This is a genomic window from Falsihalocynthiibacter sp. CO-5D18 (assembly GCF_041205445.1).
Classification (GTDB): Bacteria; Pseudomonadota; Alphaproteobacteria; order Rhodobacterales; family Rhodobacteraceae; genus Falsihalocynthiibacter; species Falsihalocynthiibacter arcticus.
The window spans coordinates 110,690-157,807 of sequence record NZ_JBGFCF010000011.1 but is presented as its reverse complement, the minus strand read 5'-3'; the positions used below and the strand labels follow the sequence as shown (position 1 = coordinate 157,807).

Here is a 47,118-nt window from a genome sequence, read left to right as displayed (position 1 = left end):
CATCTCAAAGTTGGAACGCAAGCTCAAAACCTATGCGACCAAAAGCAAGCCAGGCAAAAGGATTGGCCCCATCAATAAAGGTTTCCCACTGTCTCGCTGTCTCAGCGTCTCACTGTCTCGGCATTGGCATTGGCATTGGCATACAGCAGTCGTTACTAGACGCGGAAAGAAGACCTATGTTGCGTTTCACACCAAGATCGGCGGTTCGTGACTTCTTTGCTATTCGCCGCTAGTTTGTAAGCTGTACGAACGGCTTAGAGCCGCCGTACATACCCGACACAGCCCCAACGTACCGAGGTTAATTGAATGCCCCATCTCTTCGTCAATAGGCCTCGCCTGACTGACCCAACTTCAAGTAATGCGGACCTGCGCAAGAATTTCCTATGGGAGACAATTAATACTGCCGTATATCTTGTTGGCGGTATCGTCTTTGTCATTGGCAGCATCCTGTTTCTTCCCGCGCTGGCCGCCTACGCGGATCTAGGGGCGTGGATCTTCTTTGGCGGCTCCTTGCTCTACCTGTTGGTAACGGGGCACGACCTGTTCGAGGTCCGGCGTCATCTCCGTGAAATTGTTGGGGTCAAAACAGTATGGGACAAACTAGAGTTCTGGGCTGCGCTCAGCTACACCGCCGGTAGCGTGCTGTTCACCATAGGCAGCTTGCTCTTCCTGTCACCGGGTGCGTTATTCATTGCGGGGGCGTGGTGTTTCGTGATCGGTAGTCTGCTATTCGTGCTGGGCGCGGTCATCAACGTATTAGAGATCGTACTGGCGAAAGATCTAATCACTTTGCAGTTGATGAATTTGACGGCCTTGACCTTTGTAACCGGCTCGACACTCTTTGCGGTGGCGTCAATTCCTTACCTTATGGCACTGAATGACCCGGCGGACCGGACGACAATCGACGCGTTTCTAGCGTGGCAATACATCGTGGGAAGTGTGCTATTCTTTGCGGGGGGCGTGTTCAATTACTGGCGCACCTGCGTGATTATGAGGCAGGAGATTCGCGCGGCTCTCGTCGGAAACGCCACCCAATAGAGGCTAGGCCAGAACCACTTGCCTAAAAAACTTGGTAATGAGAATGCGCGCGCGCCATATTCGTGGCTTTTATGCCTGCGAACCAGTTGCGAACCGGTTTGTCAAAATTACGGATAAAATAGGCGCTTAAAAACAATATGTTACAGAATAGGTTAGACCCTACCGTCGGAGCCAAAATAAGCCCTTTAAGTCAGTGACTTAGAGGGCTTTTTGGTTTTTTGGGTTGAGCACTGAATTCAACCTTGTCACCGAATTTGTCACTAATCCTGAACGCGGTGGAATAAGACGATTAGAAGCTCAAAATTTTGAAAAACAGGTCAAACACCGAGATGAATTTGGTCACCGACACGAGTATTGCAAAAAAACAAATTTGATAACGTTGATGCCTCATCATTAACGGCAACTAAAGACGGCCTACTGAAGTGGTCTTGCTTTTCAGTACAGATTTACGGCATTGCTAAGATACATCGGGTTTCTGTTCATGCCGCTTTTCGTGTTTCCATCTGGCTGAAGTATGCGATGTCCGGCGTTCGCTTATCAAATACCGCTATTTGGCCCCATAAGCGCTGACGTCAGACAGTTTAGGCAATCCCAAAGCATAATAAGATCATTGGATAGATAACGGGTAGGTTATGCAAACGCAGCATTCGACATTAAGGGCGGATTGCGGACTTTCGCTGCAAGTGCGCGGGCTCTCGGGCAATCTGGCGAAAGCAGCCGTTCAATAAGAGGTCAAATCCACGAATGCTGCAAACGATCTAATGGCGGCAGTGAGCCCAATGTGCAGATTTTCTGCGTCGCAGCGAATGCCTGCTTCTAAATAATAGCAAGGAATGCAAAGCAGCCCCGAAATCCGAGTTGTATTTACTATTTGTCGGCATGCTCAAGCGCAGTCAATCAGTCAAATCCGACGTAAGCAAATTGAAAGGCTCATCATGGAAGCTCAAGCATTTTTGGTCGTTGAAGCAACGCCAAACCCAGACAACGCCGACGACATGCAGAAGTATGGCTCGCAATCATATGCCATCATGGCTAAGCATGGCGGTGAACCGGCTGCAAATTATAAGGTCCAATCTGTCATGGATTTAGGCGAAAAGCCCGCTATGATCGGGGTGTTTTCATTCCCGAGCGCGGAAGCCATCAATGGGATGGTCAATGACCCAGAATACCTGGCAATCGTACCATTTCGGAACCGAGCATTTTCCAACATTCGTTTATTCGTTTGCGGTGGATAGGTAGGCCAGATGGAACGTATTTTTAGGAGCATCGACTTCGTTGAGAAGAACATGTTCGAGCCAATCGACATTCACGACATGGCGAAAGCATCGCATTATTCGACCTATCACTTTTGTCGAATTTTCCGTTCACTTGTTGGCGATGCTCCTAAAGAATACCTCCGGAAAAGACGGCTGACGATTGCTGCACAGCGATTGGCCAAGGGTGAGAGTTCAATCTTGGACATCGCCCTGAGCTGCCAATTTGAATCACATGCGGCGTTCACGCGGGCCTTTAAACAACTCTTCAAGACCACACCGGAGCAATATCGCGAAAATGCTGACCCGTTTAGACTGATCTATAAGGATCAATTCAGTCCGCATATGTTGAATCACCTTCAAAATCGGCTGGTCATGGAACCCAATATCGTTGTGCGATCCGAAGTAAGGGTCATCGGAACCGCGCGCCAATATACTGAAGAAGATTTGGACATGGACACGTTGTGGTCTGCATTTCGAGAAGAGGTCGTCCATATTTCAAATCGGGTTGGCAGGGATGCGTTTGGAATTTATGAGGAGTATCAAGAAAGCGAAGACGGAGTCGGATTCAGTTATATCTGTGCCGTCGAAGTAAGCGATTTTGATAATATTCCTGACGGTATGATTGCGAGAGTTATCCCATCACATCTGTATGCGGTCTTCCAACATGAAGGGCCGGTCTCATCACTGCCCGAGACAATGAAATACATTTGGGGAAGTTGGCTTCCAAAATCCGACTACGAATACGTCGAAAAACCGGATTTTGAACTCTATTCACCTGACGCACAGCCAAAAGGTGCGGATAAAACGCTATTCCTTCATATCCCCGTGAGCCGCAAGTAGGGCAAAGGTCGGTGAAGCGTTTATGTGCTGCGAATGAAATACTCCGAGCCAATTCGGCTCATCTCTAAGAAAAGGAAACCCCAATGGTCTTTGTTACCGCACTCGTTCTATTCGGACTTCTGACAGTCGTGATGCTGTTTATCGAAATCAATTTTACCTACCTCACTCAAGGTTTTGGCTACGGCTTTTCCTCAAATAGAAGCACGACGACTGAATATTCTCCCTTGGCGCGTCGGATCAAGAACGCCTATCAAAATCAGGTTGAGGCCGCCGCTTATGGCGTACCCATTTTGGCCGCCGCTGCAATAAGCGGACTAGAAAGTGGAAGCGCGGAAACGGCAGCCCATGTATTCGTTCTGGGTCGTGCGGCATTTGCCGTTTTGTACTACACTGGAATTCCGTTCGCTCGTATACCAGCGTTTGCCGCTGCGGTATTGTCGATTGCATATATCGGCTATTCCTTGCTGGTTTCAGGGATGGCGTAACTTTTGTCGCCCTAATGGGCAGTCGGCAACGGAAGCAGACATTGAAGATCGCCGCTTAGTGTCGGCTTTGTCCGCAGTCTGTGAATTCACCGATCACTCGATTCTGCTGGCGCAGCGAAAGTCCGGTCTAACGGGCCCCACTGCGGCATTATCGAGGGTAGGCGAACGGCAACAAAGGGCCGAAAGCGCCATTTGAGCCTCATCGCTCGTACGGCTGCTTTGTCCGCATATCAAGCATTGGTACATATGATAGCGAATAGCCGCTTTCACCAAAATCACTTTGTTAAAAAATCGCCGTCACCATTGCTGAAAACCTTGGCAAGCCACAACGAACTCATACGGTTACCGCAAGTATCTGCGTCGAAGAAAAGAACAAAATGATTAGGAAACCGTAAACCGTATATGTAAACGGCTTGCTGGGATTTGTTGAAAAGCAATGTAAGTCATTGCTTTTATTGGTCGGGACGGAAGGATTCGAACCTTCGACCTACGGTACCCAAAACCGTCGCGCTACCAGGCTGCGCTACGCCCCGACTGAGGGCTTATTAACCACCAGTCGCGGGAATGAAAAGCCCTAAGACGCGTTGCAGGGCCAAGAAGTTGAAAATTGATCAAAAAAACTGTGACGAATTTGGCTTCCAGCTTTAATTCCAAGGGTTTCGGCCATGCCGCCGTTTATTTCAAGAACGGCGATTGATCCGTCTGGTCCGGGAATATGCGTCTCGTCCAAGGGTTTTGCGCGCTCGTGAATGGCCAAGACTTCGCCATTGGGGGCGATAAAAAGCAAATCGAGTGGAATCAATGTGTTTCGCATCCAAAAGGCCATGGGACGCGGCGAATCATACAGGAAAAGCATGCCCGACATCCGTGGCATTTCGGTACGGTGCATCAGACCTTGCGCACGGGATTCGTTGGTATCAGCGATTTCGATTTGAAACTGGGCCTGCCCCCATGGGCCGCGCAATTCGGCGGTGGTGGGGCTGCAATCGGCTAGTCCCGCCGAAGCTATAAACCCCGACAGAACAAAAGGCGCCGTAAAGCGCAAAACATGTGTAAACATGCGAGACGTTGTTAGGTTTCTAAATCGCTGGATAACACAGCCTCCCAAGATGTCACGGACGCGGCCATTTGGCCCCGCTCGCCGTCCACGACCCGCATAGCAACCGCTTCTCCGGGTTGAAGGTCTGCAAGCCCCGCAAGGTGCAACACTTCCACGTGTACAAAAACATCTTCAGGATAGCCAAACACATTGGCAAATCCAAATCCTTTAGTGCGATCAAACCATTTTATCCGCGCCGGAAGTAAGGGACCGGCTTCTCTTGCAACCGAATCAGAATCCCCTTCGCCCGTATCACTGTTTTTTTGGGGCGGTTTGATGGCTAAAACCCGCGTGGCCTGTATGCCGCGGCTGGTATCATGGATCTCGATTTCGACTTCAGCCCCTTCTGAGATAGAGCTTTGCCCGAAATTACGCAGCACGTTTGCATGCAAAAGGATATCCGGCCCGTCGTCGTCGCAGACGACAAAGCCAAACCCTTTTACAGGATCAAACCACTTCACGTACCCATGAACGATACGTCCTATTGCTAATTCTATTGTCATCCCAATACGCCTATTTGGCGCCTTTTATTATGTCCTGCCCGCGGTCCTTTTCGGCAAACACCGCCAAGGTTACAAGAGGTAATTTGAGATGTAGTCTAGAAGAAGTTAACCCTACGTCAACTAAACTATGGGTTGAGACGCACAATTTTCCAATCGGAATCAGTGTCTTCCCGAGTCCAACGGAACCGATCATGGAGGCGAAATTCGCCATCCGCCCAAAACTCGATCTCTGTTGGTTTAATGCGGAATCCCCCCCAAAACGGGGGCCGCGCGGGGGCTGTCCCCTTGGCGAGGGTGATTTTTGCTACTTTCGCGACCAATGCGGATCGTGAACTCAAAGGTTGTGATTGATCCGACGCCCATGCGCCGAGTCGGCTTTTCAGGGAACGGCTGGTAAAATAGGCGTCCGCCTGTGGCCCCTCCTCCCGCTCTACATTTCCCCGCACACGGATTTGCCGCCGCAAGCTCTTCCAATGCATCACAAAACTAGCGGTACCGCTTTGGGCGATTTCCTGCCCCTTTGCGCTGTTGTAATTCGTATAGAAAACGAACCCAGCGGACTCTATTTCTTTGAGCAAAACCATGCGCACATTGGGCATGCCTTGGGAATCCACAGTCGCCAAAGCAATGGCGTTCGGATCGTTCGGCTCGCTAGTTTCCGCCTCGGAAAGCCACCTTTGGGCAATCACAAAAGGGTCGTCACCCGCAAAAATATCTCTTGTCTCGCTCATGGTCGCCTCAAAGTTTTCTGACTGGTCTATTGGTTGGAGCACGCCAACAGACTTGATGCAACACTGACTATCGCTTATGGCAGGTATAATTTGGGGCGTATAAACGTAGGATAACACATGAAACTGATGGACGGTAAACGTGGCCTTATTATGGGGCTCGCCAATGACAAATCTATCGCTTGGGGCATCGCAAAGACCTGTGCTGAACATGGGGCCGAGCTGGCATTCTCTTATATGGGGGATGCTTTTAAAAAGCGCGTAGAGCCACTGGCCGCGACCTTGGGTGTGACCCAGCTTTTTGATTGCGACGCCTCAAACGCCGAGTCGTTGGACGCGATGTTCGCAGGCATCGAAGAAGCATGGGGCGAAATCGATTTCGTCGTCCATGCCATCGGTTTCTCGGATAAAAACGAATTGCGTGGCCGCTATGTTGACACGTCGGCGGCAAACTTCCGCATGACGATGGATATCTCGGTTTACACGTTTACTGCCGTTGCACAACGCGCAGAAAAACTGATGAAATCAGGTGGTTCCATGTTGACGCTCACCTACTACGGTGCCGAGCAAGTCATGCCACATTATAATGTCATGGGTGTCGCAAAGGCTGCACTTGAAGCCTCGGTGAAATACCTCGCCGAAGACCTTGGCAAAGATGGCATCCGCGTGAATGCAATCTCTGCAGGCCCTATCAAAACACTGGCCGCTTCTGGGATTGGCGATTTCCGTTACATCATGAAATGGAACGAATTGAACTCGCCCCTGCGCCGCAATGTCACCCAAGAAGAAGTCGGTAAGGCAGCACTCTATCTGCTTTCGGATCTTGGATCTGGAACAACGGGCGAGAATCTGCACGTTGACGCGGGCTATCACGTGGTCGGCATGAAAGCCGTCGATGCGCCCGATATCGACGCGACAAAAGGCAGCTAAACCATGACACTCGCCGCCTTTATCGCTGTCGCGCTTCTGCACCTTATGGCTGCTATCAGTCCGGGCCCCTCGGTCCTGATGGCGGCGCGCACGGGAGTCACGCATGGCTTTCGCGCAGCAACGGGTGTGGCCATCGGCATCGGAATCGGCGGCGTTATTTGGGCGGCGGCGGCCTTATTCGGCCTGTCGCTGCTTTTCGCGTATGCACCAATTTTATTGACTGTTTTCAAACTCGCGGGCGGCGCTTTCCTCGTTTATATGGCGATTAAACTGTTTAAACAGGCCGATACCCCCCTCAATACAGGCACCTCTGTGACGGCACCAAGTCTGGGTCGCGGCGTCCTTTTGGGGTTGATCACACAGTTGGCAAATCCCAAACCCGCGATCCTTTTTGCAGCCATCTTTTTGGGGACAGTGCCTTCGGACGCAGGCGCAACTGTCATCGCTGCTTTGCTCGCAATTGTCTTCTTTAACGAGACTGTTTGGAATATCCTTGTGGGGCGGATTTTCTCTCTCGAACGCACGCGGCGCAATTATCTCAACCTCAAAGGCACCATTGATCGCATTTTCGGTGGCCTCTTGGGGGCTTTAGGGCTAAAAATTGCCCTTACATAAGTTACCTTATCTGCCTGCAACCATGAAAGAGCTGCCATGACCGATCGTTTGCCACATGAAAAAGGCTTCCACATTAGCTGGGATCAAATCCACCGTGACTCGCGCGCTTTGGCGTGGCGGCTTGACGGCAAGGGGTCTGTGGACGGGTCTTGGCGAGCTGTTGTTGCGATCACACGCGGCGGCATGGCCCCCGCAATGATCATGGCGCGCGAATTGGACATCCGCACCGTGGATACAATTTCGGTCAAATCCTATGACCACCAAGACCAAAGCAAGGCGGAAATCCTCAAAGCGCCCGACGCGGCCCTGATGGGCGATGGCGAAGGCATTCTGATTGTCGACGATTTGGTCGATTCTGGCCGCACCCTTGAGTTGGTCCGCGCACTCTACCCCAAGGCCCATTTCGCCACAGTATATGCCAAGCCAAAAGGCCGCGCGATGGTGGACACGTTCATCACCGAAGTTTCCCAAGACACATGGATTTTCTTTCCGTGGGACATGGCATTGCAATACGTCCAACCCTATCGCGGCAAAGATTAATTTTTAAGGTACAGCATGAAATTTACCCTCAATCCTTTGATGGAATCCACTGCTGTGCCTCCGGTAATGGAAGCGCGACGTTGGCTTGACGGGGTTTCCTTCCCCGCCGACCAGCCGTTGATCAACGTCAGCCAAGCCGCTCCCGTGGACACCCCGCCCGCCGAAATGCGCGCCGCGATGTCCGAGGCAATTTTGACGCAAGCCGACTCGCATCTCTATGGTGCCGTTTTGGGCCGTCAGGATTTACGTGCCGCCCTTGCCGCGCGATGGGCCAAGGCTTATGGCTGCGAAGTTGCCGCAGAAAATGTCGCAATTACATCGGGTTGCAATCAGGCCTTTGCAGCAGTGATCGCCTGTTTGGCGGGCAAAGGTGATGAGGTCGTCATCCCGACTCCGTGGTATTTCAACCATCAAATGTGGTGCGATATGCAGGGGGTGCGTGCCGTGCCCCTGCCAGCGCAATCTGATCTTTTGCCCGACCCCGACGAGGCCCGCGCGCTGCTTACGCCCCGCACAAAAGCCATCGTTCTAGTCAGCCCCAACAACCCCGGTGGCGTCGAATACCCTGCCGAGCTGATCGCCAGTTTCCGCGACCTCGCACGTGAAAACGGCATCGCCCTGATTATCGACGAAACCTATCGCGATTTTCACAGCAAAACCGGCGCGCCGCACACCCTTCTGAACGATCCCGATTGGGACGACACGGTCATTTCGCTCTATTCGTTCTCCAAATCCTACCGCCTCACGGGCCATCGCGTTGGCGCAATCATCGCCGCACCGCGCTTTCTAGTTGAGGTCGAGAAATTCCTCGACACCGTCGCTATTTGCCCCAACCAACTCGGCCAGATCGGCGCGCTCTGGGGGATCGAAAACCTTGACGATTGGCTCGCAGGTGAACGCCTTGAAATTTTGGATCGACGCGCCGCGATCATCGAAGGTTTCCCCGCGTTAAAAGCACAAGGTTGGGAGCTCATGGGGGCTGGTGCGTATTTTGCCTATTTGCGCCATCCGTTTCAAATACCGTCGAACGAATTGGCCAAAAACTTGGTTAGTACAGCGGGCGTTCTCTTGCTTCCGGGCACGATGTTCCGCCCTGCGAACGACCCAAACGGAGCGCGCGAAGTACGCGTGGCCTTCGCCAATGTTGATCGTGCCGGAATAACGTCGCTGTTTGAACGTTTAACGGCACAAAAACCCTAACCTTTTACGCTCCCGCGCCCTTACGCCCTTGCTCCCGTAGAACCAAACCCTTAAACATTCTGCAACAAGCGAAAAAGGGTAGGAAAATATGGCTATTGGCGGCAAACGTGGCATCTCACAGTTCTTTGTGTGGATCCTAATTCTCGGGCTTATTGTCGGGCTTGCGGGCTTTAGCATTACGAATTTCGGCGGTGGATCTACCCCCGTTGCCAAAGTGGGCAAAACCGAAGTCACCGCCGATGAGTATTACCGCGCCCTCAACAGTGAATTGAACCGGTATACTGAGCAATTTGGCACGCAAGTGACCCTTTCAATGGCCAACCAATTCGGAATTGACCAGAACCTGCGCCAACAGCTTTACGCCACGGCCGCCATCGACAATGAGGTGAAAAACCTTGGCCTTTCCGTCGGCGATGAACAGGTGGCGCTTGAGTTGCTTGACCAGCCAGAATTTCAAGGCATTGATGGCAATTTTGACCGTGCGGGTTACGATTTTTTCCTTCAGCGCAATGGCCTTTCAGAGAAGCAATTCGAAAATACGCTGCGGGTTGAAACTGCGCGTACATTGTACCAGCAAGCCATGGCGACGGGTATTGTGGTTCCTGAATCGCTGGCCGATCTGTCGATGGAATATATTGCCGGACGCCGCGATTTTGCATGGGGTGTTTTGAACGAAACAAACCTCGCAGAAGACATTCCAGAGCCGACCCCTGAAGAGTTAACCGCTTATCATGCTGAAAACCCAGCGGATTTCACCCTTCCTGAGAAGAAACGCATCACATACGCTTGGGTGTCTCCCGCCGATTTGATCGACACGATTGTGGTGCCAGAGGAAGACCTGCGCGCCCTTTATGACGACCGCGCGGAAATTTATATCGTTCCTGAGCGTCGGATGGTCGAGCGTCTTGCCTATCCTGACCTCCCAGCCGCCGAGGCCGCAAAAACCCGTCTAGATGATGGCGCCGCGACCTTTGGTGATTTGGTCACTGAACGCGGGCTGACCCTCACGGATATCGACTTGGGCGATGCAACTCGAGCCGATCTTGGCGATGCTGCAGACGCCGTTTTTGCTATGACCGAACCGGGTATTTTGGGACCCATGGAAACCAGCCGCGGCCCAGCTTTGTACCGCATGAACGCCATTTTGACGTCACGCGAAACCTCCTTTGAGGACGCCAACGACGAGTTGCGCACAGAATTGGTGGAAGACGCGGCGCGACGCTCAATTGAAGACAGTCTTGAAGATTTGGACGACCTTTTGGCTGGCGGAAACTCCCTCGAAGATCTTGCGAATGAAACCAATCTTACGTTGGGCACTATCGACTGGTCTGAGGATGTCACCGAAGGTTTGGCGAGCTATGACGCCTTCCAAACAGCGGCGGCTGAGCTGAATGCGGGCGACTTTGAAAAGGCTATCCTGCTGGATGATGGCGGTGTTTTTGCCATGCGTCTCGACGAAGTCCTTGCGCCCCGCTTGCAGGACTTGGCTGACGTGCGCCCCGAGGTTACCGCCGCATGGCGCGACGCTCAAATTCGTGCCGCGCTCACCGAAATGGCAACCACATTCTTGGCCGAGTTCGAAGCCAATGAGGCCCCTGAAACCATGGGCATGGACATCACAATTGAAACCGGCTTGACGCGCACCGCCTTTATCGACGGCACGCCGGACGATTTCTTGCAGCGCGTATTTGCGCTTGCGGATGGTGAAGTTGCGTCGTTCCCCCATGAAGACAGCGTTATTTTGGTGCGGATGAACGGGCGCAGTGGTCCAGACATGGAAGACCCCGAAATCGTCGCATTGCGGGAGAGTTTGGAACAACAGATGGCTCAATCCATGTCCAGTGATGTGTTGATTTCCCTGTCGGCAAAATTGACCACCGAGGCCGGATTGACGATCAACCAGGCTGTGATCAACTCTGTACATGCAAACTTTCCACAATAATAACACCACCAGATAACGGCCCTGTTTTGCGGGGCCGTTTTTTCTTTCTATGGAGTTCCCCGTGTCCCTTACGCCATCTTTTGACAGTTTTGAAACGGGCTATAAAGCGGGCCGAAACCAAGTGGTTTTCACGCGCCTTGCCGCCGATTTGGACACACCTGTGTCGCTCATGCTCAAGCTGACACAGGGTCGCAAGGACAGCTTCGTTTTGGAAAGTGTGACCGGCGGCGAGACCCGTGGCCGCTATTCCATCATCGGCATGAAGCCCGATTTGATTTGGGAATGTGATGGAAAAACCAGCCGCTTGAACCGCGAAGCGCGCTTTGATCGCGAGGCGTTTGCGGCCTGTTCTGCAGAGCCGCTGACCGCGCTGCGCCAAATTATCGAAGAGAGCCGCATTGATATGCCGCCCGAGTTGCCAAGTGCGGCTGCGGGCCTATTTGGCTATCTTGGCTATGATATGATCCGCCTTGTGGAGCACTTGCCCGACGTCAATCCTGATACGCTTGGCTTGCCCGACGCCGTGATGATCCGCCCCTCCGTGGTGGTGGTTTTGGACGGGGTGAAGGGCGAGGTCATTGTCGTGTCGCCCGCATGGGCCAATTCGGGGCAATCCGCCCGCGCCGCCTATGCCCAAGCCGCCGAACGGGTGATGGACGCCGTGCGCGATTTGGAACGCCAAATGCCGGGCGAATCCCGCGATTTGGGCACGCAGGCCGAGCTTGGTGATTTGACATCGAACTTCACCCACGAGGGGTATTTAGAGGCGGTCGAGAAAGCCAAAGAATACATCCGCGCGGGTGATATTTTCCAAGTGGTGCCAAGCCAACGCTGGACCCAAGACTTCCCCCTGCCGCCTTTTGCGCTGTACCGTAGTTTGCGCCGCACCAACCCGTCGCCTTTCATGTTCTACTTCAACTTTGGCGATTTTCAGGTCATCGGCGCCAGTCCCGAAATTCTGGTGCGGGTGTTTGACAAACAGGTCACCATTCGCCCCATTGCGGGCACCCGTCCTCGTGGCAAAACCCCGCAAGAGGACCGCGAACTTGAGGCCGATTTGCTGGCCGATAAGAAAGAACTCGCCGAGCATTTGATGCTGCTTGATTTGGGCCGCAACGACACGGGCAAGGTTTCAAAAATCGGCACAGTTAAGCCGACCGAGCAATTTATCGTCGAGCATTACAGCCATGTGATGCATATCGTTTCCAACGTTGTTGGCGAGTTAGCCGACGACCAAGATGCGCTCTCGGCGTTCTTTGCGGGCATGCCTGCGGGCACAGTTTCCGGCGCGCCGAAGGTCCGCGCGATGGAGATTATCGACGAACTAGAACCGGAAAAACGCGGGGTTTACGGCGGCGGTTGTGGGTACTTTGCAGCCAATGGTGACATGGATATGTGTATCGCCCTGCGCACCGCTGTGCTTAAGGATCAGAAGCTCTATATTCAGGCCGGTGGCGGCGTTGTCTATGATAGCGACCCTGAGGCCGAATATATTGAAACTGTCAATAAATCCAAAGCGATACGGGCCGCAGCCGAAGGGGCTGGCCTGTTCACACGTTCGGGAAACTCCTAGATTTACCGCTAAATTTACTGCGGCGCGACCTCAAGCAAAACAGCCGAGATTGGCGCGATTTGAACCGAGGACGGACGGTCCACCAAGGCCCAGGCTTTGAGCGCCGTCAGGGCGGTCACATCGCTGGGTGCAGTTACAACTGCCGCGCCTTTTTGCGTCGCCCTGAATATTGCCCGATTGAAAATCGTCCGCAGACGGTCTTGGGTTTCTTCTGGGGTGATCCCATAGAAAACCTGCACATGCGGCACGCCCGTTTTACTCGCCAATTGTACGGCGGTGTTTAGGCCAACATTCTCGGCCACCAGTCCATAGCCCCGATCGTGCAAAATCGCGATAACATGTTGCCACAGGCTGCGGCTTGTACGGGAGGCAGTCTCGGAGGGCAATTCCATCATCGCGACGGCCATTGGCAAGCTCACTTGATACTGAGCGAGGGTCACTTCGACGTCCTGCGGCGATGCGTTTTCCGGCAAGCTGGACAGCACAATAATTTCCGCTCCGGCGTCGTAATACTCATAGGCCCGTGCAGAAGCGCCTTCCGATGTGGGGTCGATCCCAATGCTGAGGGGCACGCCGAAATCGGCAATTAGGGCCAAACGGTCGGCGTCTTCGCTGCGATCATCGCCTTCCAAAAGAAGGATGCCGATCAGGGGTTTTCCACTGGCTTGAAAGGGCGCGCGATTGTCGCGCAAAGCACTGGGCGGGGGTATTTCGATTGTGTCGCTCCGAGCCTCTTGTTCGTCGTCTTGTGATACGCTGGGAAGACGGTTGATGCGCACACTAGGGGCGCGATTTACAAGGGCGTTTTCTTGGTCGTTGAAGGTCCCCACGGGCGTGCCGAATCCCTCGGTAACGACGGGACGCTCGGTGGCTCGTGGGGGTTGCGGGCTATCAAACTGAACGCTCGGCGGCCCGTCCTCAGATTCGGCGTTGGACTGGGTGCGTTCGGGTTTAGATTGGGGTTGGGGCTGGTTTTCCTGTGGCAAAACTGCGGTCGATTCTGCGGACGGCTCAAGCGTGCGGGCAGCGGGTGACGCAGGTTGGGTTTGTTGGGCTTCGATGGGCGCTGCATTCTGGGTCAAAACATCTGACAGTTCTTCGCTCTGCGGCGCGGGAAGGCCGGTTGCCCCCTCGCCCACATCCACGGTGGGATCCGCAAGGATGACGATTTCAGCTGGGGGTGTTTCAAGCGGTGTTTGCACGGGTTTGGGCAAAGCGGGATCCACCACAATCGCGGGCGTGGTGGTGACAAGATCAGGCTCTGCGGGTGTTTCTTCAACGGCAGGCGTCTGCGGTGCATCTTGGGTTTGAACGGGGCTTTCGGATTGCGCGGCCTCAACCTCAGCGGGCACTTCTGGCGCCGCAACTTCGGGCGCGTCTTCTTGGCCCACAATGGGCGCCTCGGAATATTTCGCAGGATCAACATCAGGCGCAACAACTACTGCCACCACAATCAAAGCAAATGCACAGGCCAACCCCAGCAATGCACCCTTTAACACTCCACCCATAGGTCCCGTCCTTTTGCCAGTATCGGCATGCTCTATCGGCCAATTTCCCCAAGTTTACAATGGTTCAAACATCAATTACTCACCGAATTCCACGGTTAAGCCCTTGACCCTTGGGCGGCTCTCTGAACAACTATACCGCGATGATTGCGGGGAACCACCCCCTATTCCTAAAGGTGACAAAATGCTCCTGTTGATTGATAATTATGACAGCTTTACCTATAATTTGGTCCATTATTTGGGCGAATTAGGCGCAAATGTTAAAGTTATTCGCAATGATGACATGAGTGCGGTGGAGGCCATGGCTCTGCGTCCCGAAGCGATCTTGCTTTCGCCCGGTCCGCGCACCCCTGATAAGGCGGGCATTTGTTTGGATATGGTCAAAGCGGCCGCCGATGTGGAAATGCCCCTGATGGGGGTCTGTTTAGGGCACCAAGCGATTGGCGAGGCCTTTGGCGGTGATGTGATCCGCTGCCATGAAATAGTGCATGGCAAAATGGGCGCGATGCACCACGACAACACGGGCGTTTTCGCGGGGTTGCCAAGCCCGTTTAAAGCCACGCGCTATCACTCATTGGTGGTCGATCCGACCACCCTGCCCGCCACACTCGTCGCCAACGCGCGGCTTGAGGATGGCACAATTATGGGGCTGCATCACGCAACCTTGCCGATCCACGGTGTTCAATTCCACCCCGAGAGTATTGCCAGCGAACATGGTCATGCTCTGCTGAAAAACTTCCTTAACCTGTTACCCTCCACACAGGAGCGCGCAGTCGCATGAGTGAAGCCATGAAGCCCTTGATTGCTGCCGCTGCCGAACGGTCCTTGAACCCTGAAGAAGCGCGCGCAGCTTTTGAAATCCTGTTCACGGGCGAAGCCACCCCAAGCCAAATCGGCGGCTTCCTAATGGCGCTGCGCACACGCGGCGAGACGGTCACCGAATACGCCGCCGCCGCCACGGTCATGCGCGAAAAATGTAACCCCGTGACCGCGCCCGATGGGGCGATTGATATCGTGGGAACCGGCGGAACCGGCAAGCCAACCTTGCAAATCTCCACCGCCAGCGCGTTCGTTGTTGCGGGCGCGGGGGTCGTTGTGGCCAAACATGGCAATCGCAAATTATCCTCAAACTCTGGAGCTGCGGATTCCCTGACGCAAAATGGCGTTGAAGTGATGGTCGGCCCCGCGGTTGTCGAGCGCGCCCTCAAGGAAGCGGGCATTGCCTTTATGATGGCACCGATGCACCACCCCGCCACCAAACACGTCATGCCCACCCGCTCGGAATTGGGCACCCGCACCATCTTCAACATCCTTGGCCCTTTGACCAACCCAGCGGGCGTAAAACTGCAATTAACCGGCGCGTTTAGCCGCGATTTGATCCGGCCTATGGCGGAAACCCTGCTGCGCTTGGGCACAAAACGCGCGTGGCTGGTACATGGGTGCGACGGCACGGATGAGCTGTCGATTACGGGCGTGAGTTGGGTTGCCGAAGTGCGCGATGGCCGGATATTCGAATTCGAAGTGCGGCCAGAAGATGCCGGTCTGCCGACCCACCCATTTTCCGCGATCACGGGTGGCACCCCGCAAGAAAACGGCGATGCCCTCGCAGCCCTTTTGGCGGGAGATAAATCCGCCTATCGTGATGCGGTCTTGCTGAATTCGGCCGCCGCCTTGGTCATCGCCGGAAAATGCAATGCATTGCGCGACGGTGTAGCCTTGGCTGCGGATTCGATCGACAGTGGCAAAGCGATCAAGAAGCTGATAAAATTGGCTAAAATTACTTCAGGGGTCTAGGCTTTCCCGCCGCATTTTCCCTGGTTTTTGCGCGAATAAATCTTGGGAATGTACCTTTAAAGTTGCCCGCCGCCCTACCAAGGAATAGATAGAATTTATGAGCACAGTATTAGACAAAATCAAAGCCTATAAACTTGAGGAAATCGCCGCCGACAAGGTCGCGACACCCCTCGCCGAGATCGAAGCCCAAGCCAAATCCGCGCCGCCAACGCGCGGTTTTGCCTCCAGCTTGTTTCGCGCCACCCAACAAGGGTATGCGCTGATTGCCGAGATCAAAAAAGCGAGCCCCTCCAAAGGGTTGATCCGAGAAGACTTTGACCCTGCCGCCCTTGCGCAAGCCTATGAAAAAGGCGGCGCGACCTGTTTGTCCGTCCTGACGGACACGCCGAGCTTCCAAGGCGAGAAGGTGTTTTTGACCCAAGCACGTTCGGCAACCGAACTTCCCGTGCTGCGCAAAGACTTCATGTATGACACCTATCAAGTGGCCGAGGCCCGCGCGCTCCATGCCGACGCCATTCTGATCATCATGGCTACCGTTTCCGATACCCAAGCCGCCGAACTCGAAGCGGCGGCCGTGGAATGGGACATGGACGTGCTAATCGAAGTCCACAACCAAGAAGAGTTGGAACGCGCCGCCATCCTTGACTCGCCCTTAATTGGCATCAACAACCGCGACCTCAAAACCTTCGAAACAACGCTCGACACCACGCGCAACCTTTCCAAATTGGTGCCCGCGGGACGCACGATTGTTTCCGAAAGCGGCTTGTCCAACGCCAAGGATTTGGCCGATTTGGCCCGTTACGGCGCGCGCACATTCCTGATTGGCGAAGCTTTGATGCGCCAAAAAGATGTCGAGCATGCGACACGGACGTTGCTCGCCAACCCTCCCATGCCCTCGGGTTTTTAATGGCGGGTCTGACGCATTTTGATGGAGACGGACATGCGCATATGGTGGATGTCTCCGACAAGGCTGTAACCAGCCGCGTTGCCACGGCGCTGGGTCATGTCAAAATGCTCCCTGAAACCCTCGCGATGATTACAGAGGGCCGCGCGAAAAAGGGCGATGTCCTTGGTGTTGCACGGCTGGCGGGGATTATGGGGGCCAAACGCACCTCCGATTTGATCCCGTTATGTCATCCGCTTCCAATCACCAAAGTGTCGGTGGAACTAACGCCTGACCCCGCTTTGCCCGGAGTACAAATCTCGGCGACGGTGAAAACCACGGGGCAAACGGGCATCGAAATGGAAGCCCTCACGGCGGTCTCGGTGACCGCGCTCACCCTCTATGACATGGTCAAAGCGGTTGAAAAAACCATGGTCATCGGCGACATTCGTCTGGTGATGAAATCCGGTGGCAAATCCGGCCTTTTTGAAGCGGAATAACCCATGATTTCAGTTGAAGATGCGCTCGCCAAGACCCTTAATTTGGTCACCGAGCTTGAGGTGGAATCCGTCCCGCTTCAGGAGGCCGCAGGACGTGTTTTGGCCTGCGATATTGTCGCGACCCGCAGCCAGCCCCCTTTCGCCAGCAGCGCCATGGACGGCTATGCGGTTAAGGGCGTCGAAGTCGAGCCATATGCGATGTTTTCCGTGATAGGCGAGGCCGCAGCGGGGCACGGATTTTCAGGCACCGTTGGCGCGGGCGAAGCGGTCCGCATTTTTACCGGCGCGCCGATCCCCAAAGGCGCAGATTACGTTATCATCCAAGAAGATGTCGCCGTGCGCGGCAAGTTGATCACCCTCGATAGCGAGATCGGAAATCACGATTACGTCCGTCCTCTTGGCGATGATTTCGCCGCTGGCGACCGCATCCAAGCGCCGCGCGTTTTACGCGCAGGCGATATCGCCCTCGCCGCCTCGATGAACGCCCCCACACTCCAAGTTTACCGCCGCCCGATCGTGGCCCTTATCGCCACGGGCGACGAGCTGGTTATTCCTGGCGAAGTCCCGGGACCGGACCAAATCATCGCGAGCAACAGTTTTGGCCTCAAAGCGATGTTGGAGGAAGCCGGTGCACAGGTTCGCCTGCTTCCCATCGCGCGCGATACAAAACCCAGCCTGACCCAAGCCTTCACCTTGGCGAAATCCGCCGATTTGGTCGTCACCATTGGCGGCGCGTCGGTGGGCGACCATGATTTGGTCGCAGATGTCGCGGCGGAATTGGGCATGGAACGCGCGTTTTACAAAATCGCCATGCGGCCCGGAAAACCCTTGATGGCGGGGCGCGTTTTGGACGTACCTATGGTTGGCCTTCCCGGAAATCCGGTATCCTCGATGGTCTGTGGACAGATCTTCCTCGTGCCAATGATCCGCAAAATGATGGGCCATCCGGATGTGCTGCCGCGCGAGTTAACGGCCAAATTGACCCAAGACATGCCCGCAAACGGACCTCGCGCCCATTATATGCGCGCAATTATTTCGGAAGACGGCATCACCCCGCTTTTGCGCCAAGACAGCGGCCTGCTGACCGTTTTATCGGCAGCGAACGCCCTCCTAATCCGCGCCCCTCATGCGGGAAAAATCGACGCCGGCGCGATTGTCTCTTACTTGCCAATCTAAATACGCGCACCACACGGTTGACACAAAACAAGAACATGGGTAGAACATTGGAGAACACAGGCGAAATTCGCGTGTGTTAACAATTGAATGCCCATCGTGCTGTGCCGCCCGCACACCCAAAGCTCGTAACATTGGCCTTTGAATGTTGGCCACGGCAAGAGGATGAGACAGATGCTGACGAAAAAACAATTGGAATTATTGGCTTTCATCGACAAACGGGTTGAGCGCGATGGCGTTCCCCCCTCGTTTGATGAAATGAAAGATGCCCTTAATCTTCGCTCCAAATCCGGCATTCACCGCTTGATTACGGCGCTTGAGCAGCGTGGATTTATTCGTCGACTTGCCCACCGTGCCCGCGCCATCGAAATTGTGAAACGTCCGAATATCCTTGAAAATCAGCGCCAGAGCAGTTTTTCACCGCGTGTTATTGAGGGCGACCGCCCCGAGACGCCCGCAGCGGCGATTGACATCAAACAATCCTATGCGATTGAATTGCCCGTTATGGGACGCATCGCAGCAGGGACACCCATTGAGGCCATTTCGGAACAATCGCACAGCGTGGCCGTTCCCGGCCAGATGATCTCAAGCTCTGGGCATCACTACGCGCTTGAAGTCAAAGGGGATTCCATGATCGATGCAGGGATCAACAATGGCGACGTGGTGGTCATTCGCGAAACCAGCGACGCTGAAAACGGCGATATCGTTGTGGCCCATGTCGAAGGCTATGAGGCGACTTTGAAACGGTTCCGCCGCAAAGGGGATATGATCGCCCTTGAGGCCGCGAACCCCGCTTATGAGACCCGTGTTTTGCCCGCGGGCCACGTAAAAGTTCAAGGGAAGCTCGTCGGGCTGATTAGAACCTATTGAGTTTTCTGCGTTATTTTTGAGGAATTATTGGCGTCGCTCTTTCTAAATGAGCGGCGCTTTTTCTTTTCAACGGGCGACCATAGGCGCTGCCCTTCGAGTTGATGTGCGGTGATCATTTTAAGACCCGACGGAGTTTGATAAACGGCAATGCTCCCTGTTTTGCGCAACGTTATGGGATCAATAAGCATACACCCCTCCAGCGGCTCGCTTTTGACGTTGGTGACAACCAAATCATGGGTTCGACACCCCGCCTCAAGCAGTTCATTCGCCTTTTTACCCGAAAGCTGGAGGATGCTATATCCGTTAAATTCCGTTGAAACCTTACCTTTCGCACGCTCAAATTTTCCGCGCTCGGACGCGACCAACTGCGCGCTCCCGTCTCCGTCGTTTTCAAGCCAACTGTCGGCGACAAAACCCGCCCCTTTGGCTTTGCTTAACGCGCGCCCCTGTGGTGTCATCACACCCACAAGCGTGCCGGTGTCAGAAATCAGGATGTCTGGACGGGTTGTTTGGCTCCATATGGCAAATCCGCCAATAAGAAGTGGCACGCCCAACAAACGCCCATATCCCCGCCAAATGATCAAAATGACACCGCCCAAAGCAAGCAAGGGCAGGACGATGGGATCGGGCGTCACCACCAATCGCAAGGCCCCTTCGAGATGCGATACGCGCTCGGCAACTTCAAGAATCCACCAAATACCCCAGCGCATGACCTCCAGCGCCAGCCCCTGCAAACCAAAGGGCACGAGCAACACCGCCACCACCGCGGCAGGCATGACCAAAACCCCCATAAGGGGAACGGTGATGACATTGGCGATCAGCCCGTATTGCGCGATTTGGTTGAAATGCACGGCCGCAATCGGGGCCGTTGCGAGGCCTGCGATGAAGGATGAAAGCACAACGGCGAGCGCGCCACGCAGGAATTTGGGAATCGGGAGGGAAGGAAAATCCCGCATCGCGCCAAAAACGGCCACCAAGGCTGCCGTCGCCGCAAAACTCATCTGAAATCCAGGACCAGTGAGGCTCTCAGGCTGAAGGACAAGGATAATAATCGCGGCAATGGCGACGGCACGCAACGTCAGCGCCCGCCGATTGAGCAGGATCGCGGACAGCATCACCGAGACCATAATGAAGGCGCGAATGGTCGCCACATTGCCGCCCGACATCGCCAAATAACCCGCCCCAAAGGTCAGAGCGACGAGCGCCGCAACTTTTTTAACTGGAACACGCATGGAAACGCTTGGGAAAAACGCAAAAATGATCCGCACGGCCGCGAAAACAAACCCCGTCAACATCCCCATATGGAGGCCCGAAATGGCAAGCAGATGTGCGAGGTTACTGTTGCGCAGGTTTTGGAGGGTGGCGCGCGACATATCGGAGCGATCCCCTGTTAAAATCGCGGCGGCAAATGTCCCTTCCTCGCCGGGGATGGCCGCTTGAACGGCGGTCGAAATTTTGCGCCGAAAACGGTTTATCAAGAGGCCCGCTTTCCCATGACGTGCAGCAGTCAGGGCGAGAACGGGGCTGCGGGTATAGCCAACCGCGCCAAGCCCTTGAAACCATGCCATTTTGCGAAAGTTAAACCCGCCCGGTTCCACCGCTCCCGAGGGCGGCGAAAGATGGCCCGAGAGGATGACTGTCAAGCCAAGATCCAGAGCAATAAACCCCTGATCGCCGTGCAAGCTAACGCGCACCTTGCTTGGCGTGCGTTCAGGCGATAAATTGTCGAGGATGACGCGATCGAGCGTCAGGCGGGTCGCTTCTGAGGCGGAGCGATCGATCTTGATGACCCGCCCTTGAATAGGGCCGTAATAACGAAACGTAAGCACCGGTTCTGAAACGGCATGGCTGCGCACACCGGCGAGTAAAACGCCAGAGAATACCAGCGCGATGGCCAACAGAAACGGTGCTAAGTTCTCGCGGATGGTGGAAGCCGTGAAAAATAATCCAACAGTCACAAGGACAAGCAAACCATAATGTGCGATATTGGGCTCAAACCTTAGGGCAAAATATAGCCCGATCCCCATACTTAAAAATACAGGCACCCAAGGGAACAGGTGCCCCCTCTGCCCCGCAATTAGAGGCTGTGTTTTCCAACTCTGCAGGTTAATCTGCACGTTACGATTCTGCCTTCTTGTCCTTCGGGCCATGGCGGCCTAAAACCTGCCTTAAGTCTTTCCACATCTTGGTTTCTAGAAAGTTAATGCCCCATGTCTCACGTCGTCACTCGCATCGCTCCTTCCCCCACTGGCTATATGCATATCGGGACGGCGCGCACGGCGTTGTTTAACTGGCTTTATGCGCGGGGACGGGGTGGAAAATTTCTGCTGAGGATCGAGGATACGGACCGCGCGCGCTCAACCCCTGAGGCGTCTGAGGCCATTCTGCGCGGCATGGCGTGGCTTGGGTTGGACTTTGATGGAGAGGCCGTTAGCCAGTTTGAGCAGGCCGCGCGTCACCGCGAAGTTGCTCTTGAAATGCTGGCCAAAGGTGCCGCTTATAAGTGTTTCTCGACTCAGGACGAGATTGCCGCTTTCCGCGCCGAAGCGCAGGCGGACAAACGCTCGACCCTTTTTCACAGCCCTTGGCGCGATATCCCCGCCTCCGAACATCCCGATTTGCCCTTTGTTATCCGCCTCAAGGCGCCGCGTGATGGCCAGACGGTCATTCACGACGAAGTTCAAGGCGACGTGACCTTTCAAAACGCCGATCTCGACGACATGATTTGTTTACGTTCCGACGGTACACCGACCTATATGCTGGCTGTGGTTGTAGATGATTATGATATGGGCGTGACCCATGTAATTCGGGGGGACGACCACCTCGCCAATGCCGCACGTCAGTCGCATATCTATCACGCGATGGGATGGTCCCTGCCCGTTTACGCGCATATTCCCCTTATTCACGGCCCTGACGGCAAGAAATTGTCGAAACGCCACGGGGCGACGGGCGTCGAAGAATACCAAGAAATGGGCTACCTCGCGGCGGGCATGCGCAACTATCTCGCACGACTTGGCTGGAGCCACGGCAACGACGAGTTTTTCACCGATGCCCAAGCTTTGGAGTGGTTTGACACCAATGGGATTGGCAAATCACCGTCCCGTTTGGATTTCAAGAAACTCGACAATATTAGTGGCCAGCATTTTGCCGTCGCGGACGATGCTGCACTGCTGCAAGAAATGTCAGAATATCGCGCGGTACAGGGCGAAATTCCCTTTGATGAGACAACAAACGCGATGTTTTTGACGGCGATGTATTGCCTAAAGGATCGCGCGAAGAAGTTCGGTGATCTCGTTGATAAAGCAAACTTTATTACCGTGAACACACCAATAATCCCCGATGAAAAATCGGCAAAAAACCTTGATGATGTATCCCGTGGTATACTGATGGAATTGACGCCGCAGTTGCAAAATGCTACTTGGGACCGAGAGACTCTAGAGGCCATCGTGGCCGGGGTCGCTGAGGCTCATGAAATTGGCCTAGGTAAAATAGCAGCGCCCCTTCGCGCCGCTCTGGCGGGACGGACGGCAACCCCCAGTGTATTTGACATGATGCTCGTGTTGGGCCGCGATGAAACCATCGCTAGACTCATACAAGCATCCAACTAAGAGTGGGTTTCTCCCTCTTTTGGAACGTTAACATTTGGTCCGCATGATCCGCATGGGACCGATTTGAGAGGAACTAAAATGGTAGAGAGCACTAAAAGCGCGACGCTGACAATTGACGGAAAATCCTATGATTTGCCGATTTACAGCCCCACCGCAGGGCCGGACGTTATCGATATTCGCAAATTATATGCCCAATCTGGCATGTTCACGTTTGACCCTGGCTTCACGTCGACGGCCTCCTGCGAATCCGACATCACCTTCATTGATGGCGCCAAAGGTGAACTATTGCACCGTGGCTATCCCATTGACCAGCTTGCCGAAAAATCTCATTACCTCGAGGTGTGCTATCTGCTTCTTTATGGTGAATTGCCAACGGCCCCCGAAATGGAAGACTTTGAGAGCCGCGTGACGAATCACACGATGGTCCACGAACAAATGCACAATTTCTTCCGTGGGTTCCGTCGCGACGCGCACCCAATGGCGACTTTGGTGGGCGTTGTTGGTGCGATGTCGGCGTTTTATCACGACTCAACCGATATCAACGACCTGATGCAGCGCGAAATTGCATCGGTGCGGATGATTGCCAAACTGCCGACTATTGCTGCGATGGCCTATAAGTATTCCATTGGTCAGCCGTTCGTTTATCCGCGCAATGATCTGGATTACGCGTCCAATTTCCTCCACATGTGTTTTGCAGTTCCCGCAGAATCCTACGAAGTGAACCCCATTCTCGCCCGCGCTATGGACCGTATTTTCACGCTCCACGCTGACCACGAGCAAAACGCCTCCACTTCAACCGTGCGTCTTGCCGGTTCCTCTGGGGCCAACCCTTTCGCTTGTGTTGCAGCGGGCATCGCCTGTCTTTGGGGGCCAGCTCACGGCGGCGCAAACCAAGCTTGCCTTGAGATGCTACAAGAAATTGGCACCGTCGATCGCATTCCAGAATTTATCGCGCGCGCCAAAGACAAGAACGATCCGTTCCGCCTAATGGGCTTTGGCCACCGCGTTTACAAAAACTTCGATCCCCGCGCGACCGTGATGAAGAAATCGGCGGATGAAGTTCTTGAATTGCTGGGCGTTGAAAACAATCCAACTCTGCAGGTCGCCAAAGAACTCGAACGCCAAGCTTTGAACGACCCATATTTTACCGAGAAAAAGCTCTTCCCAAATGTGGATTTCTATTCTGGCATCATCCTCGAAGCGATGGGTTTCCCAACGTCGATGTTCACACCAATCTTTGCGCTCAGCCGTACCGTTGGTTGGATTTCGCAGTGGAAAGAAATGATCGGCGATTCCCAGCTGAAAATCGGTCGCCCGCGCCAGCTTTATACTGGTGCAACACGGCGGGACTATACCGACGTCGAAACGCGCTAAGCAGTTTCAGTCACAAAGAAAAAAGCGCCTCCAAGTGGGGCGCTTTTTTTGTTTCTAACAATGGATACTTTCTGAGCGGGGATTATCGACCCTCAAATTTCGCTGTGCGTTTTTCCAGAAAGGCGACGACGCCTTCTTTGAAATCTCGGCTTTGTCCCGCACGTCCCTGAAGCTTGGCTTCAAGCGACAACTGCTCGTCCAAAGTATTGTCAAAACTGGCCCGTAGCGCTTCTTTGATGTGCGCGTAGGCTTGGGTCGGACCCTTGGCCAGGGTTTGCGCCCGTGCATTCCAGTGCCCCGCAAAATCTTCATCTGCGACGGCCTCAAAAATCATCCCCATGTCGCTGGCCTCTTCGGCAGTGATAGGCTCGGCAAAAAGCGCCGCCCCCATCGCCTTCGCAATGCCGATTTGTTTAGGCAGCCAATAGGTGCCCCCTGCGTCTGGGATGAGACCAATGCGCGCAAAAGCTTGCAGAAACACAGCACTTTCCGTTGCAATCACCACGTCGCAGGCCAGCGCAATATTCGCACCCGCGCCTGCCGCCGCACCATTTACAGCTGCCAAAGTGGGCACAGGGCACTCGTAAATCGCCCGTAATAGGGGCTCATATTCGTCGCGCAACGTCCGCTCTAAATCCGCATTTGCCGCTGAGACTTTATCGCCAAGGTCCTGCCCCGCGCAAAAGGCGCGCCCCTGCCCTGTCAAAACCACAGCCCGCGCGTTGCGTCCCATATCTAACAGGGCATGGGTCAGTTCAGCCCGCATGAGGGGGTTGAGCGCATTCATAACATCAGGGCGATTCATGGCAATAACAGCCAGCCCATCCCGCAGGCTCACTCGGATCATTTGATAGTTCATTGCAGGCTCCCTTGCCGATTTCCCTAAAGGTAGTGAACCAATGGGTTCAGAAAAAGGGCAACCTAGCGTAAATCTTTTAAAAATGGCGTTATCGGTTAATAATATCGTCCAAGCGGGCTGTTTCTTCCTCGGAGAGGTTGTCGACAGCCGGGTTTGATCCGTTTTCCTGCCGCCGCGCCGAGCGCCGCAAAAAAGTCACGGCAACCCCAAAAGCCAACAAAAACATCGCCGGTCCGGCAAACCACAAAAACAGGTTCATGCCCGTTTTTGTGGGGCTCAGGAGCGCAAATTCGCCATAACGATCAACGATATAGGCGACGGTTTGGTCGTCAGTGTCCCCTGCAACCAAACGTTCCCGCACAGCAAGGCGCAAATCGCGGGCGATGTCGGCACTGCTTACGTCGATGTTCTCGTTTTGGCATTGCATGCAGCGCAGCCCTTTGGAAATTTCCCGTGCACGCGCCTCCAAAACGGGGTCACTTAGCATCTCGTTGGGCTCAACGGCCCCCGCTTGAAAAACGGGAAGCATAAGAAGAATGACGACCAATATGATTTTTTTCATCGGTTACTCCGCAGCCTGCGGTGCGACAGGGATCAACTTGCGCCGTGACACAGCCCCCACACGATACCGTCGATCCGACAGGCTCAATCCACCGCCAAACGCCATGATGATCGCCCCCGCCCAAATCCAATTCGCGAAGGGTTTGATATAGGTGCGAACCGCCCAACCACCATCGATTTGTGGATCGCCAATCACAACATAAATGTCGCGCAAAAAGCCATTGTCGATCGCGGCTTCGGTCGTGGGCATGCCTTGAACAGGATATACCCGTTTTTCGGGGTACAGCACAGCCACCGTCTTCCCAGCCTTACTTACCTGCATTTCCGCCAAGATTGTGGAATAATTCGGGCCTTGCCCCTGCGTGACATCCGCCAAGGTTATCTCATAGGCGCCCACTGTGAAGGGTTCGCCAACTTGGGTGACGCGGATGTCTTCTTGCTCCCATGCCGTCAGCATCGAAATCCCCAAAATCGTAACGCCAAACCCCGAGTGAGCAACGCTACGCCCCCAATCCCCGCGCGGGAGACGAAGCATGCGCCCAAGGCGCTCTTGAATGGATTGTCGTTTGCTTCCCGTACGTTGCCAAAGGTCCGTTGCGGCACCAACCAAGACCCACGACCCAAGGAACACGCCGATGGGGGCCATAATGCTGCGTTCTGATTGAATGGCCCAAACCAAAAGCGCCAAGGCAACAGCGAGCAGCAACCCTGCGCGTAGCGGGCGCAAGGCTTTGGACAGCTTCGCACGTTTCCACGGCAGGAGCGGCCCAATCGGCAGCAACAAGGCAATCGCGATAACAAAAGGGGTAAAGGCCGTGTCAAAAAACGGCGCCCCAACCGAGAGTTTGCGATCAAAGAACAACTCTGCAATCAGCGGCCAAATCGTCCCGACAAACACCACGAAACTGGCGACAGCCAATAGGATATTGTTAAAAACAAGGGCGCTTTCGCGGCTCACGACGCCAAAAACGCCTTTGCTCGACAGAACATTAGCGCGCGCAGCAAACAGCGTGAGAGCCCCGCCCATAAACAACCCAAGCAATGCGAGGATAAACACTCCGCGCTCCGGGTCGGTCGCAAAGGCATGCACTGACGTCAAAACACCAGAGCGCACGATAAACGTACCGATCAGGGAGAAACCAAACGCCAGAATTGCCAGCAAAATTGTCCACGCCTTGAGGCTTTCGCGTTTCTCAACAACCACCGCAGAGTGCAGTAGGGCCGCCGCAATCAACCAAGGCATAAAGCTTGCGTTTTCAACAGGATCCCAGAACCAATAGCCCCCCCAGCCGAGTTCGTAATAGGCCCACCACGAGCCAAGCGCGATACCGATTGTGAGGAATATCCACGCCGCCAAAGTCCACGGGCGCACCCACCGGCCCCATGCCGCATCAACCCGCCCTTCGATGAGCGCGGCAACGGCAAAACTAAACGCCATGCTGAGGCCAACATATCCGAGATACAAAAACGGGGGGTGAAAGGCGAGGCCAGGATCTTGGAGCAGTGGATTAAGGTCCCCGCCATCAAAGGGCGGCACGGCGACCCGCGTGAAGGGATTCGACGTAAAGAGGATAAACGCGTAAAAACCAACGCCAATCGCCCCCTGAACCGCTAAAACACGGGCGCGCAGAGTTGCGGGCAAATTGTCACCAAACCATGCAGCACAGGCCCCAAAGCCGGCCAAAATAAGCACCCAAAGCAACATGGAGCCTTCATGGTTGCCCCAAACACCCGCAACTTTATACAACATTGGCTTAAGGGTGTGTGAATTCTCGATCACCAGTTTCAGCGAAAAATCGGAGGTGACAAACGCATAGGTCAAAGCCAGAAAGGCATATAAAACCAGCAAAAACTGGGCTGTTGCAGCGGCAGACCCCACGGCCATCCACCCACTCCAGCCTTTATGCGCCCCGACAAGGGGAACCGTCGCTTGGACAAGTGACAACAAAAAGGCGAGGATGAGGGCGACATGGCCAAGTTCAATAATCATGCGGCGAATATGGCGACTTTTTCCCCTTTGATCAACGCAATACGCACGGTTTTACCCGCGCGTAATGTCACATTTAAATGATGCGTTCTGTTTAGGCTTTTGCCATCCGCCACGCACTCAACGCGGCATTTGCATCGGGAGTTAAGGCTTCGCTCGCCTCTTCGGCCTTTGCGTGGGCAACACCGGGACTGGTTGGTGCTAGGTGACGCAATTCCTCAAGGTTGCTCAAGACTTGCGGCACCCGCACCATCGTATCCGTTAACGACTGTTGAAATTGATACGATTTCACTTGATGGCGGGCACCAAAATAGAACGACACAATCACCCCAAGAAGCCACCAAAGAGGTTCTGGCACTAAAACAAGCCCCTGCATTCGACTGGCAAACCAAATGGGGTCAATCATCGAACTCACAAACAATCCCAAAATCCCAATCGCCATCGCGGGCCTCGGGAGTCGGTTCAATCCATCCATAAAACAATCGAAGCCGCCTTGCCGTGGCTGCGCAAACTCGGCCGCGTGTTGGGAAAGGGCCTGTCCTTGCAGATTCGTCGCACGTTGCGCACCCGCCTCGGCATTCTCGCGAAAGACTTCTGCCGTTTCGCGGACAATATTGCGGCCGCCGCCGAAAAGCATTGAAAAGACGGTATTTATCAACCCCATGACGATGTCCTCGCTGTGTGTTCGGCTGGAGAAAGGTGATATTGTTTTCCGATGAAATGTTCAGCACGGATAATCCACCCACCTTTGCCACCATCGTTACGTCGGGCGTATTTGCGACTGGCTGGGCGGGCATCCGCGAGGCGGTAATAATAATTGCGCCGCGCGATTCCATAGGCATCCGCGATATAATCTGGTGCCATTTCATAGGCCTTTTCCGCTGCGGCAATCGTCTGTGGACCAACCGCGCCATCGACGTCCACCTCAAGCCCCATTTCAAGCAGCAACCGTTGCAAAACCTTCACAGCATTGCTCCCCGCATTAACAAACATGTCAAACACGCTAGCCTGTAACACGCTAGGAAGGTTGGATAAGTTTGGTCGCACAAAGTAGTGCTCAACGAAAACAGACTGCGCATCTTGACGGGTCAGCGCTTTGACATCGGCGATATCTACGATGCCATCACGGGTCAAATCCATGCCTAAACGTTTCAGCGTGTGGATGGTGACCCCAAACTTCGTCGCCCCCCCCGGATCATCAGGGTCGTTCACGAACCCGCCTTCACGGGCAACGATTTCTTTGGCGATTTCTTGGACTGCTTGCACGATACCCCCAACTCCGAGGGATCAGTCCCTCACCCGAGAGATTCGCAATAATCAGTTTATAATCTGGCAGGGGTGCGAACGTTGCGTGCGCTATTCGCCTTGGTAAACGCCTTGTTCCTTGAGGGCGTCGATAACCTCTTTCGGCATGTAGGTCTCGTCGTGTTTCGCAAGGATTTCAGTAGCTTGAAAGATGCCGCTCACGTAAGAACCCGTGCCAATCATTCCCTGATTTTCGCTAAACAGATCCGGCAACACTCCGTTGAAAGCGGCGGGAATATCCGCGCCACCATCGGTCACAGTGAACCGAATTTCTTGTCCGACTCCGCGTTCGATACTGCCTTCAAGCACCAATCCCCCAATGCGAAACACCTCGCTCGGTGCGGGCGGTTCCGCGAGAATTTGAGAAGGCGAGCGAAAGAAATTGATCCCATCGCGCATCGCATAGCCAATCAATCCCGTCGCCAAAATGAGCGCAACAATGGCGAGGGCAATGACTTGAATTCTACGGGTTTTCTTGAGACTTTTCATTTGTTTTTACGGGAACACTGGGGCCATCATCAGGCCTGCGGTCTCGTCCTCTCCGAGCATAAGGTTGGCGTTTTGCAACGCTTGTCCGGACGACCCTTTTGTGAGGTTGTCCAGTGCGACCATCACAATGGCCCGTCCTTCGATCCGGTCACCCGTCACACCGACGTGGCAAAAATTGCTGCCCCGAACGTGGCGCGTACTTGGCGTTTCTCCGAAGGGAAGCATCACCATAAACGGTTCATTTTCATAGGCTTGCGCGAGGGATTGATAAACCGCTTCCGGAGAACCCTTAACGTAAACCGTACCCAAAATCCCGCGGTTGGCAGGGATCAAATGCGGCGTGAATTGCACGCGCACAGGTTCGCCCGCAATCGCCGAAAACTCTTGATCGAACTCGCCCAAATGCCGATGCGTACCCCCAACAGCATAACCATGCGCCCCTTCGGACAACTCGGCATGCAACAGGTTTTCCTTGAGCGAGCGCCCAGCCCCAGACACGCCCGTGATCAAGTTAATGATAATATCGTCCAACGCAATAACACGATCCGCAATCAAAGGCCGCAACGCATATTGGCCCGTCGCGGCATTACATCCCGTGCCCGCAACCAAGCGCGCCCCACGGATATCGTCGCGATAAAATTCGGTAAGCCCGTAAACAGCCTCGGCCTGAAGCTCCAACGCGTCATGCGCCCCGCCATACCATTTGGTATATTCCGCAGGGTCCCGCAGCCGGAAATCTGCCGAGAGATCGACTATTTTCAAGTCCTTAGGCAATTCGCGGATCACAGATTGGCTTGTCGCATGTGGTAAAGCACAAAAGCACAAATCGATCTCGGAGAAATCCACTTCCTCGATTGTGACAAGCTCTGGTAAATCCAGATGCCGCAAAAACGGGAAAACCTGCGCCATCGACTGACCAGCCTTGCGCGAGGCCGTCAAAGCCTTGATTTCCATATTTGGATGACTTGCGATCAACCGGACGAGCTCTGCGCCCGTATAGCCAGATGCGCCAAGGATAGCGATTTTATGGGTCATTTCAGGGACCTTATGTATGTTCGTAATGTATGTAGTGTGTAATCAGGCCGGGCGCAATTCATGCCGCCGCAAACGTGATCTTTCGTCGCAAGAACTGAGTTGCCCGACTGCTCACCCGCGCGGGATCGCCCGTCGTCAAAAATATGGATTCTGTGCCGGACCCTTTAAGGTTGGGACGACGCGTGAGGTAATCAGCAAGGCTCTCTGCCACCAAATCTGCCTGTGAATACACTTTCACATCCGCGCCCAATGCGTCCTGAAATTGCTTTGCCATCAAGGGGTAATGCGTGCACCCAAGGATTGCCGCCTCCGGTTTTGGCATCCGCCGTTTCAGGGCATCAACATGGCTGCGCACCAAGGCTTCGGCAAGAATTTCGTCCCCGTCCTCAATCGCGTCAACTACTCCGCCACAGGGCTGCGCCTCGACATCAACCCCGATCGCACGAAACGCCAATTCACGTTGAAACGCACGGCTCGAGACCGTCGCCGGAGTCGCAAAAAGCGCGACATGCTTCACAGCAACTTCGCGCGGCGGCGAATTATCGCCCCACTCACGTTCTGTTAGGGCCTCAATGAGGGGAACGAATACGCCCAGAACCCGCTTATTCTCGGGAAGCCAGCTCTCCTGCATCCGCCGCAAAGCTGCCGCCGAAGCGGTGTTGCAGGCCAAGATAACCAGATCGCATCCAGCCTCCCAAAGGCGTTCAACCCCTTGCGTTGTAAGGTTATAAATATCATCGGCATCCCGCACGCCATAGGGGGTATGGGCGTTGTCACCAAAGTAAACAAACGGCACATCCGGCATACGCTTTTCAGCCGCATCCAAGACCGTCAGCCCACCTAATCCAGAATCAAAAATGCCAACTGCCATGACGTATCCTTTCGGTGCGTATTTTTCGCGCCGTTTAGTTTAAACACGATACTTGTCTTCGAATTCATACCCATAGTCTAGCGCGTTCAGGGGCATCGGCGACAGATCGTATGTCGCATGTCGCAAAAATCCCATCATTGCCTTGGGGTCTCCCGCATATAAATCCAAATCCTGTTGCGCGATGGGTGCGCCAACGGTCACGTCGACCCGCGTTGAAATGCGGGCGCGAAACTCCGAAATCAAGAGGCCAAGACGCAGGTTTGCATGCAAATGACTGGCGATTTGAAACAGCCGCGAATTTCGACCGTGGAAATAGACAGGCACCACTTTTGCACCGGACTTTTGGATCAATTTGGCCGTGAAATTTCGCCAGCTTGGGTCCATCGCAGGAGAAAAGAGCTTCGCAGAAGTTGAAACAGTTCCCCCGGGAAATACCCCCATAACACCGCCATCCGCCAAATGGCGAAGCGCCTCCTTGCGGGTGTCCAAATTCACCTTAAGCGCTTCTTTTGTTCCCAAAAAGCTGATCGGAAGGATAACCCGATCAATATCGGGCGCTTGCCCAAAAACCGAATTGGCCAATATGCGAAAATCTGCGCGGTTCCGCGACAGGAAATGCCCTAAAACCAAGCCGTCTAAAATCCCGTAAGGATGATTTGCAACAAAAATGACAGGGCCGGTTTTGGGGATTTCTGACACAGCCCCATTTAAGTGAAGGTCTATTGCGAAACGGTCGACCATGACTTGCCATATGTCGGCACCCTGCGCCAAATCCGCTTCATAGCCAACAGCACGGCGGATGATTTTGCCGCGCCCTGTCGCCCCTTCCAGAAGCCGAATAACAGCTCGCCCACTTCGCGATTGAGCAGAGCTCGCATAGCTAATGTCCCGTGTTATATTTTTGCGCACGACGTCCTCAGATATTGCTCAATTTCGCAATACGGGGTCTGTACCTCCCGCGCCAGAAAAACTTCAGCGCGGGAAGGTGTTTTTTGAGCTTATTCCGCCGCCATTGCCGCTGGAGTCCCGCCTGAGCGAATCCCCGAGAGCAATTCTTCGCGTCGTTTCATGGCCTTAACTTCGTTTTGTGCCTTAACTGGCCCATACCCGCGAATATCTAACGGGAGTTCGGCAAGGGCGACCACAAGGCCCGCAGTTTGCGACGAAAAGAGCGGCAAAACAGCTTCCAGATCGTTCTCATATTGTGCGATCAAAGCCCGTTCCATTTTGCGCTCAGCAGTCCGCCCAAAGGGATCAAACGCCGTCCCCCTCAGAAATTTCAACCGCGCCAAAACAGTGAACATGGGCCGAATCCACGGACCAAATTCGCGCTTTTTCGGGCGTCCATCACTGCTCTTTCCCCCGATCATTGGCGGTGCCAAGTGGAACGTCATTTTGAAATCGCCGTCAAACTCGGCCCGCGCCTTGGCTTCGGTTTCCAAATGAAGGCGCCCGACTTCATATTCGTCCTTATATGCCAGCAACTTGTGATAGCCTTTGGCGACGGCTTCTTTCAAAACCGGATCACTAATGCTGTCTAAACGTGCACGGTATTTTGCCGCCAAATCCGCGTCTTGGAAGGCCTCAAGGTGCGTCGCACGATAGTCGATCAACGCGTCCAAACTCAGCGGAGCTTCAGCAGGTTTCGCACAGGCCTCTTGGGCTTTCTCAGGATAAAGCGCGGCCCAACGACCGATCTCAAACGCGCGTTTATTCGCGTCAACTGCAGCCTTGTTCAGCACAATCGCCTCTATGATCGAAGCATAGGTGAGCGGCACAAGGCCACGCTGCCAAGCAGCCCCAAGCATCATCATATTCGAGAAAATACTGTCTCCGAGCAAAGCCTTCGCTAGGGCCGAGGCATCGAACATCTGCAACCGATCTTGCAGGCGGGCCTCCAAAGCCAGCGCAAGTTGATCCATTGGCAGTTTGAAGCCCGTGTCGCGGGTGAAATCGCCGGTGATAATCTCGTGACTGTTGACCACAGCGCCGGTTTTTCCAACCTTCATAAGGCCGAGCGTTTTGGCCCCTGCGGTTGTGACCAAATCGCCGCCAATCACCGCATCCGCCTCGCCTGTCGCCACGCGTATCGCACTGATATCGCTGGGAGAGTTTGCCAAACGACAATGGATATGCACGGCTCCGCCCTTTTGCGCCAGCCCCGCCATTTCCATCATGCCAGCGCCTTTGCCGTCCATATGGGCCGCCATAGCGAGGATCGCACCGATGGTGACAACACCTGTGCCGCCGACGCCCGTGATCACGATATTATGGGTGCCGGAAATCGTCGGCAAAACGGGGCAAGGAAGCGCTGGTAATTCCAAGGTCGCCGTGGCCGCTTTGCGCACTTGCGCGCCTTGCAGTGTCACAAAAGATGGGCAAAAACCATTCACACAGGAGAAATCCTTGTTGCAACTGCTCTGATCAATCCCGCGTTTACGGCCCAATTCGGTCTCAACAGGAACAATCGATACACAGTTACTTTGCACGCCGCAATCGCCGCAGCCTTCACAAACATCCGTGTTGATAAAAACCCTTTTGTCGATATCAGGGAACGTGCCGCGCTTGCGCCGACGCCGTTTTTCCGCCGCGCAGGTTTGGATGTACAGTATCGCCGAAACACCTTTGATTTCGGCGCATTTTTTCTGCACATCCATCAAGTCATCGCGCGGGTAAATATCCAGCCCCTTAGGGAACTTCGAAAAATCGACGTCCTCTTTTTCGTCATATACAACGGACAGATGTTCCACCCCCATCGCCTTGAGTTCCGCCGCAATCCGATGCGCTGAAAGCCCGCCTTCGTTGGTTTGGCCACCCGTCATGGCAACTGCGTCGTTATAGAGGATTTTATAGGTGATATTGGTGCCCGCCGCGAGGGCCGCACGAATGGCGAGGATACCCGAGTGGTTATAGGTTCCATCGCCTAAGTTCTGGAAAACATGCGCAGTTTTTGAGAATGGCGCCTCGCCAACCCAATTCGCACCCTCGCCGCCCATTTGGGTAAATCCGGTGGTCTCGCGATCCATCCATTGCACCATATAATGGCAGCCGATCCCCGCGTAGGCGCGATGGCCTTCGGGCACTTTGGTCGAAGTATTATGCGGGCAACCAGAACAGAAATACGGCAACCGAGCGGCAATTTCCTTTGCGTTATCTGCACGTTGCGCGATATCCAACATCTCAAGCCCTTGCTTGACGTCCTTTGTTCCGCGCCCTTCCTCAATGAGGATTTTGCCAATCTTCTGCGCAATCATAATCGGGTCGAGTGCGAAGCGTGTTGGAAAGAGTTCTTCCTTACTCGCCCCCTTGCGCCAGCCATAAACCCGCCGGTCATGAACGTCATCAAAGATGGCCTCTTTGACCTGAACTTCGATCAATTTGCGTTTTTCTTCCACGACAACGATCAGGTCCAACCCTTCGGCCCACTCATGGAAGCTGAGCATATCCAGCGGCCAAACCTGCGCCACTTTATAAGTGGTGATGCCAAGGCGTTCGGCCTCCTCAGCGTCCAACCCAAGGAGTTGCAGCGCATGGGTCAGGTCGAGCCAGTTTTTCCCCGCCGCAACAAAGCCAATTTTCGCCCCCTCTTGGCCCCAGACCCTCTTGTCGATCCGATTGGCGCGGGCAAAGGCCTCGGCAGCCTTACGCTTATAATCAATCATGCGGGTCTCTTGGGCCACAGGCGTGTCGCCCAAACGAATATTCATGCCCCCCTCAGGGCCGTCAAACTCCGGTGTCACAAACTCTTTGGCAAAGGGATCGCCATTCACAATCGAGGTCGCCTCAACAGTGTCTTTCATGGTTTTTAAGCCAACCCAAACGCCCGCAAATCGGCTCAGCGCCCAGCCATACAGGCCCAAGTCCATGATTTCCTGCACGCCCGCGGGTGAAACGATCGGCATATAGGCGTCGACCATCGCCCAATCGCTTTGGTGCAACGTGGTCGAGCTTTCGCCGGTGTGATCGTCGCCCATCGCCATCAAAACCCCGCCAAGCGCGCTGGTCCCCGCCATATTGGCGTGGCGCATCACGTCGCCCGAACGATCCACCCCAGGCCCCTTGCCGTACCAAAGGCCAAACACGCCATCGTATTTGCCTTCGCCGCGCAATTCTGCCTGCTGGCTGCCCCAAATTGCGGTCGCCGCGAGGTCTTCGTTCAATCCAGGCTGGAATGTGATTTGATGCGCATCAAGGTCCTTCTTGGCCTTTTGCATTTGCAAATCGACGGCCCCAAGCGGCGACCCACGATAGCCCGTGCAATAGCCAGCGGTGTTATGCCCTGCCGCCACGTCGCGCGCGTGTTGCATCATCATCAGACGCACAAGCGCCTGCGTCCCATTCAACAAGACTGTCGACGTCTCTAAATCAAAACGGTCATGCAAAGTTATTTTCTGCTTAGACATTGGGCTTATCCTCCTCAAAGCGATCACATTTTGATAATAGGTCAAAAAGACTGACCTACAAAATGTTTTTTTTATAAGTTTGGGATTTGCAAACATGTTAGCGTTAATTGTATTCCAACGCATGAAATGACCCTAAACAGAGATTGAATACGCAAAGATGGACTGGGATAAGCTAAGAATATTTCACGCAGTGGCCGCAGCAGGAAGCCTAACGGCCGCTGGCGAGACCCTCCACCTGTCGCAATCGGCGGTTTCAAGACAGATTCGCGCCCTTGAAGACAGCCTCTCGGCCACCCTTTTTCACCGCCACGCTCGCGGACTGATTCTCACCGAACAGGGGCAATTCCTGTTTGAAGCCACTATCGCCATGAGCAAACGGCTTGATGCGGCCTCCGCGCGTATTCGCGATAGCGATGATGAGGTGTTTGGCGAATTGCGTGTGACAACGACGATTGGCTTTGGCTCGCTCTGGCTCGCGCCGCGCCTGCCTCACCTTTACAACAAATACCCCGACCTCAAGATCAACCTGATGCTTGAGGAGAGCGTGCTTGACCTGCCCATGCGCGAGGCCGACGTGGCCATCCGTATGAAAGAGCCAAGCCAAGCCGACCTTATTCGCAAACGCCTAATGTCGGTAAAAATGCGCCTCTATGCAACTCAGGACTATATTGACGAATACGGCGCTCCCGAAAACTTGGTCGGCCTCAAGGGGCATCGCCTCATCTGTCAAAGCACCAAAAGTGCGCAAGTTGCCGCCAGTTCTGGCTTCGTGCAACACCTTATGACTTATGAGCCACGGCTGTCGCTGACGGTGAACAACTACTTCGGCGTGCTCCAAGCGGTGCTGTCTGGATTGGGGGTCGGTGTGCTTCCTGATTACGTCATCGAAGACTTCCCGAATCTGGTGCGCGTGGTTCAGGACGCCGAAAGCAACGAAGTGCCTGTTTATCTGGCGTATCCTGAGGAATTACGGCAATCCAAGCGGATTGCGGCCTTCCGCGACTTCGTAACCGAGGAAATATTCGCTCATCGCAAGAGGTTACAGGATGATCGCGCCTAAAAAACAGGCCCTTTCTGGATCGATTTCACGCATATTTATGTGAGATATGCGCCACACGCATAGCGGGATTGCGCTATCGCAGCAGAAAAAACTATTGTAACGCGGCTTTAGTGCCCATAAATGAAGCTAGAAGTTGATGCTGAGGCAACTCACATTACTTCAACCTCCCTGTTGTACTTGGGCCGAGCATTGTCTCGGCCTTTTTTTTCGGCCTTTTTTCTGCAGGTGCGAAATAGATGCCGAAACCTTGGGCAGTTTGAAATCCGCACGGTATTTAAGCACCGCGCAAGGCACCCCAAACACAGGTCCCGCGAAAAACACCTGTTAATTGCGCCGCAACCGTCGCGCCCCCTTCCCCTTGGCCCGTTATTTGCTTATTGAATGCCCAACTTCAAAATGGGGACTGAAATGCAAGAGCCAACCATCACCGAAGACCTGATTGCGAGCCACGGACTAAGCCCCGATGAATACGCGCGCATCCTCGACATCATCGGTCGCACGCCCACCTTCACCGAGCTTGGTATTTTCTCGGCCATGTGGAACGAGCACTGCTCTTATAAGTCCTCCAAAAAATGGCTCCGCACACTACCCACCGAAGGCCCGCAAGTGATCTGTGGTCCTGGCGAAAACGCGGGCATCGTTGATATTGGCGATGGACAATGTGTGGTGTTCAAAATGGAAAGCCACAATCACCCAAGCTACATTGAGCCCTATCAAGGGGCGGCAACGGGTGTTGGCGGCATTCTGCGCGATGTCTTCACCATGGGCGCACGGCCGATTGCGGCAATGAATTCGCTCTCATTTGGTGTGCCTGCGCATCCGAAAACCAAATCCGTGCTCAACGGCGTGGTTGCGGGCGTTGGCGGCTATGGCAACTGTTTTGGCGTCCCAACCGTGGGTGGCGAAGTGCGCTTCCACGAGGCCTATAACGGCAACTGTCTGGTCAATGCCTTCGCGGCGGGCCTCGCGGATACCGACAAGATTTTCTACTCCGCAGCCTCTGGCATCGGCATGCCCGTCGTTTATCTCGGCGCAAAAACCGGCCGTGATGGCGTCGGCGGCGCGACGATGGCCTCGGCGGAATTCGATGACACCATTGAGGATAAACGCCCCACCGTTCAGGTCGGCGACCCCTTCACCGAAAAACGCTTGATGGAAGCCACGCTTGAGCTGATGGCCACGGGCGCTGTGATCTCGATCCAAGACATGGGAGCTGCGGGCCTGACCTGTTCCGCCGTTGAAATGGGCGACAAGGGCGGTTTGGGTGTCAAACTCAACCTCGAAGACGTGCCCCAACGCGAAGAAAACATGACCGCCTATGAAATGATGCTCTCGGAAAGCCAAGAGCGCATGTTGATGGTCCTCAAACCCGAACTCGAAGCCGAAGCCCGAGCGGTTTTTGTAAAATGGGACCTTGATTTTGCCATCGTTGGCGAAACAATTGCCGAGGACCGCTTCCTTGTTCTGCACAATGGCGAAGTCAAAGCCGACTTGCCCTTGGCAACGCTCTCGGGCTCCGCGCCTGAATATGACCGCCCTTGGGTCGAAACACCCGCTGCCGAACCCCTCGGCGATGTGCCCAGCATTGATCCTATCGACGGCCTCAAAGCGCTAATTTCCTGCCCCAACTATGCCTCCAAGCAATGGGTCTATGAACAATACGACACGATGGTTATGGCCGACACCTCCCGCAATCCGGGCGCCGGTTCGGGCATTGTGCGCGTGCATGGCACCGACAAACAGCTGGCCTTCACCTCGGACGTGACGCCGCGCTACGTCAAAGCCAACCCCTTTGAAGGCGGCAAACAAGCCGTCGCCGAAGCCTATCGCAACCTCGTGGCCGTCGGCGCGCGTGGCCTTGCCACCACCGACAATATGAATTTCGGCAACCCCGAAAAGCCCGAGATCATGGGCCAATTCGTCGGCGCCATCAAAGGCATCGCCGAAGCCGTCCTCGCCTTGGATATGCCCATCGTTTCGGGCAACGTTAGCCTTTATAACGAAACTGACGGCACAGGTATCCTCCCTACTCCAACGATTGGCGCGGTCGGCCTGATCGCTGCGGGCGAGGAAGCCATTTCGGGCGAAGTTCGCGACGGCCATGTGGCCATGGTCATCGGCGAAACCTTCGGCCACCTCGGCCAATCCGCCCTCCTCGCCGAAGTCTTTAGCCGCGAAGAAGGCGACGCGCCGCACGTAGACCTCGCCGCCGAACGCAAACACGGCGATTTCATCCTCGCAAACCGCGACTTGATCAAAGTTTGTACCGACCTCTCGGATGGTGGCCTCGCACTCGCCGCTTTTGAGTTGGCCGAAGCCGCAGGCGTTGGCGTTCATCTCACCAGCGACGAAACCCCAACCCTCTTTGGCGAAGACCAAGCCCGCTATCTTGTGGCCTGTAACTTCGATCAAGCCGAAGCGCTTATGAGTGCCGCTGGGGCCGCTGGCATCTATATCGAAAGTGTCGGCAAATTTGGCGGCGATACCGTGCAATTTGGCTCCTCCTCCGCCCCGCTTTCTGAGCTGTCTGCAACCTTCCGGTCGACCTTTGCCAACACATTCGACTGATCCGCTAAAAAGGGCCAAGGGCCACGACGCCCTTGCGCCCGACTGCCAGAACTGCGCCGCACTGTGTTGTGTGGCGCTGCATATCGAGCAATCCACCAAGTTCGCCCTTGAGAAACCCGCAGGCGTCGCCTGTCCCAATCTCGCGCCAACCGGGCTCTGCAAAATCCATGATACGCTCAAGGATAAAGGCTTTTCGGGCTGTATTGCCTATGATTGCCTTGGCGCGGGGCAACGCGTGGTTCAGGGTCTCTATGATGGAATTTCTTGGCAACAAAACCCAAGCCTCTTGGGACAAATGAGCGAGGATTTTGCCAAAATGCGCAAAATCCATACGTTGCTCGAATTGCTCTTTACCGCGCAGACCCTTGCGCTCCCGCCCACTCAATTACAAACCTGTGACAGCTTTATTGCACGGCTTTTTCCCCAAACAGGTTGGACCCGCGCGGAGTTTGATGCGTTTCCAATCCGTTACACCCAAAAACAGGTGATGGATTTCCTTGCTGCGCTTAAATCTCACTTAACGGCGCAACAAACAAAATAGCATTGACCGCCTTGCGACATCGCGCCGTTCAATCACTGTGGCTCTCCTCTTGAATCACAGTGAACACGGCGTTATCTCTTGGGCAACGAAAGAGGACCCTCCCTATGGCGATGCAAGCCCACGATATCGAAGATCTGATCCGCGCGGAATTTCCGAACGCCAAAATTTCCATTACGGATTTGGCTGGCGACGGAAACCACTGGGCGGCAGAAGTGACCGACGAAAGTTTTCGCGGCAAAAACCGCGTCCAACAACAACGCGCCGTTTACGCGAGCCTAAAGGGCGCAATGGATGGCAACGCGGGCGCACTTCACGCCCTCGCCTTGACCACCAAAGTTCCAGAATAACGGGCCCAACCGCCCCTCCCAAAATGTAAAGGATGCTCCGATGAGTGCAGACACAAAGATCAAAGAAGCCGTCACCGCGAACGACGTTGTTCTCTTTATGAAGGGCACAAAAGACGCGCCACAATGCGGTTTTTCAAGCCGCGTTGCTGGGGTTTTGAACTTCATGGGCGTTGAATTTAGCGACGTGAACGTTCTGGCCGACGAAGAAATCCGCCAAGGCATCAAAGATTATTCCGATTGGCCGACAATCCCCCAGCTTTATGTCAAAGGTGAATTTGTGGGCGGCTGTGACATCATCACCGAGATGACGCTTTCTGGCGAATTGGACACGCTTTTCGCTGAAAATGGTGTGACATACGACAAAGACGCTTCAGATAAAATTCGCGCCGCAAACGCGTAAATTTCACACCCCTGTTTTATGCCCGTCAAACCTCGGTTCGGCGGGCATTTTCATATTAGGCGTTCATTTTTTCTTCGACTTCGTCCGCAAGCGCTTCGGCCCGCGCGGCCAATTCGGCCATCGTCTCGAAAATCTGCTGCGGAATCACCGCCACTGGCTCTGTTACGGCGGGGCGGTCGCGCAATTCAGCAATCAACTGTTCTTGGGCTTTGGATTTCTCGTTTGCTTGCGCTAAACGTTCCTCAAGACCCGCCGTTTTATCCGCAAGCATCAGACCCGCCATCAACAACATCCGCGCTTCGGGCATCCGGCCAATTTGCGACGACAAAACCGAAGCCTCGGCATCCAATAGCGCTGCTGCTGAATGCAGGAAGTGGTCTTCGCCCTCCTGACAACTGACTTCAAATTCGCGACTACCAATAGTGATTTTAACTTCGGGCATTAGGCTTCCTCCCCAATAATCTGGTTGAGTTCACCAAGCAAACTGTCCATTTCGTGGCGATCAGAGGTGTGTACGGCCCGCAAGGCCTCTAGCTCCACCAACATCGATTTATTGATCAAATGCGGTTCGCCAACATTCGACTGATTGGCTTCACGCAACGCGTGGATGCTCTCGCGTAATTGCTCGTTCACGCCTTTGAGGCGGCTCACGTCGCCCTCAAGCTGACCATATCCGCTTTGCAATGTGGTCACGCGCTTTTCAAGTTGCGCCATTTTTTCTTCTTGTTTGGTTTTGATCGCCCGCACCCGCTCTTCAAGCTGTGCATTGACTGTGCGCTCGGCTTCCAGTGCGGCTTCTAGGGCGCTGGTATCTGCAGTACTGGCGCTCGCCCCACCGGCATTCAGTCGTTCACTAATTTTGGTCAGGGCGGCCGTAATTCGGCGCTCATACTCAACAATATCGCTCATTTGCCTGTCTCCTCTTCGTGCGCCACAAGAAAGCTCGTTTTGGGATCATTTGGTCCCATTTGGGTCATTCTTGCCCGAACTGTCAACGACCCGCGCGTCCCAAAGGCTGTGCGAATCGCCGCTCATGCGCGGCTCAAGGCTAGTTTATAGCGGAATTTGCGGAAATGCGCCCCCTTTTGGACCAATAGCTTGGCTCAATAGGCTGATCTTTCTTGATCTTCACGCTTGGGCTGCTATCAAACGCGCAATGAACTCTTCTAGGCCCGAACCAAAGGAAAACAACGTGGATATTGCTACCCTTCGTAAAGAGCATCCTGAACACTGGAACAAGGCCGCCGCAATTCGCGTCCTGACACTAGATGCCGTTGCTGCTGCCAATTCCGGTCACTCCGGCATGCCGATGGGTATGGCCGACGTCGCGACCGTTTTGTTTGAAAAGCACCTAAAATTCGATCCAAAGAACCCACAATGGCCTGACCGCGACCGTTTTATCCTCTCTGCGGGTCACGGCTCGATGCTGCTTTATTCGCTGCTCCATCTCACGGGCTATGCAGATATGACCATCGACCAAATCAAAAACTTCCGCCAATGGGGCGCGATCACTGCGGGCCACCCTGAATACGGCCACGCCACAGGCATCGAAACCACAACTGGCCCGCTTGGCCAAGGCCTCGCAAATTCCGTCGGCTTCGCCATGGCCGAAGAAATCCAGCGCGCCCATTACGGCAAGAAAGTCGTTGATCACTATACCTATGTGATCGCGGGCGACGGTTGCCTGATGGAAGGCGTTTCCCACGAAGCCATCGCTCTTGCAGGTCGCCAAGAACTCTCGAAACTCATCGTGTTCTGGGACAACAACGGCATCACAATCGACGGCAAAGTTGAAATCTCCGACCGTACAAACCAGCCCATGCGCTTTGAAGCGTCCGGCTGGCATGTGCAGGAAATCGACGGCCACGATCCTGTTGCGATTGACGCCGCCATTGCCGCCGCGAAAAAAACCGACAAGCCTTCGATGATCGCTTGCGCCACCCATATCGCGCTTGGCTCCTCCGCGCAGGACACCTCCAAAGGCCACGGCGCTTTGACGGATGCGACCCTCATTGCCGACACGCGCAAAGTCTACGGCTGGAACCACGCGCCCTTCGTCATCCCTGCGGACGTTCAAGCAGGCTGGGCCGCGATTGGCGCCCAGGGTGCCTCTGAATTTGCAGAATGGACCGCCCGTTTCGAAGCCATGCCTGGTGGCAAACAATCCGACTTCACCCGCGCCTATGCACTTGATGCGCCTCAGAAAATCTCTGCCGCCGTTAAAGCCTTGAAAAAGAAAATTTCCGAAGAGCAGCCCAAAGTTGCCACACGGAAATCTTCTGAAATGACCCTCGAAGTCCTCAACCCCTTGTTGCCCGAAACCGTTGGCGGCTCTGCCGACCTCACCGGTTCGAACAATACAAAAACGCCTGATTTGGGTGTCTTTACCCCCGAAGATCGCAAGGGTCGCTATGTCTATTACGGCATCCGCGAGCATGGCATGTGTTCGGCAATGAACGGTATGGTACTGCACGGCGGTGTACGCCCCTACGGCGGCACATTCATGTGTTTCACCGACTATGCCCGCCCCGCAATGCGCCTCGCGGCCTTGATGAAAATCCCCACGGTTTTCGTTATGACCCACGACAGCATCGGCCTTGGCGAGGATGGCCCAACCCACCAGCCCGTTGAGCACCTCGCGATTTCGCGTGCCACGCCAAACACTTACGTCTTCCGCCCTGCGGACACCGTAGAAACCGCCGAAGCATGGGAAGTGGCCCTTACGGTCAAAGACACCCCATCGGTCATGGCGCTTTCACGTCAAAACCTGCCAACGGTACGCCTTGAGCACAAAAACAAAAACCTCACAGCCCTCGGCGCTTACGTCCTGCGTGACGCAACTGCGAAACGCGAGGCCATCCTGATGGCCACGGGTTCTGAAGTTGAAATAGCGCTCAAAGCTGCGGATATTCTTGAAAGCGAAGGCATCGGCGTACGCGTCGTTTCCATGCCTTGCATGGAACTGTTCGAAGCCCAAGACGACGCCTATCGCAAACGCGTTCTTCCTGGTGGCCCAGTTCGGGTTGCTATTGAAGCAGGCGTGCAAATGGGCTGGGATAAATGGCTCACAGGCGAGCGCGGCAAATCCACCAAAGCGGCGTTTGTTGGCATGACAGGCTTTGGCGCTTCCGCCCCTGCCCCCACGCTCTATGAAAAATTCGGCATCACCGCAGAAGAAACCGTCAAGAAAGTCAAAGAGCTTCTGGGCAAATAAGCCCCCTCTGAAACCGTTCAAATTGGCCCCGCTGACTTTCCGTTGGCAGGGCTTTTTTGTGGCCAATCAAATGTGAACGCGGTGATTCACCCTATCGCGCCCTGTTACCGCAACCATCAATTTTAACGCGAAAACTGTTAGCGCCAACACCAAAAGATAACGCTAACATGCTGCAATTAAAGCGTTATAGCGCTTTATCCGAGGCAAGCCCGTCCTGTATAACTCCCCTAGCAGCCAAACCGTCAGAGGCCCCTGAAGGACGCTGCCAGAGGATAATATTATGACCGTGACACTCGGGATTAACGGATTTGGCCGCATTGGCCGCTGCACTCTTGCCCATATTGCCGAAAGCGGACGCAACGATGTCCAAGTCGTAAAAATCAACGCCACAGGCCCCATCGAAACCAACGCCCACTTGCTCAAATACGACTCCGTCCATGGACGGTTTGCCAATGACGTGCGCGTTGACGGTTCGACCATGGATTTAGGCCGTGGCCCAATGGATGTCATGAGTTCCTATGACCCAAGCGAGCTTGACTGGTCGGGATGCGACGTCGTGCTGGAATGCACCGGCAATTTCAACGATGGCGAGAAATCCGCCATCCACCTGAAACAAGGCGCAAAACGCGTGCTAATTTCCGCCCCCGCCACCAACGTCGCCCGTACGGTTGTGTATGGTGTCAACCATCGCGACCTGCTGCCCCAAGATACGATTGTCTCCAACGGGTCCTGCACCACCAACTGCCTCGCCCCCCTCGCCAAAGTCCTTAATGACGCAGTGGGAATCGAAAGCGGCATCATGACCACAATCCACAGCTACACAGGCGACCAACCCACCCTTGATCGCCGCCACCCCGACCTTTATCGCGCCCGCGCCGCCGCCATGTCGATGATCCCGACCTCCACGGGTGCAGCAAAGGCCCTAGGCCTCGTCCTCCCAGAACTCGACGGCAAACTCGACGGCACCTCCATGCGCGTGCCCACGCCCAATGTCTCCGCCATCGACCTTACCTTCGTCGCGGAAAAAGACGTGACCGCCGACGATATCAACGAAATCGTCGCCGCCGCCGCCAATGGCCATATGGGCGCGGTCCTCGCTTATGACCCCGAACAAAAAGTTTCTATCGACTTCAATCACACCCCACATTCGTCTATCTTTGCCCCAGACCAAACAAAAGTTGTGGGCAAACGCCTTGTGCGTGTGCTTGCATGGTACGATAACGAATGGGGATTCTCCTGCCGTATGGCCGATGTCGCGGCGGCAATGGGGCGTCTGTTGCACTAAACAGGCGTCATTTCTGGCGCAGACGAGCCGGAGACCTATGAACAACACCCTCGCAATCAGCCTCGGCGTCTGTATTTTTATTTTTCTGGCCGTCGATTATACTTTTTTCGACTGGGCCATGACGATTGTGCTTTGCCAAAAATTTTGGGAATTAACGGATTACATCGCCTTCTGGCGCTGACAGCGTATACATCACAATATTCTCACCGCATTTTGCAGGGCGTCACTTGCAACAGAAGCTTGTTAGCGTTAACACACACGTGGCCCCCACTCACTTGATTTGATGTCCAAGGAGACTCACACATGTCTGTAAAAGTAGCGATCAACGGTTTTGGACGAATTGGGCGCAATGTCCTGCGCGCAATCATCGAATCCGGCCGCACTGATATCGAAGTTGTCGCGATCAATGATCTTGGACCTGTCGAAACAAATGCCCATCTTTTGCGCTACGACACGGTTCACGGACGCTTCCCCCATGACGTAAAAACCACCGGCTCCACCATCGACGTTGGCCGTGGCCCGATTGAAGTTACCGCGATCCGTAACCCCGCCGAATTGCCGTGGGGACACGTGGATATCGTGCTGGAATGTACCGGAATCTTTACCGCACGCGACAAAGCAGCGATCCACCTTGAAAACGGCGCGAGCCGCGTTCTGGTTTCCGCCCCCTCCGCAGGTGCCGATAAAACAATCGTTTATGGTGTGAACGATGGCGTTCTTACCGCAGACGACATCATCGTTTCCAACGCGTCCTGCACGACCAACTGTCTTGCGCCCGTTGCGAAGGTGTTGAACGATGCTATCGGCATTAAACGTGGTTTCATGACAACGATCCACAGCTATACGGGCGATCAACCCACACTCGACACGATGCACAGCGATCTGTACCGCGCTCGCGCCGCAGCTTGTAACATGATCCCAACGTCGACCGGCGCTGCCAAAGCTGTGGGCCTCGTGCTTCCAGAATTGAACGGCATCCTTGATGGGGTTGCGATCCGTGTTCCAACGCCGAATGTTTCGGTTGTTGACCTCACATTTGAAGCCAAACGCGACACAACGGTCGAAGAAATCAACGCCGCGATTTCCGCAGCGGCGGCCTCTGGTCCCCTCAAAGGGATCCTTGGCGTCACCGACGAGAAACTCGTGTCGATGGACTTTAACCACGACCCACGTTCCTCGATCTTCGCGACAGATCAAACCAAAGTTATGGACGGCAACCTCTGCCGCATCCTCACTTGGTATGACAACGAATGGGGTTTCTCAAATCGTATGGCAGACACAGCCGTTGCGATGGGCAAACTTATCTAAGCACGTCGTGCTGAGAATCCAAACACAAAAAGCCGCCTTAAAGGGCGGCTTTTTTTCGTTATAAAACAAATATTTAAAACTTAATACTTCGCCAGCAACGCCGCATTCACGGCGGGGGTTACGAATTTACTCACATCGCCATCAAGCCGCGCGATCTCTTTGACAAGCTTGCTGGCAATTGCTTGATGTTTGGCGTCTGCCATCAGGAAGACCGTTTCAATTCGGCTGTCCAAGGCGCGGTTCATCCCGACCATTTGATACTCATATTCAAAATCGGCGACCGCGCGAAGGCCGCGCACTATAATCTGCGCATTCACGTCATTTGCGCATTTAATCAACAGATTTTCAAACGGATGCACGACGATCTCGATGCCGACCTCTTTGGCAAGCGGCGCGCATTCAGCCTCAATCATCGCGACCCGTTCGTTC

Annotated in this window: 45 protein-coding genes and 1 tRNA gene (1 of these 46 running past the window's edge); 26 read left to right on the top strand and 20 right to left on the bottom strand. The window is 54.5% G+C overall.

Annotated features, from left to right (window positions below):
- The first annotated feature begins 306 nt into the window (after nucleotides 1-306).
- From AB9F27_RS15270 to AB9F27_RS15255, 4 genes are all read left to right on the top strand, one after another.
- The gene (locus tag AB9F27_RS15270) at nucleotides 307-1,038 is read left to right on the top strand and encodes a YrhK family protein (RefSeq protein WP_335586766.1); all 732 of its coding nucleotides are present in this window, start codon (nucleotides 307-309) and stop codon (nucleotides 1,036-1,038) included.
- A 935-nt stretch (nucleotides 1,039-1,973) separates the two neighbouring features.
- Nucleotides 1,974-2,273: a DUF1330 domain-containing protein gene (locus AB9F27_RS15265; protein WP_335586980.1), complete on the top strand. Its 300-nt coding sequence runs from the start codon at nucleotides 1,974-1,976 to the stop codon at nucleotides 2,271-2,273.
- A 9-nt stretch (nucleotides 2,274-2,282) separates the two neighbouring features.
- Nucleotides 2,283-3,134, top strand: a complete 852-nt coding sequence (locus tag AB9F27_RS15260; RefSeq protein WP_335586979.1) for a GyrI-like domain-containing protein — start codon at nucleotides 2,283-2,285, stop codon at nucleotides 3,132-3,134.
- 83 nt (nucleotides 3,135-3,217) lie between these two features.
- A complete protein-coding gene (locus tag AB9F27_RS15255) occupies nucleotides 3,218-3,619 on the top strand; it encodes an MAPEG family protein (RefSeq protein WP_335586978.1) in 402 nt (133 codons plus the stop codon).
- Between the two features lie 456 nt (nucleotides 3,620-4,075).
- Here AB9F27_RS15255 and AB9F27_RS15250 read toward each other — a convergent pair.
- The 4 genes from AB9F27_RS15250 to pdxH all read right to left on the bottom strand — a co-directional run bounded on the left by AB9F27_RS15250 (nucleotide 4,076) and on the right by pdxH (nucleotide 5,952).
- Nucleotides 4,076-4,152: transfer RNA gene (locus tag AB9F27_RS15250), tRNA-Pro, on the bottom strand.
- A 41-nt stretch (nucleotides 4,153-4,193) separates the two neighbouring features.
- Nucleotides 4,194-4,679 carry a DUF192 domain-containing protein gene (locus AB9F27_RS15245; protein WP_335586977.1) on the bottom strand — a complete coding sequence of 162 codons (486 nt, stop codon included), beginning with the start codon at nucleotides 4,677-4,679 and terminating at the stop codon, nucleotides 4,194-4,196.
- A gap of 11 nt (nucleotides 4,680-4,690) precedes the next feature.
- The gene (locus AB9F27_RS15240; protein ID WP_335586976.1) at nucleotides 4,691-5,221 is read right to left on the bottom strand and encodes a cold shock domain-containing protein; all 531 of its coding nucleotides are present in this window, start codon (nucleotides 5,219-5,221) and stop codon (nucleotides 4,691-4,693) included.
- A gap of 125 nt (nucleotides 5,222-5,346) precedes the next feature.
- A complete protein-coding gene (gene pdxH / locus AB9F27_RS15235) occupies nucleotides 5,347-5,952 on the bottom strand; it encodes a pyridoxamine 5'-phosphate oxidase (RefSeq protein ID WP_335586975.1) in 606 nt (201 codons plus the stop codon).
- A gap of 117 nt (nucleotides 5,953-6,069) precedes the next feature.
- Between pdxH and fabI the strand changes: the two genes are divergently transcribed.
- The 6 genes from fabI (at nucleotide 6,070) to trpE (ending at nucleotide 12,749) form a co-directional block, all read left to right on the top strand.
- The gene (gene fabI / locus AB9F27_RS15230) at nucleotides 6,070-6,879 is read left to right on the top strand and encodes an enoyl-ACP reductase FabI (protein ID WP_039002141.1); all 810 of its coding nucleotides are present in this window, start codon (nucleotides 6,070-6,072) and stop codon (nucleotides 6,877-6,879) included.
- Nucleotides 6,880-6,882: 3 nt separating this feature from the next.
- Complete coding sequence (locus AB9F27_RS15225; protein ID WP_369757912.1) at nucleotides 6,883-7,494, top strand: LysE family translocator; 612 nt, start codon at nucleotides 6,883-6,885, stop codon at nucleotides 7,492-7,494.
- 36 nt (nucleotides 7,495-7,530) lie between these two features.
- Nucleotides 7,531-8,034 carry a xanthine phosphoribosyltransferase gene (gene gpt / locus AB9F27_RS15220; RefSeq protein WP_039002139.1) on the top strand — a complete coding sequence of 168 codons (504 nt, stop codon included), beginning with the start codon at nucleotides 7,531-7,533 and terminating at the stop codon, nucleotides 8,032-8,034.
- A gap of 15 nt (nucleotides 8,035-8,049) precedes the next feature.
- Entirely contained in the window at nucleotides 8,050-9,234 is a 1,185-nt protein-coding gene (locus tag AB9F27_RS15215; protein ID WP_335587000.1) for an aminotransferase, read from the top strand.
- Nucleotides 9,235-9,322: 88 nt separating this feature from the next.
- A complete protein-coding gene (locus AB9F27_RS15210) occupies nucleotides 9,323-11,176 on the top strand; it encodes a SurA N-terminal domain-containing protein (RefSeq protein ID WP_335587001.1) in 1,854 nt (617 codons plus the stop codon).
- Nucleotides 11,177-11,237: 61 nt separating this feature from the next.
- On the top strand, nucleotides 11,238-12,749 hold the full coding sequence (trpE, locus tag AB9F27_RS15205; RefSeq protein ID WP_369757911.1) for an anthranilate synthase component I: 1,512 nt from the start codon (nucleotides 11,238-11,240) through the stop codon (nucleotides 12,747-12,749).
- 14 nt (nucleotides 12,750-12,763) lie between these two features.
- On the opposite strand, the gene AB9F27_RS15200 is transcribed toward trpE, so the two are convergent.
- Nucleotides 12,764-14,257 (bottom strand): divergent polysaccharide deacetylase family protein, encoded by a 1,494-nt coding sequence (locus AB9F27_RS15200; RefSeq protein ID WP_335584187.1) that lies wholly within the window; start codon nucleotides 14,255-14,257, stop codon nucleotides 12,764-12,766.
- Between the two features lie 181 nt (nucleotides 14,258-14,438).
- On the opposite strand from AB9F27_RS15200, the gene AB9F27_RS15195 reads away from it, so the two are divergent.
- The 6 genes from AB9F27_RS15195 (at nucleotide 14,439) to lexA (ending at nucleotide 19,474) form a co-directional block, all read left to right on the top strand.
- Nucleotides 14,439-15,035 (top strand): aminodeoxychorismate/anthranilate synthase component II, encoded by a 597-nt coding sequence (locus AB9F27_RS15195; protein ID WP_039002135.1) that lies wholly within the window; start codon nucleotides 14,439-14,441, stop codon nucleotides 15,033-15,035.
- On the top strand, nucleotides 15,032-16,048 hold the full coding sequence (gene trpD, locus AB9F27_RS15190) for an anthranilate phosphoribosyltransferase (protein ID WP_335584188.1): 1,017 nt from the start codon (nucleotides 15,032-15,034) through the stop codon (nucleotides 16,046-16,048). Before AB9F27_RS15195 ends, trpD begins: the two co-directional genes overlap by 4 nt.
- A 97-nt stretch (nucleotides 16,049-16,145) precedes the next feature.
- Complete coding sequence (gene trpC, locus AB9F27_RS15185) at nucleotides 16,146-16,955, top strand: indole-3-glycerol phosphate synthase TrpC (RefSeq protein ID WP_335584189.1); 810 nt, start codon at nucleotides 16,146-16,148, stop codon at nucleotides 16,953-16,955.
- Entirely contained in the window at nucleotides 16,955-17,431 is a 477-nt protein-coding gene (gene moaC / locus AB9F27_RS15180; RefSeq protein ID WP_369757910.1) for a cyclic pyranopterin monophosphate synthase MoaC, read from the top strand. Before trpC ends, moaC begins: the two co-directional genes overlap by 1 nt.
- Before the next feature lie 3 nt (nucleotides 17,432-17,434).
- A complete protein-coding gene (gene glp, locus AB9F27_RS15175) occupies nucleotides 17,435-18,607 on the top strand; it encodes a gephyrin-like molybdotransferase Glp (protein ID WP_335584191.1) in 1,173 nt (390 codons plus the stop codon).
- Nucleotides 18,608-18,778: 171 nt separating this feature from the next.
- Nucleotides 18,779-19,474: a transcriptional repressor LexA gene (lexA, locus tag AB9F27_RS15170; protein ID WP_335584192.1), complete on the top strand. Its 696-nt coding sequence runs from the start codon at nucleotides 18,779-18,781 to the stop codon at nucleotides 19,472-19,474.
- Here the strand turns inward: lexA and AB9F27_RS15165 are convergent.
- Nucleotides 19,468-21,591: a ComEC/Rec2 family competence protein gene (locus AB9F27_RS15165; RefSeq protein WP_335584193.1), complete on the bottom strand. Its 2,124-nt coding sequence runs from the start codon at nucleotides 21,589-21,591 to the stop codon at nucleotides 19,468-19,470. The genes lexA and AB9F27_RS15165 overlap by 7 nt on opposite strands.
- A gap of 93 nt (nucleotides 21,592-21,684) precedes the next feature.
- Between AB9F27_RS15165 and gltX the strand changes: the two genes are divergently transcribed.
- Entirely contained in the window at nucleotides 21,685-23,082 is a 1,398-nt protein-coding gene (gltX, locus tag AB9F27_RS15160) for a glutamate--tRNA ligase (protein WP_335584194.1), read from the top strand.
- Nucleotides 23,083-23,160: 78 nt separating this feature from the next.
- The gene (gene gltA, locus AB9F27_RS15155; RefSeq protein ID WP_039002128.1) at nucleotides 23,161-24,456 is read left to right on the top strand and encodes a citrate synthase; all 1,296 of its coding nucleotides are present in this window, start codon (nucleotides 23,161-23,163) and stop codon (nucleotides 24,454-24,456) included.
- 82 nt (nucleotides 24,457-24,538) lie between these two features.
- Here gltA and AB9F27_RS15150 read toward each other — a convergent pair whose 3' ends face one another.
- From AB9F27_RS15150 to AB9F27_RS15105, 10 genes are all read right to left on the bottom strand, one after another.
- Nucleotides 24,539-25,315: an enoyl-CoA hydratase-related protein gene (locus AB9F27_RS15150; protein ID WP_039002127.1), complete on the bottom strand. Its 777-nt coding sequence runs from the start codon at nucleotides 25,313-25,315 to the stop codon at nucleotides 24,539-24,541.
- A gap of 88 nt (nucleotides 25,316-25,403) precedes the next feature.
- Nucleotides 25,404-25,877 (bottom strand): cytochrome c-type biogenesis protein, encoded by a 474-nt coding sequence (locus tag AB9F27_RS15145; RefSeq protein WP_335584195.1) that lies wholly within the window; start codon nucleotides 25,875-25,877, stop codon nucleotides 25,404-25,406.
- Nucleotides 25,878-25,880: 3 nt separating this feature from the next.
- Nucleotides 25,881-27,866 (bottom strand): heme lyase CcmF/NrfE family subunit, encoded by a 1,986-nt coding sequence (locus AB9F27_RS15140; protein ID WP_335584196.1) that lies wholly within the window; start codon nucleotides 27,864-27,866, stop codon nucleotides 25,881-25,883.
- Between the two features lie 91 nt (nucleotides 27,867-27,957).
- Nucleotides 27,958-28,527: a holin family protein gene (locus AB9F27_RS15135; RefSeq protein ID WP_335584197.1), complete on the bottom strand. Its 570-nt coding sequence runs from the start codon at nucleotides 28,525-28,527 to the stop codon at nucleotides 27,958-27,960.
- On the bottom strand, nucleotides 28,518-29,129 hold the full coding sequence (locus AB9F27_RS15130; RefSeq protein ID WP_335584198.1) for a holin-associated N-acetylmuramidase: 612 nt from the start codon (nucleotides 29,127-29,129) through the stop codon (nucleotides 28,518-28,520). Before AB9F27_RS15130 ends, AB9F27_RS15135 begins: the two co-directional genes overlap by 10 nt.
- A gap of 90 nt (nucleotides 29,130-29,219) precedes the next feature.
- Nucleotides 29,220-29,657, bottom strand: a complete 438-nt coding sequence (gene ccmE, locus AB9F27_RS15125) for a cytochrome c maturation protein CcmE (RefSeq protein WP_039002122.1) — start codon at nucleotides 29,655-29,657, stop codon at nucleotides 29,220-29,222.
- 6 nt (nucleotides 29,658-29,663) lie between these two features.
- The gene (argC, locus tag AB9F27_RS15120; protein ID WP_335584199.1) at nucleotides 29,664-30,692 is read right to left on the bottom strand and encodes an N-acetyl-gamma-glutamyl-phosphate reductase; all 1,029 of its coding nucleotides are present in this window, start codon (nucleotides 30,690-30,692) and stop codon (nucleotides 29,664-29,666) included.
- A gap of 58 nt (nucleotides 30,693-30,750) precedes the next feature.
- Nucleotides 30,751-31,563 carry an aspartate/glutamate racemase family protein gene (locus AB9F27_RS15115; RefSeq protein WP_335584200.1) on the bottom strand — a complete coding sequence of 271 codons (813 nt, stop codon included), beginning with the start codon at nucleotides 31,561-31,563 and terminating at the stop codon, nucleotides 30,751-30,753.
- Nucleotides 31,564-31,602: 39 nt separating this feature from the next.
- Nucleotides 31,603-32,472 (bottom strand): lysophospholipid acyltransferase family protein, encoded by an 870-nt coding sequence (locus AB9F27_RS15110; RefSeq protein ID WP_335584201.1) that lies wholly within the window; start codon nucleotides 32,470-32,472, stop codon nucleotides 31,603-31,605.
- An 89-nt stretch (nucleotides 32,473-32,561) separates the two neighbouring features.
- Nucleotides 32,562-35,966 carry an indolepyruvate ferredoxin oxidoreductase family protein gene (locus AB9F27_RS15105; protein ID WP_335584202.1) on the bottom strand — a complete coding sequence of 1,135 codons (3,405 nt, stop codon included), beginning with the start codon at nucleotides 35,964-35,966 and terminating at the stop codon, nucleotides 32,562-32,564.
- Between the two features lie 157 nt (nucleotides 35,967-36,123).
- Between AB9F27_RS15105 and AB9F27_RS15100 the strand changes: the two genes are divergently transcribed.
- Nucleotides 36,124-37,026, top strand: coding sequence for a LysR family transcriptional regulator (locus tag AB9F27_RS15100; protein WP_335584204.1), 903 nt, complete (start codon nucleotides 36,124-36,126; stop codon nucleotides 37,024-37,026).
- Nucleotides 37,027-37,434: 408 nt separating this feature from the next.
- Nucleotides 37,435-39,594: a phosphoribosylformylglycinamidine synthase subunit PurL gene (gene purL, locus AB9F27_RS15095; protein ID WP_335584205.1), complete on the top strand. Its 2,160-nt coding sequence runs from the start codon at nucleotides 37,435-37,437 to the stop codon at nucleotides 39,592-39,594.
- A 4-nt stretch (nucleotides 39,595-39,598) separates the two neighbouring features.
- Here the strand turns inward: purL and AB9F27_RS15090 are convergent, their stop codons facing one another.
- Nucleotides 39,599-39,925 (bottom strand): hypothetical protein, encoded by a 327-nt coding sequence (locus tag AB9F27_RS15090; RefSeq protein WP_335584206.1) that lies wholly within the window; start codon nucleotides 39,923-39,925, stop codon nucleotides 39,599-39,601.
- On the opposite strand from AB9F27_RS15090, the gene AB9F27_RS15085 reads away from it, so the two are divergent.
- The 3 genes from AB9F27_RS15085 to grxD all read left to right on the top strand — a co-directional run bounded on the left by AB9F27_RS15085 (nucleotide 39,911) and on the right by grxD (nucleotide 40,882).
- A complete protein-coding gene (locus tag AB9F27_RS15085) occupies nucleotides 39,911-40,135 on the top strand; it encodes a hypothetical protein (protein WP_335584207.1) in 225 nt (74 codons plus the stop codon). The two genes, AB9F27_RS15090 and AB9F27_RS15085, sit on opposite strands and share 15 nt — an antisense overlap.
- Nucleotides 40,136-40,239: 104 nt before the next feature.
- The gene (locus AB9F27_RS15080; protein WP_039002113.1) at nucleotides 40,240-40,482 is read left to right on the top strand and encodes a BolA/IbaG family iron-sulfur metabolism protein; all 243 of its coding nucleotides are present in this window, start codon (nucleotides 40,240-40,242) and stop codon (nucleotides 40,480-40,482) included.
- Between the two features lie 40 nt (nucleotides 40,483-40,522).
- Entirely contained in the window at nucleotides 40,523-40,882 is a 360-nt protein-coding gene (gene grxD, locus AB9F27_RS15075; RefSeq protein ID WP_039002112.1) for a Grx4 family monothiol glutaredoxin, read from the top strand.
- 55 nt (nucleotides 40,883-40,937) lie between these two features.
- On the opposite strand, the gene AB9F27_RS15070 is transcribed toward grxD, so the two are convergent.
- Both AB9F27_RS15070 and AB9F27_RS15065 read right to left on the bottom strand, forming a co-directional pair.
- Nucleotides 40,938-41,324 (bottom strand): cell division protein ZapA, encoded by a 387-nt coding sequence (locus AB9F27_RS15070; RefSeq protein ID WP_335584208.1) that lies wholly within the window; start codon nucleotides 41,322-41,324, stop codon nucleotides 40,938-40,940.
- The gene (locus tag AB9F27_RS15065; protein WP_335584209.1) at nucleotides 41,324-41,791 is read right to left on the bottom strand and encodes a hypothetical protein; all 468 of its coding nucleotides are present in this window, start codon (nucleotides 41,789-41,791) and stop codon (nucleotides 41,324-41,326) included. The genes AB9F27_RS15070 and AB9F27_RS15065 overlap by 1 nt, the downstream gene beginning before the upstream one ends.
- A 283-nt stretch (nucleotides 41,792-42,074) precedes the next feature.
- On the opposite strand from AB9F27_RS15065, the gene tkt reads away from it, so the two are divergent.
- From tkt to gap (AB9F27_RS15050), 3 genes are all read left to right on the top strand, one after another.
- Nucleotides 42,075-44,096: a transketolase gene (gene tkt, locus AB9F27_RS15060; protein ID WP_335584211.1), complete on the top strand. Its 2,022-nt coding sequence runs from the start codon at nucleotides 42,075-42,077 to the stop codon at nucleotides 44,094-44,096.
- A 280-nt stretch (nucleotides 44,097-44,376) separates the two neighbouring features.
- Nucleotides 44,377-45,381, top strand: coding sequence for a type I glyceraldehyde-3-phosphate dehydrogenase (gap, locus tag AB9F27_RS15055; RefSeq protein ID WP_335584213.1), 1,005 nt, complete (start codon nucleotides 44,377-44,379; stop codon nucleotides 45,379-45,381).
- 303 nt (nucleotides 45,382-45,684) lie between these two features.
- Entirely contained in the window at nucleotides 45,685-46,689 is a 1,005-nt protein-coding gene (gap, locus tag AB9F27_RS15050; RefSeq protein ID WP_335584214.1) for a type I glyceraldehyde-3-phosphate dehydrogenase, read from the top strand.
- Between the two features lie 80 nt (nucleotides 46,690-46,769).
- Here the strand turns inward: gap (AB9F27_RS15050) and coaD are convergent, their stop codons facing one another.
- Nucleotides 46,770-47,118, bottom strand: partial view of a pantetheine-phosphate adenylyltransferase gene (gene coaD / locus AB9F27_RS15045; RefSeq protein ID WP_039002106.1) — the 3' portion only. It continues 140 nt past the right edge of the window; the window shows 349 of its 489 coding nt (coding positions 141-489); its start codon lies off the right edge, out of view; its stop codon occupies nucleotides 46,770-46,772.

Bases quoted from the DNA above. Each gene is read 5' to 3' on its own strand.
- AB9F27_RS15270 (WP_335586766.1), top strand. From the start codon at position 307: ATGCCCCATCTCTTCGTCAATAGGCCTCGCCTGACTGACCCAACTTCA.
- AB9F27_RS15265 (WP_335586980.1), top strand. From the start codon at position 1,974: ATGGAAGCTCAAGCATTTTTGGTCGTTGAAGCAACGCCAAACCCAGAC.
- AB9F27_RS15260 (WP_335586979.1), top strand. From the start codon at position 2,283: ATGGAACGTATTTTTAGGAGCATCGACTTCGTTGAGAAGAACATGTTC.
- AB9F27_RS15255 (WP_335586978.1), top strand. From the start codon at position 3,218: ATGGTCTTTGTTACCGCACTCGTTCTATTCGGACTTCTGACAGTCGTG.
- AB9F27_RS15245 (WP_335586977.1), bottom strand. From the start codon at position 4,679: ATGTTTACACATGTTTTGCGCTTTACGGCGCCTTTTGTTCTGTCGGGG.
- AB9F27_RS15240 (WP_335586976.1), bottom strand. From the start codon at position 5,221: ATGACAATAGAATTAGCAATAGGACGTATCGTTCATGGGTACGTGAAG.
- pdxH (WP_335586975.1), bottom strand. From the start codon at position 5,952: ATGAGCGAGACAAGAGATATTTTTGCGGGTGACGACCCTTTTGTGATT.
- fabI (WP_039002141.1), top strand. From the start codon at position 6,070: ATGAAACTGATGGACGGTAAACGTGGCCTTATTATGGGGCTCGCCAAT.
- AB9F27_RS15225 (WP_369757912.1), top strand. From the start codon at position 6,883: ATGACACTCGCCGCCTTTATCGCTGTCGCGCTTCTGCACCTTATGGCT.
- gpt (WP_039002139.1), top strand. From the start codon at position 7,531: ATGACCGATCGTTTGCCACATGAAAAAGGCTTCCACATTAGCTGGGAT.
- AB9F27_RS15215 (WP_335587000.1), top strand. From the start codon at position 8,050: ATGAAATTTACCCTCAATCCTTTGATGGAATCCACTGCTGTGCCTCCG.
- AB9F27_RS15210 (WP_335587001.1), top strand. From the start codon at position 9,323: ATGGCTATTGGCGGCAAACGTGGCATCTCACAGTTCTTTGTGTGGATC.
- AB9F27_RS15200 (WP_335584187.1), bottom strand. From the start codon at position 14,257: ATGGGTGGAGTGTTAAAGGGTGCATTGCTGGGGTTGGCCTGTGCATTT.
- AB9F27_RS15195 (WP_039002135.1), top strand. From the start codon at position 14,439: ATGCTCCTGTTGATTGATAATTATGACAGCTTTACCTATAATTTGGTC.
- trpD (WP_335584188.1), top strand. From the start codon at position 15,032: ATGAGTGAAGCCATGAAGCCCTTGATTGCTGCCGCTGCCGAACGGTCC.
- trpC (WP_335584189.1), top strand. From the start codon at position 16,146: ATGAGCACAGTATTAGACAAAATCAAAGCCTATAAACTTGAGGAAATC.
- moaC (WP_369757910.1), top strand. From the start codon at position 16,955: ATGGCGGGTCTGACGCATTTTGATGGAGACGGACATGCGCATATGGTG.
- glp (WP_335584191.1), top strand. From the start codon at position 17,435: ATGATTTCAGTTGAAGATGCGCTCGCCAAGACCCTTAATTTGGTCACC.
- lexA (WP_335584192.1), top strand. From the start codon at position 18,779: ATGCTGACGAAAAAACAATTGGAATTATTGGCTTTCATCGACAAACGG.
- gltX (WP_335584194.1), top strand. From the start codon at position 21,685: ATGTCTCACGTCGTCACTCGCATCGCTCCTTCCCCCACTGGCTATATG.
- gltA (WP_039002128.1), top strand. From the start codon at position 23,161: ATGGTAGAGAGCACTAAAAGCGCGACGCTGACAATTGACGGAAAATCC.
- AB9F27_RS15150 (WP_039002127.1), bottom strand. From the start codon at position 25,315: ATGAACTATCAAATGATCCGAGTGAGCCTGCGGGATGGGCTGGCTGTT.
- AB9F27_RS15145 (WP_335584195.1), bottom strand. From the start codon at position 25,877: ATGAAAAAAATCATATTGGTCGTCATTCTTCTTATGCTTCCCGTTTTT.
- AB9F27_RS15140 (WP_335584196.1), bottom strand. From the start codon at position 27,866: ATGATTATTGAACTTGGCCATGTCGCCCTCATCCTCGCCTTTTTGTTG.
- AB9F27_RS15135 (WP_335584197.1), bottom strand. From the start codon at position 28,527: ATGGGGTTGATAAATACCGTCTTTTCAATGCTTTTCGGCGGCGGCCGC.
- ccmE (WP_039002122.1), bottom strand. From the start codon at position 29,657: ATGAAAAGTCTCAAGAAAACCCGTAGAATTCAAGTCATTGCCCTCGCC.
- argC (WP_335584199.1), bottom strand. From the start codon at position 30,692: ATGACCCATAAAATCGCTATCCTTGGCGCATCTGGCTATACGGGCGCA.
- AB9F27_RS15115 (WP_335584200.1), bottom strand. From the start codon at position 31,563: ATGGCAGTTGGCATTTTTGATTCTGGATTAGGTGGGCTGACGGTCTTG.
- AB9F27_RS15105 (WP_335584202.1), bottom strand. From the start codon at position 35,966: ATGTCTAAGCAGAAAATAACTTTGCATGACCGTTTTGATTTAGAGACG.
- AB9F27_RS15100 (WP_335584204.1), top strand. From the start codon at position 36,124: ATGGACTGGGATAAGCTAAGAATATTTCACGCAGTGGCCGCAGCAGGA.
- purL (WP_335584205.1), top strand. From the start codon at position 37,435: ATGCAAGAGCCAACCATCACCGAAGACCTGATTGCGAGCCACGGACTA.
- AB9F27_RS15085 (WP_335584207.1), top strand. From the start codon at position 39,911: ATGCGCAAAATCCATACGTTGCTCGAATTGCTCTTTACCGCGCAGACC.
- AB9F27_RS15090 (WP_335584206.1), bottom strand. From the start codon at position 39,925: ATGGATTTTGCGCATTTTGGCAAAATCCTCGCTCATTTGTCCCAAGAG.
- AB9F27_RS15080 (WP_039002113.1), top strand. From the start codon at position 40,240: ATGGCGATGCAAGCCCACGATATCGAAGATCTGATCCGCGCGGAATTT.
- grxD (WP_039002112.1), top strand. From the start codon at position 40,523: ATGAGTGCAGACACAAAGATCAAAGAAGCCGTCACCGCGAACGACGTT.
- AB9F27_RS15070 (WP_335584208.1), bottom strand. From the start codon at position 41,324: ATGCCCGAAGTTAAAATCACTATTGGTAGTCGCGAATTTGAAGTCAGT.
- AB9F27_RS15065 (WP_335584209.1), bottom strand. From the start codon at position 41,791: ATGAGCGATATTGTTGAGTATGAGCGCCGAATTACGGCCGCCCTGACC.
- gap (WP_335584213.1), top strand. From the start codon at position 44,377: ATGACCGTGACACTCGGGATTAACGGATTTGGCCGCATTGGCCGCTGC.
- gap (WP_335584214.1), top strand. From the start codon at position 45,685: ATGTCTGTAAAAGTAGCGATCAACGGTTTTGGACGAATTGGGCGCAAT.